General features: G+C 64.7%; 50 protein-coding genes and 1 tRNA gene. 27 read left to right on the top strand and 24 right to left on the bottom strand.

Going from position 1 to position 56,437, the window contains the following annotated elements; genetic code table 11:
* The first annotated feature begins 156 nt into the window (after nucleotides 1-156).
* Nucleotides 157-927 carry an XRE family transcriptional regulator gene (locus tag FAS41_RS22400; protein WP_138525611.1) on the top strand — a complete coding sequence of 257 codons (771 nt, stop codon included), beginning with the start codon at nucleotides 157-159 and terminating at the stop codon, nucleotides 925-927.
* Between the two features lie 119 nt (nucleotides 928-1,046).
* Nucleotides 1,047-1,373 carry a pyocin activator PrtN family protein gene (locus tag FAS41_RS22395; RefSeq protein WP_138525610.1) on the top strand — a complete coding sequence of 109 codons (327 nt, stop codon included), beginning with the start codon at nucleotides 1,047-1,049 and terminating at the stop codon, nucleotides 1,371-1,373.
* Nucleotides 1,374-1,670: 297 nt separating this feature from the next.
* Here FAS41_RS22395 and trpE read toward each other — a convergent pair whose 3' ends face one another.
* The 10 genes from trpE to FAS41_RS22345 all read right to left on the bottom strand — a co-directional run bounded on the left by trpE (nucleotide 1,671) and on the right by FAS41_RS22345 (nucleotide 13,862).
* Nucleotides 1,671-3,164, bottom strand: coding sequence for an anthranilate synthase component I (gene trpE, locus FAS41_RS22390; RefSeq protein WP_138525609.1), 1,494 nt, complete (start codon nucleotides 3,162-3,164; stop codon nucleotides 1,671-1,673).
* A gap of 72 nt (nucleotides 3,165-3,236) precedes the next feature.
* The gene (locus FAS41_RS22385) at nucleotides 3,237-4,055 is read right to left on the bottom strand and encodes a phosphoglycolate phosphatase (protein ID WP_138525608.1); all 819 of its coding nucleotides are present in this window, start codon (nucleotides 4,053-4,055) and stop codon (nucleotides 3,237-3,239) included.
* The gene (gene rpe, locus FAS41_RS22380; RefSeq protein ID WP_088420343.1) at nucleotides 4,055-4,729 is read right to left on the bottom strand and encodes a ribulose-phosphate 3-epimerase; all 675 of its coding nucleotides are present in this window, start codon (nucleotides 4,727-4,729) and stop codon (nucleotides 4,055-4,057) included. The genes FAS41_RS22385 and rpe overlap by 1 nt, the downstream gene beginning before the upstream one ends.
* Before the next feature lie 208 nt (nucleotides 4,730-4,937).
* Nucleotides 4,938-5,765: an ABC transporter permease gene (locus FAS41_RS22375; protein WP_054908041.1), complete on the bottom strand. Its 828-nt coding sequence runs from the start codon at nucleotides 5,763-5,765 to the stop codon at nucleotides 4,938-4,940.
* Between the two features lie 16 nt (nucleotides 5,766-5,781).
* Nucleotides 5,782-7,029 (bottom strand): ABC transporter permease, encoded by a 1,248-nt coding sequence (locus FAS41_RS22370; RefSeq protein ID WP_138525607.1) that lies wholly within the window; start codon nucleotides 7,027-7,029, stop codon nucleotides 5,782-5,784.
* Between the two features lie 130 nt (nucleotides 7,030-7,159).
* Nucleotides 7,160-8,209 carry an ABC transporter substrate-binding protein gene (locus tag FAS41_RS22365; RefSeq protein ID WP_138525606.1) on the bottom strand — a complete coding sequence of 350 codons (1,050 nt, stop codon included), beginning with the start codon at nucleotides 8,207-8,209 and terminating at the stop codon, nucleotides 7,160-7,162.
* A 68-nt stretch (nucleotides 8,210-8,277) separates the two neighbouring features.
* Nucleotides 8,278-9,387, bottom strand: coding sequence for an ABC transporter ATP-binding protein (locus tag FAS41_RS22360; protein WP_138525605.1), 1,110 nt, complete (start codon nucleotides 9,385-9,387; stop codon nucleotides 8,278-8,280).
* A 180-nt stretch (nucleotides 9,388-9,567) separates the two neighbouring features.
* Entirely contained in the window at nucleotides 9,568-10,605 is a 1,038-nt protein-coding gene (locus FAS41_RS22355) for an ABC transporter substrate-binding protein (RefSeq protein ID WP_138525604.1), read from the bottom strand.
* A gap of 164 nt (nucleotides 10,606-10,769) precedes the next feature.
* On the bottom strand, nucleotides 10,770-11,399 hold the full coding sequence (locus FAS41_RS22350) for a response regulator (protein WP_138212997.1): 630 nt from the start codon (nucleotides 11,397-11,399) through the stop codon (nucleotides 10,770-10,772).
* A 51-nt stretch (nucleotides 11,400-11,450) separates the two neighbouring features.
* The gene (locus tag FAS41_RS22345) at nucleotides 11,451-13,862 is read right to left on the bottom strand and encodes a PAS domain-containing sensor histidine kinase (RefSeq protein WP_138525603.1); all 2,412 of its coding nucleotides are present in this window, start codon (nucleotides 13,860-13,862) and stop codon (nucleotides 11,451-11,453) included.
* Nucleotides 13,863-14,028: 166 nt separating this feature from the next.
* On the opposite strand from FAS41_RS22345, the gene FAS41_RS22340 reads away from it, so the two are divergent.
* Nucleotides 14,029-15,078 (top strand): alpha/beta hydrolase family protein, encoded by a 1,050-nt coding sequence (locus tag FAS41_RS22340; protein ID WP_138525602.1) that lies wholly within the window; start codon nucleotides 14,029-14,031, stop codon nucleotides 15,076-15,078.
* A 12-nt stretch (nucleotides 15,079-15,090) separates the two neighbouring features.
* Here the strand turns inward: FAS41_RS22340 and FAS41_RS22335 are convergent, their stop codons facing one another.
* Genes FAS41_RS22335 through FAS41_RS22325 form a run of 3 tightly spaced genes read right to left on the bottom strand, consistent with a single transcriptional unit; the run spans nucleotide 15,091 to nucleotide 17,550 of the window.
* Nucleotides 15,091-15,855 (bottom strand): DnaJ domain-containing protein, encoded by a 765-nt coding sequence (locus tag FAS41_RS22335; protein ID WP_138525601.1) that lies wholly within the window; start codon nucleotides 15,853-15,855, stop codon nucleotides 15,091-15,093.
* A gap of 1 nt (nucleotide 15,856) precedes the next feature.
* Nucleotides 15,857-16,531: an N-acetylmuramate alpha-1-phosphate uridylyltransferase MurU gene (gene murU / locus FAS41_RS22330; protein ID WP_138525600.1), complete on the bottom strand. Its 675-nt coding sequence runs from the start codon at nucleotides 16,529-16,531 to the stop codon at nucleotides 15,857-15,859.
* On the bottom strand, nucleotides 16,528-17,550 hold the full coding sequence (locus FAS41_RS22325; protein ID WP_138525599.1) for an aminoglycoside phosphotransferase family protein: 1,023 nt from the start codon (nucleotides 17,548-17,550) through the stop codon (nucleotides 16,528-16,530). Before FAS41_RS22325 ends, murU begins: the two co-directional genes overlap by 4 nt.
* Before the next feature lie 129 nt (nucleotides 17,551-17,679).
* On the opposite strand from FAS41_RS22325, the gene FAS41_RS22320 reads away from it, so the two are divergent.
* From FAS41_RS22320 to FAS41_RS22265, 12 genes are all read left to right on the top strand, one after another.
* Complete coding sequence (locus FAS41_RS22320) at nucleotides 17,680-20,496, top strand: LPS-assembly protein LptD (protein ID WP_138525598.1); 2,817 nt, start codon at nucleotides 17,680-17,682, stop codon at nucleotides 20,494-20,496.
* Complete coding sequence (locus FAS41_RS22315) at nucleotides 20,477-21,769, top strand: peptidylprolyl isomerase (protein ID WP_138525597.1); 1,293 nt, start codon at nucleotides 20,477-20,479, stop codon at nucleotides 21,767-21,769. Before FAS41_RS22320 ends, FAS41_RS22315 begins: the two co-directional genes overlap by 20 nt.
* A 132-nt stretch (nucleotides 21,770-21,901) precedes the next feature.
* A complete protein-coding gene (gene pdxA, locus FAS41_RS22310; RefSeq protein WP_138525596.1) occupies nucleotides 21,902-22,903 on the top strand; it encodes a 4-hydroxythreonine-4-phosphate dehydrogenase PdxA in 1,002 nt (333 codons plus the stop codon).
* A 116-nt stretch (nucleotides 22,904-23,019) separates the two neighbouring features.
* Complete coding sequence (gene rsmA, locus FAS41_RS22305; protein WP_138525595.1) at nucleotides 23,020-23,847, top strand: 16S rRNA (adenine(1518)-N(6)/adenine(1519)-N(6))-dimethyltransferase RsmA; 828 nt, start codon at nucleotides 23,020-23,022, stop codon at nucleotides 23,845-23,847.
* Nucleotides 23,844-24,224, top strand: a complete 381-nt coding sequence (gene apaG, locus FAS41_RS22300) for a Co2+/Mg2+ efflux protein ApaG (protein ID WP_138525594.1) — start codon at nucleotides 23,844-23,846, stop codon at nucleotides 24,222-24,224. The genes rsmA and apaG overlap by 4 nt, the downstream gene beginning before the upstream one ends.
* Nucleotides 24,224-25,048, top strand: a complete 825-nt coding sequence (locus FAS41_RS22295; RefSeq protein WP_138525593.1) for a symmetrical bis(5'-nucleosyl)-tetraphosphatase — start codon at nucleotides 24,224-24,226, stop codon at nucleotides 25,046-25,048. The genes apaG and FAS41_RS22295 overlap by 1 nt, the downstream gene beginning before the upstream one ends.
* 43 nt (nucleotides 25,049-25,091) lie before the next feature.
* Nucleotides 25,092-25,421: a thiosulfate sulfurtransferase GlpE gene (glpE, locus tag FAS41_RS22290; protein WP_138525592.1), complete on the top strand. Its 330-nt coding sequence runs from the start codon at nucleotides 25,092-25,094 to the stop codon at nucleotides 25,419-25,421.
* 288 nt (nucleotides 25,422-25,709) lie between these two features.
* On the top strand, nucleotides 25,710-27,632 hold the full coding sequence (locus FAS41_RS22285; RefSeq protein WP_045212719.1) for a PrkA family serine protein kinase: 1,923 nt from the start codon (nucleotides 25,710-25,712) through the stop codon (nucleotides 27,630-27,632).
* 104 nt (nucleotides 27,633-27,736) lie between these two features.
* Entirely contained in the window at nucleotides 27,737-29,008 is a 1,272-nt protein-coding gene (locus FAS41_RS22280) for a YeaH/YhbH family protein (RefSeq protein ID WP_045212721.1), read from the top strand.
* A complete protein-coding gene (locus FAS41_RS22275; RefSeq protein ID WP_138525591.1) occupies nucleotides 29,005-30,558 on the top strand; it encodes a SpoVR family protein in 1,554 nt (517 codons plus the stop codon). The genes FAS41_RS22280 and FAS41_RS22275 overlap by 4 nt, the downstream gene beginning before the upstream one ends.
* Nucleotides 30,559-30,616: 58 nt before the next feature.
* Nucleotides 30,617-31,126, top strand: coding sequence for a DUF4136 domain-containing protein (locus FAS41_RS22270; RefSeq protein WP_138525642.1), 510 nt, complete (start codon nucleotides 30,617-30,619; stop codon nucleotides 31,124-31,126).
* Between the two features lie 151 nt (nucleotides 31,127-31,277).
* Entirely contained in the window at nucleotides 31,278-32,507 is a 1,230-nt protein-coding gene (locus FAS41_RS22265) for a multifunctional CCA addition/repair protein (protein ID WP_138525590.1), read from the top strand.
* 51 nt (nucleotides 32,508-32,558) lie between these two features.
* On the opposite strand, the gene folK is transcribed toward FAS41_RS22265, so the two are convergent.
* Both folK and folB read right to left on the bottom strand, forming a co-directional pair.
* Nucleotides 32,559-33,095, bottom strand: coding sequence for a 2-amino-4-hydroxy-6-hydroxymethyldihydropteridine diphosphokinase (folK, locus tag FAS41_RS22260; protein WP_138525589.1), 537 nt, complete (start codon nucleotides 33,093-33,095; stop codon nucleotides 32,559-32,561).
* On the bottom strand, nucleotides 33,086-33,439 hold the full coding sequence (gene folB / locus FAS41_RS22255) for a dihydroneopterin aldolase (RefSeq protein ID WP_138525588.1): 354 nt from the start codon (nucleotides 33,437-33,439) through the stop codon (nucleotides 33,086-33,088). The genes folK and folB overlap by 10 nt, the downstream gene beginning before the upstream one ends.
* An 80-nt stretch (nucleotides 33,440-33,519) precedes the next feature.
* On the opposite strand from folB, the gene plsY reads away from it, so the two are divergent.
* The gene (plsY, locus tag FAS41_RS22250; protein WP_138525587.1) at nucleotides 33,520-34,089 is read left to right on the top strand and encodes a glycerol-3-phosphate 1-O-acyltransferase PlsY; all 570 of its coding nucleotides are present in this window, start codon (nucleotides 33,520-33,522) and stop codon (nucleotides 34,087-34,089) included.
* 94 nt (nucleotides 34,090-34,183) lie between these two features.
* Here plsY and tsaD read toward each other — a convergent pair whose 3' ends face one another.
* Entirely contained in the window at nucleotides 34,184-35,209 is a 1,026-nt protein-coding gene (gene tsaD / locus FAS41_RS22245) for a tRNA (adenosine(37)-N6)-threonylcarbamoyltransferase complex transferase subunit TsaD (RefSeq protein ID WP_138525586.1), read from the bottom strand.
* 200 nt (nucleotides 35,210-35,409) lie between these two features.
* Between tsaD and rpsU the strand changes: the two genes are divergently transcribed.
* The 5 genes from rpsU (at nucleotide 35,410) to FAS41_RS22220 (ending at nucleotide 43,724) form a co-directional block, all read left to right on the top strand.
* A complete protein-coding gene (gene rpsU, locus FAS41_RS22240; RefSeq protein ID WP_003085057.1) occupies nucleotides 35,410-35,625 on the top strand; it encodes a 30S ribosomal protein S21 in 216 nt (71 codons plus the stop codon).
* A 200-nt stretch (nucleotides 35,626-35,825) separates the two neighbouring features.
* Nucleotides 35,826-37,859, top strand: coding sequence for a DNA primase (gene dnaG, locus FAS41_RS22235; protein ID WP_138525585.1), 2,034 nt, complete (start codon nucleotides 35,826-35,828; stop codon nucleotides 37,857-37,859).
* Nucleotides 37,860-37,937: 78 nt separating this feature from the next.
* A complete protein-coding gene (rpoD, locus tag FAS41_RS22230; RefSeq protein ID WP_138525584.1) occupies nucleotides 37,938-39,791 on the top strand; it encodes an RNA polymerase sigma factor RpoD in 1,854 nt (617 codons plus the stop codon).
* 105 nt (nucleotides 39,792-39,896) lie between these two features.
* Nucleotides 39,897-43,631, top strand: a complete 3,735-nt coding sequence (locus tag FAS41_RS22225) for a bifunctional diguanylate cyclase/phosphodiesterase (protein ID WP_138525583.1) — start codon at nucleotides 39,897-39,899, stop codon at nucleotides 43,629-43,631.
* A 16-nt stretch (nucleotides 43,632-43,647) separates the two neighbouring features.
* Nucleotides 43,648-43,724: transfer RNA gene (locus FAS41_RS22220), tRNA-Ile, on the top strand.
* 56 nt (nucleotides 43,725-43,780) lie between these two features.
* On the opposite strand, the gene FAS41_RS22215 is transcribed toward FAS41_RS22220, so the two are convergent.
* Both FAS41_RS22215 and FAS41_RS22210 read right to left on the bottom strand, forming a co-directional pair.
* Nucleotides 43,781-44,185 (bottom strand): type II toxin-antitoxin system HicB family antitoxin, encoded by a 405-nt coding sequence (locus tag FAS41_RS22215; protein ID WP_138525582.1) that lies wholly within the window; start codon nucleotides 44,183-44,185, stop codon nucleotides 43,781-43,783.
* Nucleotides 44,186-44,214: 29 nt separating this feature from the next.
* Nucleotides 44,215-44,421: a type II toxin-antitoxin system HicA family toxin gene (locus tag FAS41_RS22210; protein WP_138525581.1), complete on the bottom strand. Its 207-nt coding sequence runs from the start codon at nucleotides 44,419-44,421 to the stop codon at nucleotides 44,215-44,217.
* Nucleotides 44,422-44,854: 433 nt separating this feature from the next.
* Here FAS41_RS22210 and FAS41_RS22205 point away from each other — a divergent pair, with 433 nt between their 5' ends.
* The 5 genes from FAS41_RS22205 to FAS41_RS22185 all read left to right on the top strand — a co-directional run bounded on the left by FAS41_RS22205 (nucleotide 44,855) and on the right by FAS41_RS22185 (nucleotide 50,537).
* A complete protein-coding gene (locus tag FAS41_RS22205; protein WP_171049535.1) occupies nucleotides 44,855-45,340 on the top strand; it encodes a BRO-N domain-containing protein in 486 nt (161 codons plus the stop codon).
* A 368-nt stretch (nucleotides 45,341-45,708) separates the two neighbouring features.
* Nucleotides 45,709-46,032, top strand: coding sequence for a hypothetical protein (locus FAS41_RS22200; RefSeq protein ID WP_138525580.1), 324 nt, complete (start codon nucleotides 45,709-45,711; stop codon nucleotides 46,030-46,032).
* A gap of 165 nt (nucleotides 46,033-46,197) precedes the next feature.
* A complete protein-coding gene (locus FAS41_RS22195; RefSeq protein WP_138525579.1) occupies nucleotides 46,198-48,378 on the top strand; it encodes a putative bifunctional diguanylate cyclase/phosphodiesterase in 2,181 nt (726 codons plus the stop codon).
* Nucleotides 48,375-49,943, top strand: a complete 1,569-nt coding sequence (locus FAS41_RS22190) for a methyl-accepting chemotaxis protein (protein WP_138525578.1) — start codon at nucleotides 48,375-48,377, stop codon at nucleotides 49,941-49,943. The genes FAS41_RS22195 and FAS41_RS22190 overlap by 4 nt, the downstream gene beginning before the upstream one ends.
* A gap of 123 nt (nucleotides 49,944-50,066) precedes the next feature.
* Nucleotides 50,067-50,537 (top strand): hypothetical protein, encoded by a 471-nt coding sequence (locus FAS41_RS22185; protein WP_138525577.1) that lies wholly within the window; start codon nucleotides 50,067-50,069, stop codon nucleotides 50,535-50,537.
* 9 nt (nucleotides 50,538-50,546) lie between these two features.
* Here the strand turns inward: FAS41_RS22185 and FAS41_RS22180 are convergent, their stop codons facing one another.
* The 5 genes from FAS41_RS22180 to FAS41_RS22160 all read right to left on the bottom strand — a co-directional run bounded on the left by FAS41_RS22180 (nucleotide 50,547) and on the right by FAS41_RS22160 (nucleotide 55,049).
* A complete protein-coding gene (locus FAS41_RS22180) occupies nucleotides 50,547-50,705 on the bottom strand; it encodes a YqaE/Pmp3 family membrane protein (RefSeq protein ID WP_017516589.1) in 159 nt (52 codons plus the stop codon).
* A gap of 197 nt (nucleotides 50,706-50,902) precedes the next feature.
* Nucleotides 50,903-52,252, bottom strand: a complete 1,350-nt coding sequence (locus FAS41_RS22175) for a glutamine synthetase family protein (protein ID WP_138525576.1) — start codon at nucleotides 52,250-52,252, stop codon at nucleotides 50,903-50,905.
* A gap of 77 nt (nucleotides 52,253-52,329) precedes the next feature.
* Nucleotides 52,330-52,881 (bottom strand): helix-turn-helix domain-containing protein, encoded by a 552-nt coding sequence (locus FAS41_RS22170; protein WP_017516587.1) that lies wholly within the window; start codon nucleotides 52,879-52,881, stop codon nucleotides 52,330-52,332.
* 13 nt (nucleotides 52,882-52,894) lie between these two features.
* The gene (locus FAS41_RS22165; protein WP_138525575.1) at nucleotides 52,895-54,184 is read right to left on the bottom strand and encodes an NAD(P)/FAD-dependent oxidoreductase; all 1,290 of its coding nucleotides are present in this window, start codon (nucleotides 54,182-54,184) and stop codon (nucleotides 52,895-52,897) included.
* Nucleotides 54,185-54,290: 106 nt separating this feature from the next.
* Entirely contained in the window at nucleotides 54,291-55,049 is a 759-nt protein-coding gene (locus FAS41_RS22160; RefSeq protein WP_138525574.1) for a COG4705 family protein, read from the bottom strand.
* Nucleotides 55,050-55,348: 299 nt separating this feature from the next.
* Between FAS41_RS22160 and fnr the strand changes: the two genes are divergently transcribed.
* A complete protein-coding gene (gene fnr, locus FAS41_RS22155) occupies nucleotides 55,349-56,050 on the top strand; it encodes a fumarate/nitrate reduction transcriptional regulator Fnr (RefSeq protein WP_138525573.1) in 702 nt (233 codons plus the stop codon).
* A 162-nt stretch (nucleotides 56,051-56,212) separates the two neighbouring features.
* Here the strand turns inward: fnr and FAS41_RS22150 are convergent.
* Nucleotides 56,213-56,437: alkaline phosphatase PhoX (locus FAS41_RS22150; protein WP_138525572.1), on the bottom strand; the 225-nt coding region annotated here is incomplete at its 5' end.

The raw sequence follows: 56,437 nt of genomic DNA, 5'->3' as shown, positions 1-56,437 counted from the left end.
TCCCTGCCGCAGTGAGGGGGAAGCCGTTCGCTTCCCGTCAGCCGAACCGGTTTTCGTCTCTCCGGTAGCTGCTGGCTTTTATGATTACAACCATAGCTATATTTAGTCAACACCAAAGCTATTTACACGCTACAACCCAGGAGGTAGAGTGCCGCCATGGACAAGACGCCCTCATCGACGCTGGCCGACCGCCTGAAACAGGCGATGGCCTCGCGCAACCTCAAGCAGGAAACCCTGGCCGAAGCCGCCGGGGTTTCGCAGAACACCATTCACAAGCTGACCTCGGGCAAGGCGCAGAGCACGCGCAAGCTGATCGAGATCGCCAGCGCGCTGGGGGTCTCGCCGACCTGGCTGGCCACCGGCGAAGGCACGCCGGCACCGGGCACCAGCGCACCCGCGCCGCGCCCCGCCGACGGCAGCCCGCTGCGACTGGAACCGCTGCACCCATGGGATAGCGACACACCGCTGGACGAGGACGAAGTGGAACTACGCCTGTACAAGGAAGTGGAACTGGCGGCCGGCGCCGGGCGCACTGCAGTGCGCGAGATAGAGGGGCGCAAGCTGCGTTTCTCGTACGCCACGCTGCGCGCGGCGGGGGTCGATCCGGCTACGGCGATCTGCGCCCAGCTCACCGGCAACAGCATGGAGCCGCTGATCATGGATGGCTCCACCATTGGCATCGACACAGCCACCACGCACATCACCGACGGCGAGATCTACGCCCTGGAACACGAGGGCATGCTGCGGGTGAAGTTCGTCTATCGCCTGCCCGGCGGCGGCATCCGTCTGCGCAGCTTCAACCGCGACGAGTACCCCGACGAGGAGTACCCGGCGGAGCAGTTCGACAGCGGGCAGATCCGCATGATCGGCTGGGTATTCTGGTGGTCCACCGTGCGCCACCGCCGCGCACCTACCTTGGTTCGCTGAGCTTCTGCCACAGAAAAAGCCCCGCCTCGGCGGGGCTTTTTCATGGGGGGTGATTGAATAGAAATACAACCTTTGCTATATTTCTATTGTCGCTACAACCGCCGGAACAGGAGAGCCCCATGCAGTCGACCGTAGAAGTCCGCCACGCCCCACGCCCGGAAACCGTGAGCCTGGTCTACCAGATTTTCGGAGATGTCCTGGTGCCGCTGGAGCAAGTGCGCGAGCGCTGGTTCCGCAACCTGAACCGGGAAAACTTCAGCAAGGCGCTGTCCTGCGGGCGCATCGCCCTGCCAGTGACCACGCTGGACGACAGCCACAAGGCAATGCAGTACGTCGCCGTGGATCACCTGGCGGCCTATGTGGAGGAGCGCTCGCAGCAGGCGGACGCCGCCCTCGCCCGGCGCAAGGCGAATCTGCAGGTAGTAGAGGCGCGGCAGGCAGGTTAAGTCCCAGCGTGCAATACATCATGTGCTGTAGGAGCGAGGGGGACGCCATCGTTATTGCTCGCGAACCCTCCCAGCGACGGAGCGGCCGGAAGGCTCTGTTCGCGAGCAAGCTCGCTCCTACGAAGAGCTGCGCCATTGGATAGTCTGTGCGAGAGCTCGCCGCCCCCCACAGCGATTATGCCAGCTGATGCGGTGACTTCACCCGGTACTGCATCGCCGGGCTATGCGGTCAGGCGCGCGGTCCCTATGAAAAGAAAAAGCCCCGTTTGTACGGGGCTTTTTCAGTCAACCGGCAACTCAATCGCGACCATGCACCTTGGCGGTGTGCTCGGCCAGCGCCACGGCGCGGAACATGGCGCGGCGCTTGTTGATGGTCTCTTCCCACTCCGCCGCCGGCACCGAGTCAGCGACGATGCCGCCGCCGGCCTGGACGTGGAGCTCGCCATTCTTGATCACCGCGGTGCGGATGGCGATGGCGGTGTCCATGTTGCCGTTCCACGCGAGGTAACCCACGGCACCGCCGTAGACGCCACGTTTGACCGGCTCCAGCTCGTCGATGATTTCCATCGCGCGAATCTTCGGCGCGCCGGACAAGGTGCCCGCCGGCAGGATCGCGCGCAGGGCGTCCATCGCGCTGAGCTTCTCGTTCAGTTGGCCGTTCACGTTGGAGACGATGTGCATCACGTTGGAGTAGCGCTCGATCACCATCTGCTCGGTGACCTTTACGCTGCCAGTCTGCGACACACGGCCGACGTCGTTTCGGCCCAGATCGATGAGCATCAGGTGCTCGGCGATTTCCTTGGCGTCAGAGAGCAGGTCTTCCTCCAGCGCACGGTCGGCCTCCTCGGTCGCGCCACGCGGGCGGGTGCCGGCGATGGGGCGCACGGTAACTTCGCCGTCCTCGACCCGTACCAGCACTTCCGGCGAGCTGCCGACAACATGGAAGTCGCCGAAGTTGAAGAAGTACATGTAGGGCGTCGGGTTGAAGCAGCGCAGCGCGCGGTACAGGTCGATCGGCGCCGCGGTGAAGTCGATGGACATGCGCTGCGACGGCACGACCTGCATGCAGTCGCCGGCCAGGATGTATTCCTTGATGGTGCCAACGGCGCGCTCGTAGTCCTCGCGGGTGAAGCTGGCGCGGAACTGCGGCTCCGGGGCATTCACGGCGCTGAAGTCCAGACCGCGGCGCGGGGTAATCGGCTGGCGCAGGCGCTCCAGCAGCTCCTCCAGCTGGGCAAGCCCCTGGTCATAGGCGTTGGCCTGCGCCGGGTCGGCGAGGACGATCGCGTGCATCTTGCCGGCGAGGTTGTCGAAGACAACCACCGCGTCGGAGACCATCAGCAGGATGTCAGGATTGTTCAGCGGGTCCGGGTTCGGGCACTGCGCCAGGCGCTGCTCGACGTAGCGCACGCAGTCGTAGCCGAAGTAGCCCACCAGACCACCATTGAAGCGCGGCAGACCGGCAATGGTCGGCACGCGGTAGCGCTCCTTGAACTCCTCGACGAAGGCCAGCGGGTCGGCGCATTCGAAGCTCTCGGTCTCGACGCCGTCGACCTTGATGCTCGCCTGGTGACCGTACACACGCAGCACGGTACGGCTGGGCAGGCCGATGATGGAGTAGCGGCCCCACTTCTCGCCTCCCTGCACGGATTCGAGCAGGTAGGTGTTGGGGCCGTCGGCCAGCTTCAGGTAGATCGACAGCGGGGTGTCGAAGTCGGCAAGGGTTTCGCAGGTCAGCGGAATGCGGTTGTAGCCTTCGGCGGCCAGGCGCTGGAATTCTTCGCGGGTCATGATCAGCCTCGTGGAATGAGGAGGTAACGGACTTGGTTGCACACACGCGCCGGGCGTACCGGCCAAAGGATGTCAGGCGCGCCAGCGCCAGCGGGCCAGGGCCTTGATGACCTTCATCCAAAGTGTGTGGGGAGCCGTTTCCACGGTGCTGTCTCGCTGAGCGGGAGTTGAGGCGGAGTCGGGCAACACTATCGCTTTGCCCGAGTCGAAGCAAGGCAGCAGATGGCGCAGGTCATCGAGCACCAGCGTCGGGGTTTCCTCGGCGATGGGGCGGCCGTGGTTGTAGCCGTAGCTCAGACCCACGCTGCGCACGCCGGCGGCCTTGGCCGCGAGGATGTCATTGCGCGAGTCACCGACGAACAGTGCCTGTTCTGCCGACACACCGGCCATCTTCATCACGAACAGCAGCGCGGCCGGGTCGGGCTTCTGCTGTGGCAGGGTGTCGCCGCCGATGATCCAGCGGAAGAACTTGCCCAGCTTCATCTCGTCGAGCAGCGGGCCGACGAAGCGCTCGGGCTTGTTGGTGATCAGCGCCAGCTCGACGCCGCGCTTCTTCAGCCACTTCAGCGTCTCGATCACGCCGGGATAGACCACGGTCAGCGCGTGGCTGTCGGCGTAGGCATCCATGAACAGCTCGAGGGCGCGCTCGGTGTCTTCCTCGCTGACGCCATCGTGCTCGATGTCATTGGCCAGGGCACGGCGCACCAGCACGCGCGCACCGTTGCCGACCCAGTGACGCACGGCGTCCAGGCCGGCCGGCTGGCGCCCGAGCGCCAGCAGCATCTGGTCCACCGCGGCGGCGAGGTCGGGGACCGAGTCCACCAGGGTGCCGTCCAGGTCGAACATCACCAGACGCGGCAGACCGGCGAACGGCAGTTGTGCAGCGCTCATCACTTGCGCGCCTGCGCCAGCTCAGCGTGCATGGCGCGGATGACCTCGGCGTAGTCCGGTGCATTGAAGATGGCGGAACCGGCGACGAAGGTGTCGGCGCCTGCTTCGGCGATCTCGCGGATATTCTTCACGTTCACGCCGCCGTCGATCTCCAGGCGGATGTCACGGCCGGAGGCATCGATCAGCGCCCGGGCTTCGCGCAGCTTGTCGAGGGTGCCGGGGATGAACTTCTGCCCACCGAAGCCGGGGTTCACGCTCATCAGCAGGACCATGTCGATCTTGTCCATCACATACTTCAGCGCGTCCAGCGAGGTGGCCGGGTTGAACACCAGGCCTGCTTTGCAGCCGCCGTCCTTGATCAGTTGCAGGGAACGGTCGATGTGCTGGGTGGCTTCGGGGTGGAAGGTGATGTAGGTGGCGCCAGCCTCGATGAAGTCACCGATGATGCGGTCCACCGGGGAAACCATCAGGTGCACATCGATGGGCGCGGTGACGCCGTACTTGCGCAGGGCCGTACAGACCATCGGGCCGATGGTCAGGTTCGGCACGTAGTGGTTGTCCATCACGTCGAAGTGAACGATGTCGGCGCCGGCGGCGAGCACCTTGTCGACGTCCTCACCCAGGCGGGCGAAGTCGGCGGACAGGATCGACGGAGCGATGGCGTAGGGTTGCATGGCGCACCTCTATGGGCGAAATCACGGATGGCGCGCATTGTAGCCGCTCACGTAGGCCGAAGGGCATCTCTGCGATGACCGTGCCGATAGTCGAGGCGGAAAGTTCACGAACGAGGCGGGAAATGCGAGAACGCAGGAAAAAGATCGCGGATCGATCCCGCCGCCGTGGGTGAGCACGACGACGGAACCGTCCGCGAAACACTGTGAATCAGGAAGTCGGTGCGGTGCGCAGTTTCTCGCTGCGGCCGCGCAGCCACTCGAGGGTCAGCAGGAGCAGGACGGAGAAGCCGATCAGCAGGGTCGCCGCAGCGGCGATGGTGGGGCTGAGGTTCTCGCGGATGCCGCTGAACATCTGGCGCGGCAGGGTGGCCTGCTCGGGGCCGGCGAGGAACAGGGTCACTACCACTTCGTCGAACGAGGTGGCGAAGGCGAACAGCGCACCGGAAATCACACCGGGAGCGATCAACGGCAGGGTGACCTTGAAGAAGGTCAGCACCGGCGGCGCACCCAGGCTGGCGGCGGCGCGCACCAGGTTGTAGTTGAAGCCCTGCAGGGTTGCCGACACGGTGATGATGACGAACGGCACACCCAGCACCGCGTGGACGATGATCAGCGAGATGTAGCTGTTGCCCAGGCCCAGCGGCGCGAAGAACAGGTAGCTGGCCACGCCGATGATCACCACCGGCACGACCATCGGCGAAATCACCAGGCTCATGATCAGCGCCTTGCCGCGAAAATCGCCGCGGGTCAGGCCGATCGACGCCAGGGTGCCGAAGACCATCGCCAGCACGGTAGCCGCCGGGGCAACGATGATGCTGTTGGTCAGCGCTCGCATCCACTCGGCAGAGTTGAAGAAGTCGGCGTACCAGCGCAGGGAGAAACCCTGCAGCGGGTAGACCAGGAAGGTGCCGGAGTTGAACGACAGCGGCACGATGACCAGTACCGGCAGCACCAGGAACAGCAGGATCAGGCCGCAGAGGATGCGCAGGGTGTAGAACCACACGCGCTCGACCGGGGACATGTAGGGGCTCAGCATCTTCTTGTTCTCCTCATCAGCCCAGGCGCAGGCGGCTCGCGCCCACCAGCCAGCCATAGATCACGTAGAGCACCAGGGTGGCGAACAGCAGCAGGCCGCCCAGGGCCGTGGCCATGCCCCAGTTGATGGTGGTGTTGGTGTAGAAGGCGACGAAGTAGCTGACCATCTGGTCGTTCGGGCTGCCCAGCAGCGCCGGGGTGATGTAGTAGCCGATCGACAGGATGAACACCAGCAGGCAACCGGCGCCGACACCGGCCACGGTCTGCGGGAAGTAGACCTTCCAGAAGCTGGCGAACGGGTGGCAGCCCAGCGAAATCGCGGCGCGCATGTAGCTGGGGGAAATGCCCTTCATCACGCTGTAGATCGGCAGGATCATGAACGGCAGCATGATGTGGACCATGGAGATGTACACGCCGGTGCGGTTGAACACCAACTGCAGCGGCTGGTCGATCAGGCCCATCTTCAGCAGCGCGCCGTTGATCAGGCCGCCCGACTGCAACAGCACGATCCACGCGGCGACACGCACCAGGATCGAGGTCCAGAACGGCAGCAGCACCATGATCATCAGCAGGTTGGACTTGCGGGTCGGCAGGATCGCCAGCAGGTAGGCCAGCGGGTAGGCCAGCGCGAGGCAGATCAGGGTGATCACCGCGCCCATCCAGAAGGTGCGGGCGAAGATGTCCAGGTAGATCGACTGGTCGGGCGTGGCGCGGGCGATCTCGCCCAGGTCATCGATGCGGTGATCCAGCGCCGCCAGCAGGTAATAGGGAGTGACGGAGCTGGCGTTGCGACGGATCGCCTGCCAGTAGGCCGGGTCACCCCAGCGCTCGTCGAGGGCTTCCATGGCGTCCTTGTACGACGCCGGCTGCTCCTTGAACGGCAGCGCGCGGGCGGTCTTGGACAGCAGGCTGCGGTAGCCGGCCAGCTCCATGTTCAGGCGCTTGGACAGGTCACCGATGGTCTGGTTCTTGCGCGCAGCGACCAGGTCTTCGCTCAGCGCCTTGTACACCTCGTCCGAGGGCAGCGACTTGCCGTCCCAGGCGGAAATGGCGTTGACGGTCAACGGCATGGCGCCGACGACTTCGGGGTTGTTCACGCTCTTGTAGAGCAGCGCCGCGATGGGCACCAGGAAGGTCAGCAGCAGGAAGACCAGCAGGGGCAGCACCAGCGCCTGGGACTTCAGACGGTTCATCCGCTCCGCGCGCGCCAGGCGCTGCTTGAGGGTGGGGCCGGCGACCTCGTTCAGAGACACAGCGGTGGCCATAGCGAACTCCGGTAAAACAGGCCGCCTTAGGAGCGGCCAAGGTGTGGTGTCAGGAGGAGCCGCCGCGAGGGGGGAGCGGCGGTTCCGGTCCGCCGCGGCTCGGGTAGCCGCGACGGCAAGGGACGGCTGCTTACTTGGCAGCCCAGGCGTTGAAGCGCTGTTCCAGCTGCTCGCCATAGTCAGCCCAGAAGGTCACGTCCATGCCCACCTGGCCCTGCATGTTTTCCGGGGTGGTCGGCATGTCCTTCAGCAGGTCCTTGCTCAGCAGCGGTACGGCGTTCTTGTTGACCGGGCCGTAGGCGATGTTCTCGGAGTAGGTCTTCTGCTGCTCGGGCTGGACCGAGAAGGCGATGAACTTCAGGCTCTCGTCCTTCTTCTTGGCGCCTTTCGGGATGGCCCAGGCGTCGAAGTCGTAGATACCGCCGTTCCAGACGATCTTCAGGTTGCTCTCTTTCTGCACGGCGGCGATGCGGCCGTTGTAGGCGGAGCTCATGACCACGTCACCGGAGGCGAGGTATTGCGGCGGCTGGGCGCCAGCTTCCCACCACTGGATGTTCGGCTTGATCTGGTCGAGCTTCTTGAAGGCGCGGTCCTGGCCTTCTTTGGTCGCCAGCACCTTGTAGACGTCCTTGGGCGCAACGCCGTCGGCCATCAGGGCGAATTCCAGGGTGTACTTGGCGCCCTTGCGTAGGCCGCGCTTGCCCGGGAATTTCTGGGTGTCCCAGAAATCGGCCCAGCTGGTCGGCGCGGTCTTTAGCTTGTCGGCGTTGTAGGCCAGCACGGTGGACCACACGAAGAAGCCCACGCCGCAGTTGCTCACGGCGCCCGGCACATAGTCTTCGGCCTTGCCAAGGATGGCCGGGTCGATCTCTTCGAACAGGCCTTCGTCACAGCCACGGGCCAGTTCCGGCGATTCGACTTCCACCAGGTCCCAGGAGACGCTGTTGGTGTCGACCATGGCCTTCACCTTGGCCATCTCGCCGTTGTACTCGCCGGCAACGATCTTGTTGCCGGTGCTCTTCTCGTAGGGGCCGTAGAACGCCTTCACCTGGGCGTTCTTGTTGGCGCCGCCGAAGGACACCACGGTCAGGTCGGTGGCGGCCATGGACTGGGCCGCGAAAGCCACGCCCAGAGTCAGCGCTGCGAGTTTGAGCCCCGATGCTTTCAAGGACTTCGACATTATTGTTGTCTCCACAGTGTGCAGGTTTGTTTTTCTTGGATGCGTCCGGGAGTGGCCGGGCCGCGCTGTTACGCCGCGGACAGTGGGTCGAGCGCGCGGACGTGCTCGACTTCCCAGCCCAGCGGAACCACGTCGCCAACACTGAGCGCGGGATCGAGCTCGGCGATCGGCTGTTTGACGAAGAAATCGGTACGGCCGCAGACCTCCAGGCGAATACGCACGTGGTCACCCAGGTAGATGAACTCGGCGACGCGGCCGGAGAAGCGGTTCGCGCAGTTTTCGCTGTGGCCGTTCAGGCGCACGCGCTCGGGGCGGATCGACAGGCTGACGGTGTCACCGACGTTGCCGACGTTGACCGCCAGCGCCTCGACCTTCTCGCCGCGGGCCAGGCCCACGGTGCAGCGGTCGCCATCGCGTGCCTGGAGCTGGCCGGCGATGCGGTTGTTCTCGCCGATGAAGTTGGCGACGAAGGAGTTGCGCGGGTGCTCGTAGAGCTCGGCGGGCGGGGCGATCTGCTGGATCTCGCCCTGGTGGAACACCGCCACGCGGTCGGACATGGTCAGGGCTTCGCCCTGGTCGTGGGTCACGTACACCACGGTCACGCCCAGGCGCTGGTGGATGTGCTTGATCTCCATCTGCATGTGTTCACGCAGCTGTTTATCCAGGGCACCCAGGGGTTCGTCCATCAGCACCAGTTGCGGCTCGAAGACCAGCGCGCGGGCCAGGGCCACACGCTGTTGCTGGCCACCGGAGAGCTGGGCGGGATAGCGACCGGCAAAGCTGTCGAGCTGGACCATGGACAGCGCGCGCTTCACCCGCTCACTGACGTCGGTCTTGCTCATGCCTCGCACGGAGAGCGGGAAGGCCAGGTTCTCGGCCACCGTCATGTGCGGGAACAGGGCATAGTTCTGGAACACCATGCCGATGTCGCGCTTGTGCGGGGGGACGTTGTTGATGGCGCGGCCGGCGAGCTGGATTTCACCGGCGGTAGGAGTTTCGAAACCGGCCAGCATCATCAGGCTGGTGGTCTTGCCGGAACCGGAAGGTCCCAGCAGTGTCAGGAATTCGCCTTTGCGAATGTCCAGATTGAGGTCCTTCACGATGAGGGATTCGCCGTCGTAGCTCTTCTGCACGCCACGGAAACTCACCAGCACATCGTTTGCCTGATTCTCGGCCATCACCGCACCTTTGTTTTTTTGTAAATGCCGTTGATCTCAAGCCTAGAGAAGCTGGAACGGCACGCAAATCGGGCGGTATGAGAGATTGCTATAAGGCTTAGAGAGGATGCTTTGTAGGGATCGCCCTACAAGATCCAGGGAAACCGACTGCCGACCAACCTGTGGCCGGCAGCCCGTCGATCAGCGCTTGGCCCAGGCCTGGAAGCGCTGCTCCAGCGCGTCGCCGTGCTCGGCCCAGAACGCCACGTTCATGCCCACGGCATTGGCGATGTTCTGCGGCGCGGTGGGCAGGTTGGCGGCCACGTCCGGCGCCAGCAGCTCCACAGCCTTGCGGTTGGTCGGGCCGTAGGAAATATTCTCGGCGAAGGCCTTCTGCTGCTGCGGCTGGCCGGCGAAGTTGACGAACTGCTCGGCCAGTTCCTTCTTGAACACGCCCGAGGGCAGCGCCCAGAAGTCGAAGTCGTAGATGCCGCCGGCCCAGACCATGCGGAAGCCCTTCTGCTCGGCCTGCGCAGCGGCGATCCGGCCGTTGTAGGCGGAGCTCATCACCACAGTGCCGTCGGCGAGATCACGCACCGGATCCTGGCCCGACTTCCACCAGTTGATGCTTGGCTTCAGCTCATCGAGCTTGCGGAAGGCGCGGTCGACGCCGTCGTTGGTGGCGAGCACCTTGTAGACGTCCTTGGGCGCGACACCGTCGGCCATCAGGGCAAATTCCAGGCTGTACTTGGCGCCCCAGCGCAAGCCGCGCTTGCCGGGGAATTTCTTCGTGTCCCAGAAATCCGCCCAGCTGCTGGGCGTGCCCTGCAGCTTGCTCTGGTTGTAGGCCAGCAGCGTGGTCCAGACGAAGATGCCGACGCCGCACGGCTGCACCGCGCCGGGAACGAAATCGGCGGTGTTGCCCAGGGTTTTGGGATCGAGCTTCATGAACAGCCCTTCCTCGCAACCGCGCGCGAGCTCGGGGGCCTCGACCTCCACCACGTCCCAGGACACATGGCTGATTTCCACCATGCGCTTGAGCTTGGCCAGGTCGCCGTTGTAGGAGCCGTGTACGACGGCGTTGCCAGTCACTTCCTTGAACGGCTTGTAGAAGGCCGCTTCCTGCGCTGCCTTGTTGGCGCCCCCGAAGGAGATCACCGTGACGTAGTCCGCCAGCGCCGGCATCGCAGCGCTCCCCAGCAGGCCGAACAGCAGCCCTCCCCTTACCGCTCGCAACATCTTCTTCTCCTTGTTATCACGACGTACTGCATGAAGCCGGCAATCATTCCCTGCCTCACGCCCGCTAGATAGACGGTGTGTTACAGAAATCGGACACGTCGCACAGAGTGGAGGGAAAATTCAGATGGCCATCTGCCGCAGATCAAAACGGCAGCGGGGAGCGATCAGACGAGCTTGTGTTCCATGGCGTAACGCACCAGGTCCGCCACGGAGTTGGCATTGAGCTTCTGCATCAGCCGCGCCTTGTGGGTGCTGATGGTCTTGCTGCTCACCGCCAGTTGCTGGGCGATCTCGTTGACGCCCTCGCCCTGCACCAGACGCTCGAACACCGAGAATTCGCGCTCGGACAGCAGCGCGTGGGGCGGGCGCGAATCGGTGAGACCGACTTCGAAGACCATGCGGTCGGCGAGGTCGGGGTCGATGTAGCGGCCGCCACTGGCCACCTTGCGGATCGCCGTGAGCAACAGCGCCGGATCGCTGTCCTTGGTGGCGTAGCCGGCGGCGCCGACCTTCAGCGCACGGGCGACCATCTGCACCTCGTCGTGCATCGACAGCATGAGGATCGCCGGCGGGTTGTTCAGCGCGCGGATCCGCGGGATGGCTTCCAGGCCGTTGACGCCGGGCATGGAGATGTCCAGCAGGACCACTTCGCAGGGCGTCTGGCGCAGGGTTTCGAGCAACTGCTCGCCGTTGGTGGCCTCGCCCACCACCTGCAGGTCCTTGGCCATGCCGATCAGTTGCTTGATACCTTCGCGCACGATCGTATGGTCTTCCGCCACCAGCACTCGAATCACCGCCCTTCCTCCCGATCCACTCTTGTCATTGTCGTTATGGTTGCCGCCCGGTTACGCACTTGCCGAGCGCAGAGGCACCCGTATCCACAGCGTGGTGCCCTCCCCGGGCTGGCTGTCGATCTGCAGGGTGCCGCCGAACATCAGCACCCGCTCGCGCATCCCGACCAGGCCAAAGGAAACACCCTGGCGCGTGGCGTTCGGGTCGAAGCCGACACCGTCATCGGCGATCCGCAGGCACAACTCGCGCCCTTCGACGCTCAGCTGCAATTCCACAGTATGCGCCTGGGCATGGCGCATGACATTGGTCAGCGCCTCCTGGAGGATGCGGAACAGCCCGATAGCCTTGGCATCGGACAGCTCCGGCGGGTTTTCCGGCACCTCCACCAGACAGGGAATCTGCGTACGCGATTCGAAGCGGCGCGCCTGCCATTCCACCGCCGAGCCAATACCGGCATCGAGGATCGGCGGGCGCAGCGCGGTCGCCACGTCGCGGACCAGCTGGAACAGCTGGGCGATCAGCCGCTTCATGTTGTCCAGGCGCTCGCGCAGGCCGCTGTCCAGCTCCGCATAGGCCAGTTCGCACATGGACGTCTCCAGCTTGAGCACGGTGAGCACCTGGCCCAGTTCATCGTGCACCTCGCGGGCGATGCGCGCCTTCTCCTCCTCCCGCACGCTCTCCAGGTGCGCCGACAACTCACGCAACTGCGCGCGGGAATCCTGCAGCTCCAGCTCGATCTGCTTGTGCTCGGTGATGTCCCAGACCACGCCGTCCCAGGCCGGGCGACCGTCGTCCAGGGTGCGCACCGTGGCCTTGATGTCGACCCAGCGCGGCTCATGGCTGCGGGTGAGGATGCGGCCCTGCCACAGCCAGTTGCGATGGCCCTCTACCGCTTCCAGCTGGCTGGCGAGGTAACCCTCGCGTTCCGACGGATGCACCAGTCCCATGATGCCCAGGCCGCTTTCGCGCAGGTAGCCGGGCGAGTAGCCCAGGGAGGTTTCGCTGCCGCCGGTGATGAAGCTGATGTAGGCGAAGTCGGAGTCGTCATCCGGCGCATTGGGCTCCAGGCGGAACACCAGCCCCGGCACGTTGGCGGCGATGCCCTGCAGGCGCGCCTCGCTTTCCTCCAGCGCGGCGCGGGCACGGCGGCGCTCGGTGACGTCATTGAGGAACACCAGCAGGTATTCCGAATCGCCGAAGCGCAGGAAGCTCAGCGAAACGTCCGCCGGCAGCCACTGGCCGTCGGCGCGCAGGCAGCGGGTTTCGAAGCTCAGCGGCGCCTCGTCGGCATTGCGCGCGCGGCGCCAGAGGTTCAGCCAGCGATCCATGTTCAGCGTCGGTTCGAAGTCCGACAGCGGCCGGTCCACTACCGCCCCCGGCAGATAGCCGAGCAACTCTTCGGCGGCACGGTTGGCATACCGCACATGGCTATCCCAGTTGACCCAGAGGATGCCCACGGTGCTGCTGTCGATGGCGAACTGGGTCAGGCGCAAGGCCTGCTCCGCCGACTGGCGCAATTCGATATCGCGGCGCGCCGCGAGCAATCGCGACTCCAGCGCATGATGCTGGCGGCGCAGCCAGAGCAGCGCGGCAACCGCGAACAACAGCAACAGGCCGAGCAGGATGCAGAGGTTCTGCCAGAAACCGGGGGAGGAACCCAGGCGGGGGTAGGTCGGCTGCAGCCAGCGCTCGTGGAGCTGGTCGAGGTCCTTGGCGGGCACCGCGCGCAGGGCCGCGTCGATGATCCCGGCCAGCTCCGGCAGGCCACGCCGGGTCGCCACGCGCAGCAACTGTGGATAGCCGATGTCGGCCACCACCAGCAGGCCGGTGAATTCGGTTTCGCGGGTCAGGCGGGCCAGCTGCGCTTCGTCGATCACCGCATAGTTGGCCTCGCGACCCAGCACCTTGCGCAGTACTTCGCGGTCGCTGTCGACAACCTGCAGGGTCAGCCCCGAGTAGGTGCCGCGCAGGTAATCCACCACCGGGCCGGGGCCGCGTACGGAGACGGACTCACCGTCGCCAAGGGTATCCAGCTCCACCGACGTGCCGCTGCGACGATCGCCCACGACCAGGCGAGGAACGCGCAGGTAAGGGTCGGAGAACAGCCAGTCGCGCAAGGTCGAAGGCGTCTGGCTGACGCCGGGCGCGAGGTCGATTTCTCCAGCGCGCACCGCCTTCTCCAGCGCGGCCTGGTCGGGATAGGTGCGCCACTCCAGGCTGACGTGCAGGGCCTTGGCCAACCACTCCAGCAGCTCGACGTTGGCGCCGGAGAGCTGCTGCAAGCGGCGATCCTGCTGCACATAGGGCGCTTCGAGCACGGCGCCCACACGTAGCTGCGGGTGCTCGGCGAGCCACGCGAGTTGTGCTTCATCGAGCGTCAACGGTGGCGCGGCAGTTTCCGCCACGGCCAGTAAAGGCAGGCAGCACAACCAGGCCAGGCAGACTTTCCAGAACAGACGACTCATGCCGACAGCACCATGGATTTCACTCGGGTCAAAGCAAAGGGCCGGCATACCTTACAGCAACCCCGGTTGAACCCGGCACGCCTGCGCCTGACAAAGCTAATACAAGCCGCTAGGCTGGCCCCTCTCGCGCCCGCCGCTCGCTGCCCGCCAGACAGGGATATCTCCGATGCCTCACTTGCCTCGCCCGACGTTTCTCGCCCTCAGCCTGTGCCTCGGCCTTGCGCCGCTGGGCGCCAGTTGGGCCGAAGACGCCAAGCCCGTCGCCGAAAAACCGGCTGCCGCGCCGGTGGTGCGCCCGGCGGTGAGCGAGCGCAGCCAGGACGAAGCCAACGGCCTTGTGCGCCAGTTGCCCGAAAGCGAGCGCCAGGAGCTCAAGGCAGGCGACGAGACATTCCTCTCCCTCTGGTTGCCGGCCAACACTGCCGACGCATCAGGCGCGGTCATCCTGATCCCCGGCGACGGAGAAAGCGCCGACTGGCCGGTGGCGATAGGCCCGCTGCGGCGCAAGTTACCCGATGCCGGCTGGCAGACCCTGGCCATTACCCTCCCCGACCCGCAGAGCACTGCGCCGACGCCACGCCCGAAGGAATCGCCGGACAAGGCCAGCGCCGACACCGATGCCACGGCCGCCGACAGCGCCAGCAAGCCCGAAGTGAAGGGCAGCGAAGGCAGCGCGACACCCACACCGGAAAGCACTGCCGAGACCGGCAGTGCCGAGCCTGCCCAGGCCAGCGCCGAAGCGCCGCCGCCGCCCAACGACCCGGTAGAACTGCGCAAGGTCCACGCCGAGCGCGTTCTGGCGCGCATCCAGGCGGCCGTCGAACTGGCCCAGCAACACAACCCCAAGACCATCGTCCTGCTTGGCCACGGCACCGGCGCCTATTGGGCGACCCGCTACCTGGGCGAGCGTACGCCAGCCGACATCAAGAACCTGCTGCTGGTAGCACCGGAGATGCCGCGCGACTTCAAGCCATCGCTGGACGAGACCGTGCCGCTGCTGAACCTCGCCACCGGCGACTTCTATTACAAGGACAAGGCACCTGACGTGGCAGCCGCCAAGCTGCGCCTGCAGGCGAGCAAGCGGCAGAAGGCACCGAACTACGTGCAGATCGGCATGAACGCCCTGCCCGCCGACCTGGGCACCGAGCAGGACCAGCTGTACCGGCGCATCCGCGGCTGGCTGTCGATGCACCTGGAGCCGATCGAGCAACCCTGAGGGCCGCCCGGCTCAGCGAAACCCGCGACGCTGGCGCACCAGCAGGTAGGCAGCCTGGATCTCGCGGGTGCGATTGGTCGCCGCGGCGATCCGCTCGGGGCTCGCCCCCATGCCTTCGAGCTTGTCCGGGTGGTTCTGGCTGATCAGCTTGCGGTAGGCGCGCTTGATCTCCTCCGGTTCGCTCTCCGTCGTCACGCCCAGCAGGCGCAGCGCCGAGGTATAGGACTCGCGGGCAGTCACCGGCGCCCTGGGCGGCTCGGCGCCCGACGACAGCGCGAGAACCCTGGAGCGGGAAAGCCCTAGCGAGTCACCCCACTGCAGGAGCAGATTCTTTTGCGCGGCATTCGGCGCACCGCCTGCCCAGGCCATGCGCCAGCAGGCCTGGAGCAGACCTTCGGCAGTGGCTTCCTGGCCTTGGCGCTGGCGCAAGCCAGCATCCAGCAACGCCCCACCCAGTTTGCCGCGACCGAAGGCGTCGATCGCCTGGCGACGGGCCTTGTCGTCCAGCTGCAGGCGCTGCATCTCCGAGCGCGCCTGCTGGATGTGCGCATCGATCACACGCCCGCGACTCTTGGCCAGTCGGCCGAGCAGCAGGAAGAGCAGTTCCTGGTCGCCCACCTGGGGCCCACCGCGCAACTGATCGAGAAGACCCCGCCAGGTACGCTTCTTCAGGCGCCGGTCGAGCACCTGGCCCAGCAACGCGCCGAGCATGGCGCCCGGAATGCTCGCCAATGCCCAGCCGGCGATGACACCCAGCAAAGTCCCCGGCCAGAACACCTCAGCCCTCCGCCAGTTGGCGTTCGACTTCTGCCAGGCGCTCGTGGGTGCCGACGTCAATCCAGCGTCCACGATGATGGACGCCGCCCACCCGACCGGCCTCCATGGCCTGGCGCAACAGTGGCGCCAGCTTGAAGGCACCGGGCTTGCAGCCCGCGAACAGCTCGGGACGGAGGATGGCGATGCCACTGTAGGTCAGACTGGGCTGACCTTCGCGGTAATCGCTGACGCGACCTTCACTCAGGCAGAAATCACCTCGACTGTGGTGGCCGGGGTTATCCACCAGCACCAGGTGCACCAGGTCGTCTTCGGCCAACGCGCCGTGCAGGCCCGCGTAATCGAAGTCGGTCCAGATGTCGCCATTGGCGATGACGAATGCCTCGTCCCCCAGCAGTGGCAGCGCCTTGAAGATACCGCCGCCGGTTTCCAGCGGTTCGCCCTCGGGCGAGTAGCGAATGTCCACGCCAAAAGCCGAACCGTCGCCCAGGTGATCCTCGATCTGCTGGCCGAGCCAGGCGTGATTGATCACCAATTGATCGAATCCGGCCCGGCGCAGCGCCTGCAGCTGGTACTCAATCAGCGGCACACCACCAGCACGCACCAGCGGCTTGGGTGTATGCAGGGTCAGCGGGCGCAGGCGTTCACCCTTGCCCGCGGCGAGGATCATGGCCTTCATGCGGGGTGTGTCTCGTCTTTGGGCAGGCTGGCCAGCAATGCAGCGAGGTCGGCCAGTTCCGGTCGGCGCGCGATGACGCTTTCCAGGTAACGGAAGAAGCGAGGTACGTCGCCCAGGTAGCGTGGCTTGCCATCACGGTGGCAGATGCGCGCAAAGATACCGATCACCTTCAAGTGGCGCTGGGCACCCATCAGGTCGCTGGCGCGGAAGAAGCTCTCGAAGCTGTCCGGCAGCGGGACACCGGCAGCCTGGGCCTTGCGCCAGTAACGCGAGAGGCCGTCGTGCACGCGCGGCTCGGGCCAACTGAGGAAGGCGTCCTTATAAAGGCAGGTCACGTCGTAGGTCACCGGGCCGTAGACCGCATCCTGGAAATCCAGGATGCCGGGGTTCGGCTCGCTGAGCATCAGGTTGCGCGGCATGTAGTCGCGGTGCACGAATACACGCGGCTGCTCCAGGGCGCTCTGCACCAGCAGGTCGCAGGTACGCTCCCAGCGCGCGAGCTGCTCACCTTCGAGGGTCACGCCAAGGTGGCGCTGCAGGTACCAGTCGGGAAACAGCTGCAGCTCGCGGCGCAACAGGGCCTCATCGTAGGCCGGCAGGCGCTCGGCAACGTCGACCTGCTGGAAGGCCACCAGGGCGTCGAGGGCGTCCTCGAACAGCTCCTCGGCGTTCTGCGCGGTGAGTACATCCAGGTAGGTCTGGCGACCCAGATCATCGAGCAGCAGGAAGCCCTGCTCGACGTCCTCGGCCAGAATCTTCGGAACATGCACACCCGCTTCAGCCAGCAGACCGGCGACCTTGATGAAGGGTCTGCAGTCTTCCTGGGGCGGCGGCGCGTCCATCACGATCAGGCTGCGACCCTCGCCCTGCCAGCGGAAATAGCGGCGGAAGCTGGCGTCGCTGCTGGCCGCGGTAAGGCTCGCTTCGGGCACCTGGCCCCAGCCCTGCGCGTTGAACACTGCGGGCAAACTCAAGTCCAACCAGCCGATCATCTGCTGGTAACGGGCATCCTGTGACATCTTTATGGGTTCTCCACGGCCCTAGCCGTTGCGCGGGTCATGCTTTATTATCCAGCATCTTTTTGAGCCCATCGATAGGCGTGCGGCCCGTTTTGGGCTGAAGGCTCGCAGGAAGCCCGGATTAACAAGATGGCAGTGAATTTCCCCGTGTTCCGTAGAAAATTCCCCTTACTGGTGACCGGTGGCCTGCTGGCTATCCAACCGCTCGCCACTGTGACCGCGGCACCCGGCGAGCAGTTCGCCTGCCAGCCCTCCGCGTCTGGCGCCTGGGACTGCTCCTCGCAGAACAGCGCCAGCAGCGTACCGCGTCCACAGCACGGCGCCAGCTCGGTCAGCGCCGGCGGCACCGCTGCCGCCAGCGGCTCGAAGTCCTCGAGCAGCTCGAGCAGCGCTGGCGAAGAGCCCAAACAGCTGGTCACCGAGTCCAGCGGGCGCGGCCTGAAGTCGCGCAGCAGCGACTACAGCCACCTCGACTGGATCCCGCGTGACAAGCTCACCGCTGCCCAGCAGGCGGAAATGGGCCCGTACTGCAGCGGCGCCTACGTCGAGCCGACCCGCCCGGGCATGAACGACAAGACGCCGAACGACGAGGCCCCGACCTACGTTTCGGCCAAGGTCTCCCGCTACGAGCAGGAAAAACAGGTCGCCACCCTCGCGGGTAACGTGGTCCTGCGCCAGGGCAGCATGCAGGTGGAGGCCGACGAGGCCAACCTGCACCAGGCCGAGAACCGCGGCGAGCTGGTCGGCAACGTCAAGCTGCGCGACAACGGCGCGCTGATCGTCGGCGACCACGCCGAACTGCAACTGGACAACGGCGCGGCGAAGATCGACAACGCCGAGTACGTCATGCACCAGGCGCAGATCCGCGGCAGCGCGCTGTACGCCAAGCGCCAGGAAGACGCGATCATCCAGCTCAAGGACGGCACCTACACCCGCTGCGAACCGAGCAGCAACGCCTGGGTCCTCAAGGGCAACAACATCAAGCTGAACCCGGCCACCGGCTTCGGCACCGCGACCAACGCGACCCTGCGGGTGAAGGACATTCCGGTCTTCTACACCCCGTATATCTACTTCCCGATCGACAACCGTCGTCAATCCGGCTTCCTGGCGCCTTCCTTCGCCAGCTCGACCGACACCGGCTTCACGCTGACCACGCCGTACTACTTCAACCTGGCGCCCAACTATGACGCCACGTTGTACCCGCACTACATGGTCAAGCGCGGCCTGCTGATGGAAGGCGAGTTCCGCTACCTGACCCGCAGCAGCGAAGGCCAGGTCAACGCCGCCTACCTGAACGACAAGAACGATGACCGCGAAGACTTCCCGCAGTACACCGACACCCGTTGGCTGTATGGCTGGAAAAACACCAGCGGCCTGGATTCCCGCTGGCTGGCGCAGGTGGACTACACCCGCATCAGCGACCCCTACTACTTCCAGGATCTGGACACCTCGCTGGGTATCGGCACTCCGACCTACGTGAACCAGCAGGGCTCGCTGACCTACCGTGGCGACAGCTACACCGCCCGCCTGAATGCGCAGTCCTACCAGCTGGCGACCGTGACCGACGTCACTCCGTACGATCGCCTGCCGCAGCTCACGCTGGATGGCCGGCTGCCGTTCAATCCGGGCGGTCTGAACTTCACCTACAGCACCGAAGCAGTGCGCTTCGACCGCGACCTGGATGAAGGCTACTACCGCATCGATATCGACAACCCGACGCTCTACCCGCGTCCGGATACCAATATCAGCGGCCTGGCGCGTGCCAACGGCGATCGCTTCCACGCAGAGCCAGGCATCAGTCTGCCGATGAACCGCAGCTGGGGCTTCCTGACTCCGACCGTCAAGGCGCTGTATACCAAGTACGACCTGGACCTGGACAGTACCGGCAAAAACCAGCTGGCAGGCAAGGATGTGCTCCATCCGAACTACGGCGAAGTCAGCTTTGATAGCAGCCCCGACCGTTCGCTGGGCCTCGCCAAGCTGGACAGCGGCCTGTACTTCGACCGCGACACCACCATCGGCGGCACCAAGTTCCGTCAGACCCTGGAACCGCGGGCGATGTACCTGTACGTCCCGTACAAGGACCAGGACGACCTGCCGACCTTCGATACCGGCGAATTCACCTTCAGCTACGACTCGCTGTGGCGTGAAAACCGCTTCACCGGCCGTGACCGCATCGGCGATGCCAACCAGCTCTCCCTGGGCGTCGGCACCCGCTTCATCGAGGACAACGGTTTCGAGCGCGCCTACCTCGCGGCTGGACAGATCTACTACTTCAGCGACCGCCGCGTACAACTGCCAGGCCTGACCGACACCTACATCCGCAACTACAACGCGGTCCACCCGAATTCCACCGTGGACAATGCCGATGCCGATACCTGGCGTTCGCCGTACGCGCTGACCGGCATCTACCGCTTCAACCATGACTGGTTCGCCAGCTCGGACTACAACTGGAACCCGAACACGCACCAGACCGACAACGGCAACCTGATGTTCCACTATCAGCCCGAAGCCGATCCTCGCAAGGTGCTCAACGTCGGCTACCGCTATCGTGCGGACAGCAAGCGTTTCAACCCCAACACCGGGCAGTTCGAATACGGCAGCGACGAGTACAAGATCGAACAGCATGACTTCTCGTTCATCTGGCCGGTCCTGCCGCAGTGGGCCGCCATTGGCCGCTGGCAGTTCGACTACAACCAGAGCCGCACGCTGGAAGCCTTCGGTGGCTTCGAGTACGACAGCTGCTGCTGGAAACTGCGCCTGATCAATCGCTACTGGGTCGACTACGACGACGAGCAGTTCGTGACCTCGACGTCCAAGGCCGACCACGGTGTTTTCCTGCAAATCGTCTTGAAAGGCCTTGGCGGCGTGGTTGGCAACCAGGTGGAAGGCTTCCTCGACCAAGGTATCCAGGGTTATCGTCAACGTGAAGACAATGCTATGTAAGGCCCTGCGCCCGCTGATGCTGGGCGCGCTGTTGGCAAGTTCCGTCGTGCACGCCGAAGTGGTTCCGCTGGACCGTGTAGTCGCCATCGTCGATAACGACGTGGTGATGCAGAGCCAGCTGGACCAGCGCCTGCGCGAAGTCCGTGCAACCATCCAGAAGCGCGGCGCGCCGCTGCCGCCCGAGCATGTGCTGACCCAGCAAGTGCTCGAGCGTCTGATCATCGAGAACATCCAGTTGCAGATCGGTGACCGCTCCGGCGTGCGCATTACCGATGAAGAGCTGAACCAGGCCATGGGCACCATTGCCCAGCGCAACAACATGAGCCTGGATCAGTTCCGCGCCGCCCTCGCCCACGACGGCCTGTCGTATGACGAGGCCCGCGAGCAGGTGCGCCGCGAGATGATCATCAGCCGTGTGCGCCAGCGCCGCGTGGCCGAGCGCATCCAGGTCAGCGAGCAGGAGGTGCAGAACTTCCTGGCTTCGGACCTGGGCAAGATCCAGCTCTCGGAAGAGTATCGCCTGGCCAATATCGTGATCCCGGTGCCGGACAGCGCTTCGCCTGAAACCGTCCAGGCCGCTGCCCGTCAAGCTGCCGAGATGTACCAGCAACTCAAGCAGGGCGCGGACTTCAACCAGATGGCCGTCGCCCGTTCCGCCGGCGACAACGCCCTGGAGGGCGGCGAGATCGGCTGGCGCAAGGCCGCCCAGTTGCCCTCTCCGTTCGACACCATGGTCGGCAGCCTCGCTGTGGGTGACGTTACCGAGCCCCTGCGCGGCCCCGGCGGCTTCATCATCCTCAAGCTGGAAGAGAAGCGTGGCGGCAGCAAGATGCTGCGTGACGAAGTCCACGTCCGCCACATCCTTCTAAAGCCCAGCGAAATCCGCAGCGAGGAAGCGACTCAGCAACTGGCCGAGAAGCTCTACGAGCGCATCCAGGCCGGTGAAAGCTTCGCTGATCTGGCGAAGAAGTTCTCCGAAGACCCGGGCTCCAAGCTCAACGGTGGCGACCTCAACTGGGTCGACCCGGAATCCCTGGTACCGGAATTCCGCGAGGTAATGAACAACGCGCCACAAGGCCAGGTCACCAAGCCGTTCCGCTCGCCGTTCGGCTGGCACGTGCTGGAAGTCCTCGGTCGCCGCGCCACCGACAGCAGCGACAAGTTCCGCGAGCAACAAGCCGCGCAGACCCTTCGCGCACGCAAGTACGACGAGGAACTGCAGGCCTGGCTGCGCCAAATCCGCGACGAAGCCTACGTCGAGATCAAGCAGTAAGCAGCGCGAGTCGCTCAAGAAGAAACCCGGCCAAGGCCGGGTTTCTTTTTGCCCGCCGAAAGCTTCGAAGAACGAGGGCTTCGTCGTAGAGTAGAGCCATCCGCTGCAAATACCGATTCGAGAGCCCCCCTGATGAGCACTCCCCACCTTTTCGCCCTCACCCCCGGCGAGCCCGCCGGCATCGGCCCCGACCTCTGTCTGCTGCTGGCTCGCGAAGCGCAACCGCACCCGCTGGTCGCCGTCGCCAGCCGTGACCTGCTGGCACAGCGCGCCGCCCTGCTGGGGTTGGACATCGACCTGCAAGACGTCGCTCCCGGTCATTGGCCCAGCGCTGCCGCCCCGGCAGGCACCCTGTATGTCTGGGATACCCCGCTGGCCGCCCCCGTCGAACCGGGCAAGCTGAACCAGGCCAACGCCACCTATGTGCTGGAGACCCTGACCCGCGCCGGCCAGGGCTGCCTGGACGGACACTTCGCCGGGATGATCACCGCACCGGTGCACAAGGGTGTGATCAACGAGGCTGGTATCGCCTTCTCTGGCCACACCGAATTCCTCGCCGACCTCACCCACACCGCCCAGGTAGTGATGATGCTCGCCACCCGCGGCCTGCGCGTCGCGCTGGTCACCACCCACCTGCCGCTGCGGCAGATCGCCGATGCCATCACAGCCAATCGCCTGGAGCGCGTTACCCGCATCCTCCATGCGGACCTGCGCGACAAGTTCGGCCTGGCCAATCCGCGCATCCTCGTCTGCGGCCTGAACCCCCATGCCGGCGAAGGCGGCCACCTCGGCCACGAAGAGATCGACGTGATCGAGCCAACCCTGGAACGCCTGCGCACCGAAGGCATGCAACTGATAGGCCCGCTGCCGGCCGATACGCTGTTCACTCCCAAGCACCTGGAACACTGCGACGCCGTGCTGGCCATGTACCACGACCAGGGCCTGCCGGTGCTCAAGTACAAGGGCTTCGGCGCTGCAGTGAACGTGACGCTGGGCCTGCCGATCATCCGCACCTCGGTGGACCACGGCACCGCGCTGGACCTGGCCGGCACCGGGCGAATCGACAGTGGCAGCCTGCAGGTCGCCCTGGAAACCGCCTACCAGATGGCCGAAGCCGGCACCGGCGCGCGCTGATCCCGGGCATTCCGTTCGGCCAGCGTTTCGTGCTGGCCGCGCCGGGCTGGTAAACTGATGGTTTTTCCGCCTCCAGCCGGCCGCCGCAAGCGCCCGGCTGCTCTCCGGAGCCTTCGATGTCCGAACTCTTCCAGCACCGCGCCCGCAAACGCTTTGGGCAGAACTTCCTGCATGACGCCGGGGTGATTCACAAGATCCTGCGCGCCATCGCCGCCAAGGAAGGCCAGCACCTGCTGGAAATCGGCCCGGGCCAGGGCGCCCTGACCGAGGGCCTGGTGGACAGCGGCGCGAAGCTCGACGTGATCGAGCTCGACCTGGACCTGATCCCGCAGCTGAAATGGCGCTTCGGCCTGAAGCCCAACTTCAGCCTGCACCAGGGCGACGCCATGAAGTTCGACTTCTCCAGCCTGGTAGCCACTCCCGAGGACAAGCTGCGCGTAGTCGGCAACCTGCCCTACAACATCTCCACTCCGCTGATCTTCCACCTCCTGGACCACGCCTCGCTCATCCAGGACATGCACTTCATGCTGCAGAAGGAAGTGGTGGAGCGCCTGGCCGCCGAGCCAGGCAATGGCGACTGGGGTCGCCTGTCGATCATGGTGCAGTACTTCTGCCGCGTGGATTACCTGTTCACCGTCGGCCCTGGCGCGTTCAACCCGCCGCCCAAGGTCGAGTCGGCCATCGTCCGCCTGGTGCCCTACGCTGAGCCGCCCCATCCGGCCAAGGATCACCGCGTTCTGGAGCGTATCGTCCGCGAAGCCTTCAACCAGCGCCGCAAGACCCTGCGCAATACCCTGCGCACGCTGATGAGCGTCGAGGACATCGAAGCCGCCGGCGTCGACCCGACGCTGCGCCCCGAGCAACTGAGCGTTGCCGACTTCGTCAGCCTGGCTAACCGCTACAGCGAAACCCACCCGGAAGCCGAGCAAGGACCGAGCGCATGAGCGACCCCCGCTACCAGGTCAGCGTCAGCGTCACCACCCGCCACCTGCCTGAACAGTCCCAGCCGGAACAGCAGCGCTACGTATTCGCCTACACCGTGACCATCCACAACCACGGCGAGCTGGCCGCCAAGCTGCTGACCCGCCACTGGATCATCACCGACGGCGACGGCCACGTGCAGGAAGTGCGCGGCGCCGGTGTGGTCGGCGAGAAGCCGCTGATAGAGCCGGGCGCCAGTCACACCTATACCAGCGGCACCGTGATGGCGACCAAGGTCGGCAGCATGCACGGCAGCTACCAGATGGTCGCCGCGGACGGTCATCACTTCGACGCAGACATCCCGGCGTTCCGCCTCGCCGTACCGGGGGCACTGCACTGATGGCCACCTACGCCGTCGGCGACCTGCAGGGCTGCCTGGAACCGCTCAAGTGCCTGCTGGAGCAGGTGAAGTTCGACCCGGCACACGACAAGCTGTGGCTGGTAGGCGACCTGGTCAACCGTGGCCCGGCGTCGCTGGAGACCCTGCGCTTCCTTTATTCCATTCGCGATTCGCTGGTCTGCGTACTGGGCAACCATGACCTTCACCTGATTGCCGTCGCCTACAACGCCGAGCGCCTGAAGAAGAACGACACCCTGCGCGAGATCGTCGAGGCGCCGGACTGCGCGCAGCTGATCGAATGGCTGCGACAGATGCCGCTGGTCCACCACGACGCCCAGCGTGACATGACCCTGGTGCACGCCGGCATCCCGCCGCAGTGGGATATCGACAAGGCCCTGCAACGCGCCGCCGAGGTCGAAGCCGCCCTGCGCGACGATACCCAGTTGCCGATGTTCCTCGATGGCATGTACGGCAACGAGCCGGCCAAGTGGGACAAGAAGCTGCATGGCATCGCGCGCCTGCGGGTGATCACCAACTACTTCACGCGCATGCGCTTCTGCACACCCGACGGCAAGCTCGACCTGAAATCCAAGGAAGGCCTGGACACCGCGCCGCCCGGCTACGCCCCCTGGTTCAGCTACGCCGAGCGCAAGGCCGCCGGGCGCAAGATCATCTTCGGCCACTGGGCCGCGCTGGAAGGCCAGTGTGATGTCCCCGGCCTGTTCGCCCTCGACACCGGTTGCGTGTGGGGCGGCAGCATGACGCTGATGAACGTCGATACCCTCGAGCGCATCCATTGCAGCTGCGCCGATAAACCAGAATGATTGCAGCGGAGCCAAAGGCTCCGCGCCTTGCGAGGTAAACCCCATGAGCGAATTCAAGCGCATCGCCCCCGACCAGGCCCAGCAACTGCGCGAAAGCGGCGCCCAGGTCGTCGACATCCGCGATCCACAGAGCTACGCGGCAGGCCATATCAGCGGCTCGCGGCACATCGACAACTACTCGGTGGCCGACTTCATCCGCGAGGCCGACATGGATGCACCGCTGGTCGTGGTCTGCTACCACGGCAACTCCAGCCAGAGCGCGGCAGCCTATTTCGTCCAGCAGGGCTTCTCCGAGGTCTACAGCCTCGATGGCGGCTTCGAGCTGTGGCGCGGCGTCTATCCCGCGGATACCAGCGTCGGCGGCTCTGACTGAAAGCCCCTACGAAAGGGGCGGATTAGCCCCTTCAAAAAATCTGTAACTTCTCGCTCTTTCGTCCTTTACACACCGAAGAACGAACTATCCTTTCCCTCAGGCCATCCAAAAAAGGGAGAGCCGGCACACCGGCTTCCGGTTAATCGGCAGTGACCATTGGGGCGGTTCAGGGCAGTGGCCAGGTTCCGTTGGAGTTCTGGGGGATTCTCGCCGGTAAGCACTGGCAGCCCGACCGCACCCGCACAGACCGATCCGGCGCCGGCTCCATGCATCGAGCGAGGAGACGTCATGAGCATTTTCAGTCACTTCCAGGAACGCTTCGAAGCGACCCGTCAAGAAGAGTACTCCCTCCAGGAGTACCTGGATCTCTGCAAGCAGGACAAGATCGCCTACGCCACCGCCGCCGAGCGGATACTGATGGCCATCGGCGAGCCTGAACTACTCGACACATCCGTCGATTCCCGCCTGTCGCGAATATTCTCCAACAAGGTGATACGTCGCTACCCGGCCTTTGCCGACTTCCATGGCATGGAAGAATGCATCGACCAGATCGTCTCCTTCTTCCGCCACGCCGCCCAAGGCCTGGAAGAGAAGAAGCAGATCCTTTACCTCCTGGGCCCGGTCGGCGGCGGTAAATCCTCCCTCGCCGAAAAGCTCAAGCAACTGATGGAGCACGTGCCCTTCTACGCGATCAAGGGCTCGCCAGTGTTCGAGTCGCCCCTGGGGCTGTTCAACCCGGACGAAGACGGCGCCATCCTCGAGGAAGACTACGGCATCCCGCGCCGCTACCTGCGCTCGGTCATGTCGCCCTGGGCCACCAAGCGCCTCAACGAATTCGGTGGCGACATCAGCCAGTTCCGCGTGGTCAAGCTGCACCCCTCGATTCTCAACCAGATCGCCATCGCCAAGACCGAACCTGGCGACGAGAACAACCAGGACATCTCTGCGCTGGTCGGCAAGGTGGATATCCGCAAGCTGGAAGAATTCCCGCAGAACGACGCCGATGCCTACAGCTACTCGGGTGCGCTGTGCCGGGCCAACCAGGGCCTGATGGAATTCGTCGAGATGTTCAAGGCGCCGATCAAGGTCCTGCACCCCTTGCTCACCGCAACCCAGGAAGGCAACTACAACAGCACCGAAGGCCTCGGTTCCCTGCCCTACAGCGGCATCATCCTCGCCCACTCCAACGAATCGGAATGGCACAGCTTCCGCAACAACAAGAACAACGAGGCCTTCATCGACCGGATCTACATCGTCAAGGTGCCGTACTGCCTGCGCGTCTCCGATGAGATCAAGATCTACGACAAGCTGCTGATCAACAGCTCCCTGGCGCACGCCCACTGCGCACCGGACACCCTGAAGATGCTCTCGCAGTTCTCCGTGCTGTCGCGCCTGAAGGAGCCGGAAAACTCCAACATCTACTCGAAGATGCGCGTCTACGACGGTGAAAACCTCAAGGACACCGATCCCAAGGCCAAGTCGATCCAGGAATACCGCGACACCGCAGGGGTCGACGAAGGCATGTCCGGGCTTTCCACCCGCTTCGCCTTCAAGATCCTTTCCAAGGTGTTCAACTTCGATCCGCATGAAGTCGCCGCAAACCCGGTACACCTGCTCTACGTGCTGGAACAACAGATCGAACAGGAGCAGTTCCCGCCGGAGACCCGCGAGCGTTACCTGCGCTTCCTGAAGGAATACCTGGCGCCGCGCTACGTCGAATTCATCGGCAAGGAAATCCAGACTGCGTACCTGGAGTCCTACAGCGAGTACGGCCAGAACATCTTCGACCGCTACGTGCTGTACGCCGACTTCTGGATCCAGGACCAGGAGTACCGCGATCCGGAAACCGGCGAGATCCTCAACCGCGCCGCCCTCAACGAGGAGCTGGAGAAGATCGAGAAACCGGCAGGCATCAGCAACCCGAAGGACTTCCGCAACGAGATCGTCAACTTCGTGCTGCGCGCCCGCGCCGGCAACAACGGCAAGAACCCCAGCTGGCTGTCGTACGAGAAGCTGCGCGTGGTGATCGAGAAGAAAATGTTCTCCAACACCGAGGACCTGCTGCCGGTCATCAGCTTCAACGCCAAGGCAAGCAAGGAGGATCAGCAGAAGCACAACGACTTCGTCAAACGCATGGTCGAGCGCGGCTACACCGAGAAGCAGGTGCGCCTGCTGTCGGAATGGTATCTGCGGGTTCGCAAGTCGCAGTAGTCTGCCATCGGCGCGGCGGTATTCCCGCCGCGCCGGTCGCCGTCGCATTCGGACCTGTCCTTGGCGGCTCCACGCCGCTGCGCAGCAGGCCCTGAGGAGCATTCATGAGCTACGTCATCGACCGGCGTCTGAACGGCAAGAACAAGAGCACGGTGAACCGCCAGCGCTTCCTGCGGCGTTACCGCGAGCACATCAAGAAGGCCGTCGAAGAGGCCGTCAGCCGCCGCTCCATCACCGACATGGAACACGGCGAGCAGATCAGTATTCCTGGCCGCGATATCGACGAGCCGGTCCTGCACCATGGTCGTGGCGGTCGCCAGACGGTGATCCACCCCGGCAACAAGGAATTCACCACCGGCGAACACATCCCGCGCCCCCAGGGCGGCGGTGGAGGTCGGGGCGCCGGCAAGGCGAGCAACCAGGGCGACGGGATGGATGACTTCGTCTTCCAGATCACCCAGGAGGAATTCCTCGACTTCATGTTCGAGGACCTGGAGCTGCCCAACCTGGTCAAGCGCCACCTCACCGGCAGTGACACCTTCAAGACCGTGCGCGCCGGCATCAGCAACGAAGGCAACCCTTCGCGCATCAACATCGTACGCACCCTGCGCTCGGCCCACGCTCGCCGCATCGCGCTGTCCGGCTCCACCCGCGGGAAATTGCGCGCGGCAATAGCGGAGCTGGATCGCCTCAAGCGCGAGGAGCCGGACAACCTCGGCGACATCCAGGAGCTGGAGCAGAAGATCGCCGGCATGCGTGCGCGCATCGACAAGGTGCCGTTCCTTGACACCTTCGACCTCAAGTACAACCTGCTGGTAAAGCAGCCCAACCCGACCTCCAAGGCCGTGATGTTCTGCCTGATGGACGTCTCCGGCTCGATGACCCAGGCCACCAAGGACATCGCCAAGCGCTTCTTCATCCTTCTCTACCTGTTCCTCAAGCGGAACTACGAGAAGATCGAGGTCGTGTTCATCCGCCACCACACCAGTGCCCGCGAGGTGGACGAGGAAGAGTTCTTCTATTCCCGCGAGACCGGCGGGACCATCGTCTCCAGCGCCCTGAAGCTGATGCAGGAGGTGATGGCCGAGCGTTATCCCACCAATGAATGGAACATCTACGCCGCCCAGGCCTCGGACGGCGACAACTGGAACGACGACTCGCCGGTCTGCCGCGACATCCTGATGAAGCAGATCATGCCGTTCGTCCAGTACTACACCTACGTCGAGATCACCCCGCGCGAGCACCAGGCGCTGTGGTTCGAGTACGAGAAGATCCGCGATACCTTCGAAGACAGCTTCGCCCAGCAGCAGATCGTCTCCGCCTCGGACATCTACCCGGTGTTCCGCGAGCTGTTCCAGAGGAGGCTCGTCGCATGAGCAAGCGCCAGCCGATCGCCACCGGCTCGGAGTGGACCTTCGAGCTGATCCAGCAATACGACCGCGAGATAAGCCGTCTCGCCGAGCGCTACGCGCTGGACACCTACCCCAACCAGATCGAGGTGATCACCGCCGAGCAGATGATGGATGCCTATGCCTCCGTCGGCATGCCCATCGGTTACAACCATTGGTCCTACGGAAAGCATTTCCTCAGCACGGAAAAGAACTACAAGCGAGGTCAGATGGGCCTGGCCTACGAGATCGTGATCAACTCCGACCCGTGCATCGCCTACCTGATGGAAGAGAACACCCAGTGCATGCAAGCGCTGGTGATCGCCCACGCCTGCTACGGGCACAACAGCTTCTTCAAGGGCAACTACCTGTTCCGCACCTGGACCGACGCCACTTCGATCATCGACTACCTGGTGTTCGCCAAGTCCTATATCAACAAGTGCGAGGAGCGTTACGGCATCGACGCCGTAGAAGACCTGCTGGACTCCTGCCACGCCCTGATGAACTACGGTGTGGACCGCTACAAGCGGCCCTACCCGATTTCCGCCGAGGAAGAGAAGCAGCGCCAGAAGGAGCGCGAGGAACAGATCCAGCGCCAGGTCAACGACCTTTGGCGGACCATTCCCAAGGCCGGCGGCAAGGACAAGGAGCAGGGCCTGGCCCGCTATCCCAGCGAGCCGCAGGAAAACATCCTCTACTTCATCGAAAAGAACGCCCCGCTGCTGGAACCCTGGCAGCGCGAAATCGTGCGCATCGTGCGCAAGGTGGCGCAGTACTTCTACCCGCAACGCCAGACCCAGGTCATGAACGAAGGCTGGGCAACCTTCTGGCACTACACCCTGATCAACGACCTCTATGACGAGGGCCTGGTCAGTGACGGCTTCATGATGGAGTTCCTCCAGTACCACACCAGCGTGGTCTACCAGCCCGGCTTCGACAGCCCCTACTACAGCGGCATCAACCCCTATGCGCTGGGCTTCGCCATGTACCGCGACATTCGCCGTATCTGCGAGCACCCCACCGAGGAAGACAAACGCTGGTTCCCCGACATCGCCGGGAGCGACTGGCTGGCCACCATGAAATTCGCCATGAAGAGCTTCAAGGACGAAAGCTTCGTCCTGCAGTTCCTCTCACCCAAGGTGATCCGCGAGTTCAAGCTGTTCAGCATCCTCGACGACGACCAGAAGGACGACATGCTGGTCGACGCCATCCACGACGACGACGGCTACCGCAAGATCCGCGAAACCCTCGCTGCGCAGTACAACCTTGGCAACCGCGAGCCGAACATCCAGATCTGGGACGTAGACCGCCGCGGCGACCGCTCGCTGACCCTGCGCCACCAGCAGCACGACCGCAAACCCCTGGGCGAATCCACCGACGACGTACTCAGGCACCTGCACCGCCTGTGGGGCTTCGACATCCACCTGGAGACCCTGCAGGGCGAGAACATCGTCAACACCTTCCACATGCCCCCAAAGGGTGAACGCGACAGCGAGGAAGGCTACCCGCGTCTCGACCTGATCATCCCACCCATTTGATCGGTTGACCGGGGCAGCAGGCGTGACAAGCATGGCGGCAACCCCGCTGGAGACCGCCATGCGCCTGTTCGCCATTCTCCTGCTCTGCCTTGCTGTCGCCACCTGCAGCAACCCAGTCCCGCACGCCCAGGTCGCGCATCCGGCCGATGCGCGCTTGGTCGGGTTGCGCGATTTCCAGCTGATGCCGCCGGAAAACGCCGTCGACGCCCTGCCCTACCGCAGCCGTTATCCGCTGATCAATGCCCAGGTGCGCCAGGGCCTGATCGAGCGCGGCTACCGCGAAAGCGCGGCGCCGCAACTGCGCGTCTACTACTGGCTGGCGCTCCAGGACGCGCCGCTGGAGTTCAAGGTCGACGTGCCGCCGCCCGACCCACTCGGGCCTTACCTCGCCATCCACCGCCTGCGTGATGAAACCGGCACCCTGCGCCTGCGCCTGACCGATGCGCAGGAGCAGACGCTCTGGGAAGGCACCGTCAGCACCGGCCTTAGCCCCGCGCATGCCAGCGCCACCCTGCTGCAGGACGCCATCGGCGCTCTCGTGCAACAGATTCCCGCTGCTAGCCCGTAACTCCGTTCGCGAGCAAGCTCGATCCTACAGCCAGGGCGAGCACCGTCTTTTGTAGGAGCGAGCTTGCTCGCGAACCGCCCAACACCAACACCTCAACTTGAAGCGAACGCCCAGAACCCCGAAGCTATCCCCCAGAACAGGAGACAGCTTCATGCAGATCTACAAGGTGGGCGGCGCCGTGCGCGATCGCCTGCTCGGCATCCCCTTCAGCGATACCGACTGGGTCGTGGTCGGCTCCAGCGCCGACGAGATGCTCGCCCAGGGCTACCGCCCGGTGGGCGCCGACTTCCCGGTATTCCTCCACCCCAAGACCGGCGAGGAATACGCCCTCGCCCGCACCGAGCGCAAAAGCGGACGCGGCTACGGCGGCTTCACCTTCTACGCCAGCCCCGACGTCACCCTGGAAGAAGACCTGATCCGCCGCGACCTGACCATCAACGCCATGGCCGAGGACGACGAAGGGCAGATCGTCGACCCCTACCACGGCCAGAAGGACCTTCAGGCCCGCCTGCTGCGCCACGTCTCCCCGGCCTTCGCCGAAGACCCGCTGCGCGTACTGCGCGTCGCCCGCTTCGCCGCGCGCTACGCCCCAATGGGCTTCTCCGTGGCCCCGGAAACCCTGGCGCTGATGCGCGAGCTGTCGGAATCCGGTGAGCTGGAGGCACTGACCGCCGAACGCAGCTGGAAGGAAATCTCCCGCGCCCTGATGGAATCTCGCCCGGACGTATTCATCCAGTTGCTGCGCGACTGTGGCGCCCTGGCCGTGCTGATGCCGGAAGTCGATGCGCTGTTCGGCGTGCCGCAGCCACCGCAGCACCACCCGGAAGTGGACACTGGTGAGCACGTGCTGGCGGTGCTGCGCGAATGCGCCAAGTACGATCAGCCACTGAGCGTGCGCTGGGCCTGCCTGGTGCATGACGTCGGCAAGGGCGAGACCCGCGAGGAAGAGTGGCCCAAGCACCACGCCCACGAACACCTGGGCCTGCCGCTGATCGACACGATCAACGCACGCTTCAAGGTCCCTCGGGACTGCCAGGAGCTGGCGCGGTTGGTGGGCGAGTACCACACCCACTGCCACCGCGCGTTGGAGCTGCGACCGAACACCCTCCTGGAGCTACTGCAGTCCTTCGACATCTACCGCCGGCCGCAGCGCTTCGAGGAGTTTCTCGCCGCCAGCGAGATGGACGCCCGAGGCCGCCATGGACTGGAAGACCGCGAATACCCGCAGGCCGAGTACCTGCGCGGCGCAGCGCAGGCCGCCCGCGCGGTCGCGGTGCAGCCGCTGGTGGAGAAGGGGTACAAGGGCGCCGAACTGGGCGAAGCGCTCAAGCGTGAGCGGCTGAATGCCCTGAAGGCCTACAAGGAAAACTACGCCAGCTGAATCTGCGGGAACCCTGTAGGAGCGAGCTTGCTCGCTCCTACAGAAAAGCCCTTAGGCCGCCGGATGCGCCTCGATCAGCGCCGCCGGGGTCAGATCCACACCACGCCACTGGAACGCCACCGGCCAGAGTTTCTGGCCGATGTGCGCCTCGACCCACAGGTCGGCAAAGGTGCGTTTCACGCCGGGGTGTTTCACCTCGGGCGCCAGCAACGCCAACGGCCAGAGCACGAAGGCGTTCTTCAGCACCTCGGCGCGCGGCAGCGTCAGTCCATCGAACTCGCCGTGCAGATCACCATACAGCAGCACGTCGATATCCAGCGGCAGGCCCTTGCGCTCCGGCGCATAGCGGCCGTTGTCCGCCTCGATGTGCTTCAGGCGCAGGCTCAGCTCCGACAATGGCAGATCGGTGCGCGCGACGATCACGAAGTTGTAGAACGGGCCACTGCGAATGCCCACCGGCTCGCTCTCGAACACCGGCGAGCAGTGGATGTCCTCAAGGAAGCCGTCCAGCGCCTCCAACCCGGCGAGCAGGTGCCGCTCACGGTCGAAGTTGCTGCCCAGCCCGAGGTAGACCGTCGTCAGCGGCATCCGCGTTCGATCTCCACACCCACGCCAATGGCGGCCGCTACGGCGCCGGGCTTGGTGACTTTCAGGCGCAGCCACTGGATGCCGAACTCCGCCATCAGCAACGCGGCCAGGCGTTCGGCGAAGGTTTCCACCAGTTGAAAGTGCGCGTCACGAGCAAAAGCCATGACTCGCTCGGAGAGCACGGCATAGTCCAGGGCCTTGGCGATGTCGTCGTCGGCCGCCGCCGGGCGGTTGTCCCAGCCCAGCGTCAGGTCCAGGCGCAAGCACTGCCGGATACCCCGTTCCCAGTCATAGACGCCGATCACGGTGTCCACTTCCAGCCCCTCGATGAAAACTCTGTCCACTGACTGCATGCTCCAAGGCGACACGACAAGCGGCCGGCGCCCCGTTAGAATCGGAAACGACCTCGTCTCCGGTGGAAACCATGTTCTGGTTCTTGGCGATCCTCGCCTACCTGCTCGGATCACTGTCCTTCGCGGTACTCCTCAGTCGCCTGTTCGGCACCGCAGACCCGCGCGCCAGTGGCTCGGGCAACCCCGGCGCCACCAACATGCTGCGCCTGGCCGGCAAGAAGATCGCCATCCTCACCCTGCTGGGCGATCTCGCCAAGGGGCTGCTGCCGGTACTCATCGCCCGGATGATCGGCCTGTCCGACGTGGAGCAGGCCTGGGTCGGGCTCGCAGCGGTGATCGGTCACCTCTACCCGCTGTATTTCAACTTCCGTGGCGGCAAGGGCGTCGCCACCGCTGCCGGCATGCTGCTGGCGCTGTACCCGCCGGCGGCCCTGCTCGCAGCCGTGGCCTGGCTGGTGACCTTCAAGCTGTCGCGCACCAGCTCGCTCGCTTCCCTGGTGGCCACGCCACTGACACTGCCGCTGCTGGCCTGGCAGGAACCTTCGGCGCTGCTGCCAATGACCGTGCTTACCGGCCTGATCGTCTGGCGTCACCGCAACAACCTGCGCGACCTGATCGCCGGACGCGAACGTCACTTCTAGAGCCGCGAGCTTCCAGACCCGCGAACCGCGCTGCAAGAGAAAAAGCGGCCCATGCCGCTCAGAGCATGGGCCGCGTCGTTTGCAGCTTCATTATTCAGATCGCCGGCAGCGACTCCATTGGCCAACGCGCCTGGACGCCGATCGACGGGCCGTCCTGCTGCCCGGCCAACAGCCGCTGGCAGCCAGCATAGGCGATCATCGCGCCGTTATCGGTGCAGAAGCGCGGGCGAGCGTAGAACACCTGGCCCTTCATCTCACCGAGCATCTTTTCCAGATGCTGGCGCAGGGCCTGGTTGGCGCTGACGCCACCGGCGATCACCAGACTCTTCAGGTGAGTCTGCTTGAGTGCGCGCTTGCACTTGATGGTCAGGGTCTCAACCACTGCCGTCTGGAATGCCAGGGCGATATCGCAGCGGGTCTGCTCGCTGTCGTCGCCTTCGGCCACGCAGCGTTGCCAGGTATTCAGGGCGAAGGTCTTGAGGCCACTGAAGCTGAAATCCAGGCCCGGACGGTCGGTCATCGGACGCGGGAAGACGAAGCGACCAGCGGTACCGAGCTCGGCCAGGCGTGCGATCTCCGGGCCACCGGGATACGTCAGGCCGAGTAGCTTGGCGGTCTTGTCGAAGGCCTCGCCGGCAGCGTCGTCCACCGACTCGCCGAGCACCTGGTAACGGCCGATGCCATCCACGCGAACCAGCTGGGTGTGGCCGCCGGACACCAACAAGGCGACGAACGGGAACTGCGGCGGCTGCTCTTCGAGCATCGGCGCCAGCAGGTGGCCTTCCATATGGTGCACGCCGACGGCCGGTATACCCCAGGCGAACGCCATGGCCTGCGCGCAGGACGCACCGACCAGCAGCGCCCCCACCAGGCCGGGACCGGCGGTATAGGCGATGGCGTCGATGTCTTCGGCGGTGCGGCCGGAATCGTCCAGCACCTGGCGAATCAGCGGCAGCATGCGTTTGACGTGATCACGGGAGGCCAGCTCGGGAACCACGCCACCGTATACGCGGTGCAGGTCGATCTGGCTGAACAGCGCGTCGGCCAGCAGGCCTTTCTCGCTGTCGTACAGGGCGACGCCGGTCTCGTCGCAGGAGGTTTCCAACCCCAGCACTAGCATGGGTTTGAGCCTTTTCTCTGGGCAAAATTGAAGCCGCGCATCATAATCGGCGGCTGGGCTTCGGACCAGTGCTTTTCGATCGGAGGCTTTGCATTCCTCCGTCCGAACGTTTAATATCCGCAACCCTTGAAAACCGCCGACTCCGAACAACCGTCAGGAGCGCGATAAATCCTCCGGTAATCATTGAAGGTACGACCTGGATGCCCGCCGTCAAAGTTAAAGAGAACGAACCCTTCGACGTAGCTCTGCGTCGTTTCAAGCGCTCCTGCGAAAAAGCAGGCGTACTGGCCGAAGTCCGTAGCCGCGAATTCTACGAAAAGCCGACCGCCGAGCGTAAGCGCAAGGCCGCTGCCGCTGTTAAGCGTCACGCCAAGAAAGTGCAGCGCGAACAGCGCCGCCGCGAGCGCCTGTACTGAGTTACAGCGCTTCGTCGCACGCTTTCCGCATCGCCCGGCCCACTCGCCGGGCGAGTGCCTGAAACCAGGCACCCCACTCCGATTCGCATTCGCGGACTTCGGAGTTTTTGCTTTTCAAGCCCCATGCTTAGCCTCAAGCCTCGCACGCACGCCCAACGCGCCGCGCTATGCTTGGGTCCACCCTGCGTCCCGATGAGTCTATGGCCGGCCTGATTCCACAATCCTTCATCGATGACCTGCTCAACCGCACCGATATTCTCGATGTGGTGAGTTCGCGCATCCAGCTGAAGAAGACCGGCAAGAACTACAGCGCCTGCTGCCCGTTCCACAAGGAGAAGACACCCTCCTTCACCGTCAGCCCCGACAAGCAGTTCTATTACTGCTTCGGCTGCGGCGCCGGCGGCAACGCGCTCGGCTTCATCATGGACCACGACCAGCTGGATTTCGTCCAGGCGGTCGAGGACCTGGCCAAGCGCGCCGGCATGGACGTGCCCCGCGAGGAAGGCCGGCGCGGCAACAAGCCCCGCCAACCGGTCGACTCGCCACTCTACCCGCTGCTGGCCGGTGCTGCCGAGTTCTACCGCCAGGCGCTGAAGGGCCACCCGGCGCGCAAGGCTGCGGTGGAATACCTCAAGGGCCGCGGCCTGACCGGCGAGATCGCCCGCGACTTCGGGCTGGGCTTTGCTCCGCCGGGCTGGGATAACCTGCTGAAGAACCTGGGCGGCGACAACCTGCAGCTCAAGGCCATGCTCGATGCCGGCCTGCTGGTGGAAAACCCCGACAGCGGCAAGCGCTACGACCGCTTCCGCGACCGGGTGATCTTCCCCATCCGCGACAGCCGCGGCCGGGTGATCGCCTTTGGCGGCCGGGTACTGGGCGACGACAAGCCGAAATACCTGAACTCGCCGGAAACCCCGGTTTTCCATAAAGGGCAGGAGCTCTACGGCCTGTACGAAGCCCGAAAGAACAACCGGGATCTCGACGAGATCATGGTGGTCGAAGGCTACATGGACGTCATTGCACTGGCGCAACAGGGTATCCGCAATGCGGTCGCGACCCTGGGTACGGCCACCAGCGAAGAACACATCAAGCGGCTGTTCCGCATCGTGCCGAACATCCTCTTCTGCTTCGACGGCGACCAGGCCGGCCGCAATGCCGCCTGGCGCGCACTGGAGTCGGCGCTGAGCAACCTGCAGGACGGACGCAAGGTGCGCTTCCTGTTCCTGCCCGAGGGCGAAGACCCGGACAGCCTGGTACGCGCCGAAGGCCCGGACGCGTTCCGCGCCCGCCTCGCTCACCAGGCCCAGCCGCTGGCAGACTATTTCTTCCAGCAACTGACCCTGGAAGCCGACCCGAGCACGCTGGAAGGCAAGGCGCACCTGGCGACCCTGGCCGGGCCGTTGCTGGAGAAAATCCCCGGCAACACCCTGCGCCTGCTGATGCGCCAGCGCCTGGGCGAGATTACCGGCCTGTCCGCCGAGGCGCTCAGCCAGATCAGCGCGCCGCGCTCCGGCTTCGCCGGCCAGGGTAAACCGAGCCATAACCCCGCTCCGGCGCAGGCGCTCGGCTCGGACCACGCCCACGAGTACGCCGACTACGACATGGGGCAGTTAGCCGGCCAATTCGCAGAGCATGGCGACAGCCATTACCAGGATGCTTCGAACTACTTCGAGGCGCCGCAGGAATTTTCCGCCGGCAACGGCGGTGCCAAGCAGGGCAAGAAGCCCTGGAAGGGCGATCGCAAATGGGACGGCAAAGGCAAGAAAGGCGACTTCACGCCGCGCCAGCCACGCACCGAGATCAGCGTCGAATCACCGACCCTGACCGCGCTGCGCACCCTGCTGCACCATCCTCAACTGGCGCAGAGCGTCGAGGATGCGAGCCACTTTTCCAACGAGGGACAGACCTATTCGCAACTGCTCGCGGCCCTGGTCGAAGCGTTGCAGAAGAATCCGAAACAGAGCTCGATGCACCTCATCGCGCGCTGGCACGGAACACCCCAAGGGCGCCTGCTGCAGGTGCTGGCGGGGAAAGAATGGCTGATTGATGACGGCAATCTTGAAAAGCAGTTCGTCGACACCATTACTACACTTGCACACAACCAACTGCTCAGCAGCCGCGAAGCCCGCCTGCACAGTGTGCTGCGAAAGAATCCCAGTGAACTGACCGACGAAGAGAAAGCGTTACTGCGGGAGCACTACAGCACCCCCTCTTCAACAGGCAGCCAGAGCTGAACTGGCGCCTGAAGCCTCGAATCTGGTATAATCCTCGGCTTATTTCAGCCCGCCAAGACCTTCAGTGGATAGGGTGTTATGTCCGGAAAAGCGCAACAGCAATCTCGTCTCAAAGAGTTGATCACCCGTGGTCGTGAGCAGGGTTACCTGACTTACGCGGAGGTCAACGACCACCTGCCGGAGGATATCTCTGATCCGGAACAGGTAGAAGACATCATCCGCATGATCAACGACATGGGGATCAACGTATTCGAGACAGCCCCGGATGCGGATGCCCTGTTGCTGGCGGAAACCGATACCGATGAAGCTGCCGCCGAAGAAGCTGCTGCCGCCCTTGCTGCGGTAGAGAGCGACGTTGGCCGCACGACCGACCCGGTGCGCATGTACATGCGCGAAATGGGTACCGTGGAACTGCTGACCCGCGAAGGCGAGATCGAAATCGCCAAACGCATCGAGGAAGGCATCCGCGAGGTCATGAGTGCCATCGCCCAGTTCCCTGGCGCGGTGGACGGCATTCTCGAAGAGTACAACCGCATCGTCGCCGAAGGCGGCCGCCTGTCGGACGTCCTCAGTGGCTATATCGACCCGGATGACGGCACCCTGCCGGCCGAGGAAGTCGAGCCGGTTGGTCTGAAAGATGACGCCGAAGCCAAGGACAAGGACAAGGACGAAGAGGACGAAGAGTCCGACGGCGATAGCGAAGAAGAAGAAGGCGATGGCGGTCCGGATCCGGAAGAAGCCGCTCGTCGATTCGGCGCCGTTTCCGAGCAGCTGGAAAAAGCCAAGAAGGCTCTGAAGAAGCATGGCCGTGGCAGCAAGCAGGCCACCGAAGAGCTGGTTGCTCTGGCCGAGCTGTTCATGCCGATCAAGCTCGTGCCCAAGCAGTTCGACGTGCTGGTCGCCAAGGTCCGCGATGCGCTGGACAGCGTGCGTCGCCAGGAACGCGCCATCATGCAGCTGTGCGTGCGTGATGCCCGCATGCCGCGTGCCGACTTCCTGCGCCAGTTCCCCGGCCACGAAACCGACACCGCCTGGGTCGATGCCATCCTCAAGGGCAAGCCCAAGTACGCCGAGGCCATCGAGCGCCTGCGTGACGACATCCTGCGCAACCAGCAGAAGCTGGTCGACCTGGAAGCCAGCTCGCAGCTGACCGTTGCCGAGATCAAGGACGTCAACCGCTCCATGTCCATCGGCGAGGCGAAAGCCCGTCGTGCGAAGAAGGAGATGGTCGAGGCGAACCTGCGTCTGGTGATCTCCATCGCCAAGAAGTACACCAACCGCGGCCTGCAGTTCCTCGACCTGATCCAGGAAGGCAACATCGGCCTGATGAAGGCGGTGGACAAGTTCGAATACCGTCGCGGCTACAAGTTCTCGACCTACGCCACCTGGTGGATTCGCCAGGCGATCACCCGCTCGATCGCCGACCAGGCCCGCACCATCCGTATTCCGGTGCACATGATCGAGACGATCAACAAGCTCAACCGTATCTCCCGCCAGATGTTGCAGGAGATGGGCCGTGAACCGACCCCGGAAGAGCTGGGCGAACGCATGGACATGCCGGAAGACAAGATCCGCAAGGTCCTGAAGATCGCCAAGGAACCGATCTCCATGGAAACGCCGATCGGTGACGACGAAGACTCGCACCTGGGCGACTTCATCGAGGACTCCACCATGCAGTCGCCGATCGAAGTGGCGACCAGCGAGAGCCTCAAGGAAGCCACCCGCGAAGTCCTCGCCGGCCTCACCGCTCGCGAAGCCAAGGTCCTGCGCATGCGCTTCGGCATCGACATGAATACCGACCACACCCTCGAGGAAGTGGGTAAGCAGTTCGATGTAACCCGCGAACGTATCCGTCAGATCGAAGCCAAGGCGCTGCGCAAGCTGCGCCACCCGTCGCGAAGCGAGCACCTGCGCTCCTTCCTCGACGAGTGACGAAGAACCCCCGGCCAAAACCGGGGGTTTTTCTTTGGGCCTTCCATCGGGCAAAGTGCCACGTCTACACTTCGGCATAGTCCCCTCCCTGGAATGAGGCCCTTCATGCCGCGTCTGCAGGCAGTTCTACTGTGGTGCCTCGCATTCTGGGCGGGACAGGCATTCGCCCTGAGCCTCTCGCCCGAGGAGCAGCAGTGGCTGCAGGCGCACCCCACGCTGCGCCTGGGCGTGGACGCCTCCTGGCCCCCCTTCGAGTTTCGCGACAACGACGGCCAGTACCAGGGGCTGGCCGCCAGCTACGTCAAGGTCATCAGTGACCAGCTCAAGATCAAGCTGCAACCGGTGGAGCCAGCAAGCTGGAGCGAAGTCCTGCGACAGGCCCGCGATAACCGCATCGACCTGCTCCCCGGCATCATGGCCACCCCGGAGCGGCTCGATTACCTGACCTTCTCCCGTCCCTACCTCGACTTCCCGATCATCATCCTGGCGCGCAAGAGCGGTCCCGCCCCCTCCAGTGTGAAGGAGCTCTACGGCCTGAAGGTCGGTGTGGTCGCCCACTACGCCCCGCATGAACTGCTGGTCGCCAAGCATCCCGACCTCAACCTGCAGCCGCTGCCCAGCGTCGCCGCCGGCTTGCAGGCACTGGCCGTCGGCCAGGTAGACGCCTTCGTCGGCGACCTCGCTTCCAGCGTCTGGAACCTGCGTCAACTGAAGCTGGAGGGCCTGCAGATCAGCGGCGAGACGCCCTACCGATATCAACTGGCGATGGGCGTGCCGAAAAGTCAGGCGATCTTCGTCGGCATCCTGGACAAGGTGCTGGCGGACCTGACCGTCGAACAGATCGACGGTTTGCAGGCACCCTGGGTTGGCGGTCTGGTAGACCGCCGCAGCGTCTGGCCCGAGGTGTTCCGCGTCGTCGTACCGATCGCTCTCCTCAGCGCCCTTACCCTGCTGGTGCTGTTCACCATGAACCGCCGCCTGCGGGGCGAAATGCAGCGCCGCGAAAAACTCGAACAGGCCCTGCGCGACAGCGAGCAGCATTATCGCGGCCTGGTGGAAAGCCTCACCGCCATCGCCTGGGAAATGCGCCTGGCGGAAAACCGCTTCACCTACGTATCTCCCCACGCCCAGCGACTACTCGGCTATCCGCTCAGCGACTGGCTGGAGCCCGGCTTCTGGCAACGCACGCTGTACCCGGACGACGCCGAGCACGCCATCCACTTCTGCAAGACGGAGAGCCTGGCCGGACGAAACCACAGCTTCGACTACCGCATGCTGGCCGCCGACGGGCGAATCGTCTGGATCCGCGATATCGTCACGCTGATCCACCACGGCGATGACCTGATCCTGCGCGGCCTGATGATCGACATCACCGAAGCCAAGCACACCGAGCAGGCGCTGCGCCTGTCCGAACAGAAATTCGCCTCGGTGTTCCATCATTGCCCGGACATCATCGTCCTGGCACGACGCATCGACGGCAAACTGCTGGCGGTGAACAGCACCTTCGAGCGGCAGATCGGCATACCCGCCAGCGAAGCCCTGGGCAAGACCTCCACCGAGCTGGGCATCTGGGGTGCCCCCGGCATGGGGCCGATGATGCTGCAGCGCCTGCAGGGCGAACCGCTGAACAACGTCGAGATCCCGCTCAACCGCCGCGACGGCGGCCGCTTCACCGGATTGCTCTCGGCCCAGCACGTCGTCCTCGACGACACCCTCGCGCTGGTGGTGGTGGTGCGCAACATCACCCAGGTCAAAGAGACCCAGGAGCAACTGCGCGTCTCCGAAGAGAAGTTCGCCAAGGCCTTCCACGCCTCCCCCGACGGTATGCTCATCTCCCGCATCAGCGATGGCCGGCTGGTGGAAGTGAACCAGGGCTTCACCCGCATCACCGGCTTCAGCCGCGAGGAAGCTGCCGAGCGCTCCACCCTCGACCTGCGCCTGTGGGCCAACCCGGCCGACCGCAGCAAGCTGCTGGGCATCCTCGACAACAGCGCCAGCGCACCGGACTTCACTGCTCAAATACGCACCCGCGATGGCAGCCTTCGCCTGTGCGAGCTGTCCGCCCACCGTATCACCATCGGTAACGACGACTGCATGCTGACCATCGCCCGGGACATCACCGAGCAACAGCAGATGCAGGAAAAACTCCGCCTCGCCGCCACCGTGTTCGAAAGCACCGCCGAAGGCGTGATGATCACCGATGCCCGTCAACGAATAGTCGCGGTCAACCGCGCCTTCAGCGAGATCACCGGCTACAGCGAACAGGAAGCCCTCGGCAGCTCGCCGCGCCTGCTCGCCTCCGGCCAGCACGACAGCAGCTTCTACGTCGCCCTCTGGCACCAGCTCAATGCCGAGGGCCACTGGCAAGGCGAGATCTGGAACCGCCGCAAGAACCAGGAGCTCTACCCGGAGTGGCTGACCGTCAGCGCCGTGCGCAACGCCGACGGCGAGCTCTCGCACTATGTGGGCGTGTTCGCCGATATCTCCACCCTCAAGTACGCCCAGGCGCGGCTCGACTACCAGGCCCACCACGACCCGCTCACCGGCCTGCCCAACCGCCTGCTGTTCGAAAGCCGCCTGAACGCCTCGCTCAAGGAAGCCCAGGAAGAGAACCACCAGGGTGCCGTGCTGTTCCTCGACCTCGACCGCTTCAAGCATATCAACGACAGCCTCGGCCACCCGGTCGGCGACCTGCTGCTGAAATCCATCGCCACCCGCCTGCGCGAGCAATTGCGCGACGTCGATACCGTGGCCCGCCAGGGCGGCGACGAATTCATCATCCTGTTGCCCGGCCTGCACCACGCGCTGGACGCCGAACACGTGGCGAACAAGCTCCTGCTCTGCTTCGACAAACCGTTCATCGCCGGCGAACAGGAGTTCTTCGTCAGCGCCAGCATCGGCATCTGCCTCTATCCCAGCGATGGCGGCGACGTCGCCACCCTGGTGAAGAACGCTGACGCCGCCATGTACCGGGCCAAGGCCCAGGGCCGCAACCGCGTCGAGTTCTACACCCGCGAGCTGACCTTCCAGGCCACCGAGCGCATGGCCCTGGAGCACGAACTGCGCCGTGCCCTGGAGAGCGACCAACTGCAGCTCTACTACCAGCCCAAGCTGTCCCTCGCCAGCGGCCAGCTTGTAGGAGCAGAGGCGCTGATCCGCTGGAAGCATCCGCAATTCGGCGCGATCTCTCCGGATCGCTTCATCCCCCTGGCCGAGGAAAACGGCCTGATCCTGCCGTTGGGCGATTGGGTACTGCGCGAAGCCTGCCGGCAGATGAGTCGCTGGCAAGACAGCCACGCCGCCTTCGGTCCGCTGTCGGTCAACCTCGCCGGTGCGCAGTTGCGCCAGACCAGCCTGGTCGAGCGCATCCGCGAACTGCTCGCCCACTACAACCTCCAGCCCTCGCGCCTGCAGCTGGAGATCACCGAAAGCTTCCTCATGCACCAGACCGAGGAAGCCCTGTCGATCCTGCACAGCCTCAAGCACCTCGGCGTGCAACTGGCCATCGACGACTTCGGCACCGGCTACTCCTCGCTCAGTTACCTCAAGCAGCTACCACTGGACACGCTGAAGATCGACCAGTCCTTCGTCCACGGCCTGCCGGACGACCCTCACGACGCCGCCATCGCCCGCGCCATCATCGCCCTGGGCCGCAGCATGAACCTCACGGTGATTGCCGAAGGCGTGGAACACGAAGCCCAGGAACGCTTCCTCGAAGCCGAAGGCTGCGACCAGATCCAGGGCTACGCCCTGAGCGCCCCGCTACCGGCCGACGCCTTTGCCAACCGCTTCCTGGTCCCGCTGCATCCGGTTGGCGCAAGCCAGAACGCCCCGGTATAATCCGCCCGCCTTCTGGGGGCCTATAGCTCAGTTGGTTAGAGCAGAGGACTCATAATCCTTTGGTCCACGGTTCAAGTCCGTGTGGGCCCACCACCCTTTCAGCAAAAGCCGCGCGGATGCGCGGCTTTTTCGTTTCTGCCATGAGGCGATTAGGACTGCGCCAGTTCCCGCAGCGCCGCCGTGGCGAGGAAGCCGGAGCGGGAGCTGTAGCGTTGGTCCTTGCTGACTCGGTCGTCGATGCGTTGCAGCAGGTGTTCGGGCAGCGTGGCGTTGAAGCGCACGGCCTTGCCCAGATACGGCGTGACGTCGAACTCGATCACCGCCCAGACTCCGCCGGCGTAGTCCGGGTTGTTCAGGTGCTGGTCAATGGCTTGCGGTTGTGGCAACCCTTCGCCGTCCGCGACCAGCCCCTCGAAATGCAAGGCAAGGGCTTCTTTCGCGTTATCCAGGGCTTCATCGACGGTACAGCCGGCAGAAAAACAGCCGGGCACATCCGGCAGGGTGACGCCGTAGTCGCTGTCGGGGTCCTTGTGGAGCACGACGGGAAATTTCATGGGTGGGCACCTGCTGTCACGTATTGGGTTCAGTGGCTCGCACTGGATTGCCCAGGCTTGAGGCCGGCCTGCTTGAGGATGTTGCTCACAGTTCCCTTTGGCAGGCTGGCTTTCGGATGTGGGACCGTCACCTTGCCGGACTTGGCCGGGTGTTTGAACTGGTGATGGCTGCCGTTACAGCCGATCTCGAACCAGCCATCCTCGGTCAACAGATCAATGATTTCTTTGCTGCGCATCGACGCTCTCCCGACGGTGCAGCAGTGTGTACCGTACACACCACCATCGAAGTCCGTCAATGTGACGAGGAGGTAAGCCGACAGGCGCTGCATTTGCCCTTGCTGGAGGCAGGTTCGCCGCAGACCAGCGGTAATTCCCGAATCGCCCTACGCCGCAATGGCGTTGCTGTCCTACAAGGGCTCTGCGTAGCGTTCCGTCTGCCACGGTTCGCCGTGGCCGGGAGTGGAATCCTGAAAACGAGTACGACACGTAAGCCATCTGCAGAGAGCGATTGCCGACTAGCATTCACTGTCTCTCGGTCTATGGCGGACCGTGTGAGGTGGGCTATTGCCCTACCGGTTCGTACTCGTTTCCGGCATTCCACCCTTGCACGGTCCGCCTCCCTCTTCGGTTGTTCGGGCGGCGGCTTCTGGATGTACATGGAGAGACAGCATGAAGTTTTCCGATTCGATGTCGGCCGACGAAGGCCTGATTCCCACTGTGTTCCAACGCTACAACCGTCGTCTGCGCGGGCTGCTGATCGAGCGGCAGGCGTGGTTCGTCCTGCGCGACCTGGCCAAGCTGACCAACAGCCACCTGGGTGAGCGGGTCACCAGCAAGCTCGACCCGGACCAGCTTCGCCATGAGCAGTTGGCAGGCTGTGACGAAAAGCTCTACCTGGTCAGCGAAAGCGGCCTGTACGCGCTGCTGATGGTGCATTTCTACCACCCGGAAAACCGCAGCCTGCGCCAGTGGCTGAGCAACGAGGTGCTGCCGACGCTGCGGGATGCGCAGCAGCACAATCCGCACCTGCCGCAACGGCGGATGGAGCAGGTGGAAGGCCACCTGATGAGCGTGATGGACTGGCAGGGCAAGCTCTGGGTGCGCTGGAGCGATGCGGTGCGGATCATGGAAGATCAGGTGCGTTCGCTGCACTGATGCCCCCCCAGGCGCTTCCGTAGGATGGCGTGGAGCGAAGCGATACCCATCGAAGTGATCGCTTCGCTCCAGCGCCTTTACCTGCATCGGAAGGACTTCGCGGACATGGTCCGCTCCTACGCGATCAAAAGCCCCTCTCCCTAACCTTGGCTGCGCGCCCCGCTCCTTAAGCGGGAAAAGAGACTGATCGGTGCCGGATGGGGGCATGACGTCACGTCGGCAAAGACAATTTCCCGGCGCCGCAATGCGAGCCACGTCACACTCGCCGTCGACCATCTGACGCAAGCGCTCCGCCGACATGACAGGCGTCAATATCAGATTGCCACTAGCCACTAAATTGGCAGCTCCCTGACAAGAGCAAATCCCCCATGACTCTCCACCGGTACCCGGTCCAGTTGCTGGTCACTTCCCAGGACCCGGCGCTGGCGCGCCAGGTTCGTGCGTTGCTGGCGGCCTACGAGCTGCCCTGCGCGGTGATGGAAGGACCGCGCAACTGCGAGCAGGCGCCGCTGTGCCGATGGTTCAAGGACGCGCCTTTGAGCGATTCGGCGCGCTTGCAGGCGCTGCTGGCCGATGCCATCGGAGTACTGGAGAGAACCCGCCATGCCTTCCGCTCCCGCGAGCTGGGCGAGTTGCGCCAGCGCCTGAGCGGCGCGCTGCAGGAGTTGTCGGGGCCGCGCTCGCTGGTGTAAAAGACTCCCACCCGCGTTCCGCCGTTGCGGAAGCTGGCTTTGCCGGGCAGGACTTGTGGGCCTGCAAGACAAAGCGCCGAGTTGGTCGCCGTCGATTTCGACTGGACGACGAGCCGGCGCTTTTTTCATGCCCGACAAAAACAGCAGACCCGCAAGGAGCCGAACATGGGCCTGGGACCGAAGCTCGAGAGCGTGCTCGAGCGCATCGGCCTGTCGACGACGGAAGTCGAACAGCGCCTGAGTTACCTGGAGTGGCGCAAGGAGGATGGCTGCCACCTCCACGGCCGTGCCGCCGAACTGGAGGGCTGCCACCAGCGCTTCATCGAGCAGCTCTACGACCACCTGCGTCACTACCCTCCATTGGGGGCGATCCTCGCCGAGCCGGCGACGCTGGCGCGGCTGAAATGCAGCCAGTTCGAGTACTACCGCCAACTCTGGGACGCCCCGCAGGACGCCGACTACGTGCGCGATCGCCTGCGCATCGGGCTGGTGCACCAGCAGGTGGGCGTCGAGCTGAAGTGGTACCTGGGCGCCTATCGCCTGTACCTGGACCAGATGCTCGCCGACCTGATGGGCGACGCTCCGGAAGCCAAGACCTACGCCAGCCTGCTCAAACGCGTGTTCTTCGATATGTCGCTGGCCATCGACACTTACGGCGCCGCCCAGCGCCAGGCGCTGGAGGACAGCGAGGCGCGCTACGCCCGCGCACTGCGCGGCGCCAACGACGGTATCTGGGACTGGGACCTGGGCAACGACCGCCTCTACGTCTCCGAGCGTTGGGCGCGCATGCTCGGCCTGACCCGCGACAACCTCGGCGAAGGCAGCACCAGCTGGTTCGCCCGCGTGCACCCGGACGACCTGCCCGGCCTGCGCAAGGCCATCGACGCGCACCTGCGCGGCAGCAGCGCGCTGCTCAGCCACGAGTACCGCATCCGCCAGCGCGATGGTAACTACCTCTGGGTGCTGGCCCGTGGTGTGGTCACCGACGGGCGCATGGCCGGCTCGCAGACCGACATCAGCCAGCACAAGGCCAGCGAACACCAGCTCAGCCACGCGGCGCGGCACGACCCGCTCACCGGCCTGGGCAATCGCCTGCGCCTGGACGAACTGCTGCAGCAGGCGCTGATGCGCCAGCGCCGCCCCGGCGCGCGCGAATCCGGTCTGCTGTTCATCGACCTGGACCGCTTCAAGCTGATCAACGACAGCCTCGGCCATGCCGTGGGCGACCGCGTGCTGGTGGAGGTCTCCCAGCGCCTGCTGCGCTGCCTGCGGCCGGGCGATCACCTGGCGCGCTTCGGTGGCGACGAGTTCGTCGTGCTGCTGGATGACCTGGCCAGCCTGGCCGACGCCGAGCAGGTCGCGCAGCGCATGCTCGACTGCCTGCGCCAGCCGCTGCACGTGGATGGCCGCACGCTGGTGGTCAGCGCCAGCATCGGCATCACCGGGCTGATGACCGACGGCCAGGCCATCGACACCCTGCAGGCCGCCGACCTCGCGCTGTACCGCGCCAAGGAGGCCGGCAAGGCACAATACGCGCGCTTCAGCCTGGAGCTGCAGGCCGAGGCGCAACGCCGGCTGGAGCTGGAAAGCGCGCTGGCCCAGGCGCTGCGCCGCGAGGAGTTCAGCCTGCACTACCAGCCCATCGTTCGCCTGGACCGCGACTCACCGCACTGGGAGGCGGTGGAGGTGCTGCTGCGCTGGAAGCACAACGGCGAATCGGTTTCGCCGCTGGACTTCATCCCCGCGCTGGAAGAGTCCGGCGAGATCGTCCACGTCGGCGACTGGGTGCTGCGCCAGGCCTGCCGGCAAACGGCGCAGTGGCAGCGTCAGGGCCATCGCAACCTGTACTGCTCGGTCAACCTGTCGAGCCGGCAGCTGCAACAACCGGGCTTCGCCGCGCGGGTGCAGCGCATCCTCGCCGAGAGCGGCCTGTCACCGCGCAGCCTGGTGCTGGAGATCACCGAGAGCCTGCTGATGCAGGACGGTGCGGAAACCCTCGCCTGCCTGCGCGAGCTCGCCGCCGAGGGCGTGCGCCTGGCCCTGGATGACTTCGGCACCGGCTACTCCTCGTTGGGCTACCTCAAGCGCTACCCGCTGCACATCCTCAAGGTCGACCGCAGCTTCATTACCCGCGTGCCGGACGACCCGGAGCTCAGCGCCATCTGCCGCGCGATCATTGGCCTGGGCCACAGCCTGGGCCTGGAAGTGGTGGCCGAGGGCGTGGAACGTCAGGAGCACCTCGACTTCCTGCGTCAGGAAGGTTGCCGACATGCGCAGGGCTTCCTGTTCAGCAAGCCACTGGCGCCGGAGCAACTGTTCCAGACCCGACTGGAGCACCAGCGATGAAGCTCAACATGCCCGTCACCGGGCGCCAGGTGGACGTCCCGCTCAATGCCAACATTCTATCCACCACCGACCTCAAGGGCGCGGTCACCCATGTGAACCCGGACTTCCTGAAGATCAGCGGCTTCGAGGCCGAAGAGCTGGTGGGTTTCAACCATAACCGCGTGCGCCACCCGGACATGCCGCCCGCCGCCTTTGCCCACCTCTGGCAGACGCTGCAGGCCGGCCGCAGCTGGATGGGCCTGGTGAAGAACCGCTGCAAGAACGGCGACCACTACTGGGTCAGCGCCTTCGTCACGCCAATCCGCCATGGCGGCAAGGTGGTCGAGTACCAGTCGGTACGCACACGTCCTGGCGCCGAGCAGGTCGACGCGGCGGAGCGTCTGTACGCCAGGATGCGCGGGGGAGCGAAGTTGAGCCGCCTTCGTCTTCCGCTGGTGGCGCAGCTGTTGCTCGGCCTGCTGCTGGCGCAGGCCGGAGGCGCCCTGTTGGCGCTGCTGCTACCCAAACTGGCGGCACTGGCATTCCTGCTCGCGCTGGGTGTTTCCGCGACTTGGTTGGTACTACGCCTGCAACCGCTAGGTGCTTTGCTCACAAAGGCGAGGAGGGTCGCCGACAACCCGCTCAGCCAGCAGCTTTACTCGGGCCGCGCTGACGAGTTCGGTGAACTGGATTTTGCCTTCCGCATGCTGGAGGCGGAGACGGCGGCGGTGGTCGGGCGCATGGCGGACGCCTCGCTTCAACTGGCCGAACATTCCGTGGCGCTGGCCGACGCCATGGCCGGCGGCAGCGCCGCTTCGCAGTTGCAGCAGCGCGAGACCGAGCAGGTCGCCAGCGCCATGCAGCAACTGGCGCAGAGCGTCCAGGAGGTCGCCCGCCATGCGCAGCACAGTGCTGTGGCGGCGCAGTGCAGCGAACGCATCACCCAGTCAGGCCATGAAGACGTGCGCGGCACGCGCGGACAACTCGCCGCGCTGGAAGCCGGCGTGCGCGCGGCAAGCACGGCGGTGGAGCAGCAGAAGGAACACAGCGAGGCGATCTCGCGGATGCTCGACGTGATCCGTGATGTGGCCGGGCAGACCAACCTGCTGGCGCTGAACGCCGCCATCGAGGCGGCGCGCGCAGGGGAAAGCGGGCGCGGTTTCGCGGTGGTCGCCGACGAGGTCCGCGCACTGGCCTCGCGCACGGAGCATTCCGCGCGGGACATCCAGTCGCTGGTGGGCAACCTTCAGCAGGGCGCCGAGGATTCGGTACGGGCGCTCTGGCACTGCTGTGACCAGGCGGTGGCCAGCCTGGAGCAGGCCGGCCAGGCGGCGGGCACGCTGGAGAAGATCAGCGAACAGGTCTCGGCGATCCAACGCATGAGTCTGGAGATCGCCGAGGCCATCGAGGAACAGGGCGTCGCCAGCGAAGACGTGCAGCGCAGCCTGCACGCCATTCGCGGCTCGGCCGACAGCAACGCAGCGAAGGTCGACACCTGCCAGCGCAGCGCAGCGCGCATGGCGGAACTGTCAGCGGAGCTACGGATGCTGGCGGAGCATTTCTGGGAGGGCAGCCGGGCCGGTTAGCACTGAAGATGGACCCGCTCAACCGGCCCACTTGGCGCAGTGAAGTGCTTGCGGAAGAATGGCACCCTTCCATCACCCGGCGCCGGCCACTCTGCCGGCACGCCGCCGCAACGAGTTCGCAGCATGATTCCCTACGGCCTGAGCCCCGACCAGTTCCGCACTCGCTACCGGCGTTTCCTGCAACGCGCGGCACCGGCCACCATCGACAAGCTGCGCACACTCCTGCAGCGCAGCTTGCCCGATGAGTCACTGACCGGTGAGGTTCAGCTGTTCCTGGGTGAAGACGGTCTGGATATGCCGGAAGCGTGGCTGTATCTCAGCGGAGAAAACAACAAGGTCGATGCGGCCGACTCCGGTCTGTTCGCCGGCAAGGCACTCGACCTGCAGCTAGCCCTGGAAAACACCCCGGAATTTGATGCCGCGTACTTCGGGGAAGACTTCGATGGCGTTGCCTTGATCGCCAACACGCTCAAGGCGTGGTTCGCCGAATGCTGGTGGAAGGCCGGTGGCTGGAGCTGGCCTGTTGCGCTCACCCTCGCCGTACATGACGAGTTCGGCGACGGCGAACGCATCGCCCTGACCGAGACGGCCTGAGCCGGAGACTCAGCGTTTGGCGATGATGTACACGGCGTGGACGATGCCGGGGATGTAGCCGAGCAGCGTCAGCAGGATGTTGAGCCAGAACGCTCCGCCGAAACCGACCTGGAGGAACACGCCCAGGGGTGGCAGAAGAATGGCGATGAGGATGCGGATGAAGTCCATGCGGTGGCTCCTTGTGAGATTGCCTGGTGCATGGAATGGACCGCGGGCGAGCGGAGCGGGTTCAGAGAATCTGCTATCCCCCTGCGCCGTGCCCTCCGGCCTGAGCGGCCTTTCTGTAGGAGCGAGCTTGCTCGCGAACCAGCCCTGCAGCGAGGGGTGTTCGCGAGCAAGCTCGCTCCTACAGGGAACATCGGGCGTTACAGGAACCAGCGGTACTCCCGCGCGCTGACTTCGTTCATGAAGTCCAGGTGGTCGTGGCGCTTGTTCTCGCAGTAGACGAAGACGAACTCGCTGCCCAGGCCTTCCTTCACTACCGGGTGGTCTTCCATCTCGGCGACGGCGCCCAGCATGTCGCGGGGGAAGTCGATGCCGCTGGAGCGGTCTTCGTTGAGCGGCGGGATCGGTTCCTGGCGAGCTTCCAGGCCGTGTTCCATGCCGGTGAGGATCGCCGCCAGCACCAGGTAGGGGTTGGCGTCCGCGCCGGCCAGGCGGTGTTCGATGCGCAGGTTCCTGCCATCGGACTCGGGGATGCGGATGCACGCATCGCGGTCCTCGAAGCCCCAACTGGCCTTGCTCGCCGCGTTCACACGAGAGCCGTAGCGGCGGTAGGCGTTGTGGTTGGCGGCGAAGATCGGCATGCAGTGCGGCAGCAGTTCCAGACAGCCGGCCACGGCGTGGCGCAGGGCCTGCTGGTTGTCGCGGTCGAGCAGGTTGTTGCCGTCGCGGTCATACAGGCTGACATGCACATGCATGCCGCTGCCCGGTGCGTGCAGGTAAGGCTTGCTCATGAAGCTGGCGCGATGGCCGTGCTTGAGCGCTACGCCACGGGTGGCGCGGGTAAACAGCGCGGCCTGGTCAGCGGCGTGCAGGCCGTCGTCGCAGTGGGCGAAGTTGATCTCGAACTGGCCCGGGCCGATCTCGGCGGTGATGACGTTGGCATCCACGCCCTGCTCGCGGGAGGCTTCGACGATCTCGTGGAGCACGTCGGAGAAGCGCGACAGGCGCTCGATGTGCATGTTCGGCTGGTCGTCCTCGTCGTCGCACAGCGGATCGCGCGGGTACTGCGGCAGGCCACCGTCGAGCTTCTTGTCGAACAGGTAGAACTCCAGTTCGAAGGCCACTACCGGGCGGATGCCCTTGGACTCCAGGCGCTGCATGACGCGGGCGAGCACTTCGCGCGGCTCGAATTCGATGGGCGCCTCGGTACCGTCGGAGCTGATCAGCATCTGCCCCAGCGGCTGGTTTTCCCAGCGCACCGGTTTGAGCGAACCGGGGATCAAGCGGCGCGGCGCGTCCGGGTCACCGTCGTTGAAGCAGTAGTCGCCGATGGGGTGCAGACCACCCTGTACGCCCAGCAGCACACAGTTCTGCGGCAGTTTCAGAGGGCTGCCGGCGGCGACCTTTTCCAGCATGTCCACGGGGTAGCGCTTGCCGTAGAAGTGGCCGGGAATGTCCAGGCAGATCAGGTCGACGTAGCGGATGTCCGGGTATTGCTGGCGGAAGGCGCGGACTTCGCTGAGCAGGTCGGGATGCATCGGGCGGTTCATGATTTCTCTTGGGCCTTTGTGCGGGGTGCGGCCGGATCGCTTTCCCAAACCAACCCTCGCGGGCTGGCTTGGGAAATTCACGTGAAGATCCACAGCACCCGTGTTGGTTTGTCGGTGAGGTTGCCGTAGCGGAACTGGCTGTGCGGCGGCAGCTGGAAACTGTCGTTGGGGTAGAGGGTGACGGTGTCGTCCTCGTACCAGATCGTCAGCTCGCCTTCGAGGACGAAGCCGCCCTGCTCCGAGCTGTCGTCCAGGTGGCCTTCGCCGCTGGTGGCGCCGGGGGCAAGGATGCTGTCGAGCACGGAGAAGCCGCCGGACATGTTCGGCGAGGCGAGGATGTCGGTGACACCACCGGCGTAATACAGGGTGCGACGGTCGTTCGGCCGGGTCACCCAGTCGCGCTCGCGGCGGGTGTCGCCGGCGTAGAAGTAAGTGGTCGGCACGCCCAGGGCTTCGCTGATGGCGGTGAGGTCGGCGACCGTGGGTTGCGACAGGCCGCGCTCGACCTGGGAAAGGAAGCCCACCGAGCGGCCGATCTGCTCGGCCAGCTCGCCCAGGGTGAGGTTCTTGTGCTTGCGCAGGTCGCGGATCAGCGTGGCAAGGTGGTCGTTGGCAACCGTCTGGGTCATGGCAGGTTCCGGATTAGACAAAGTCCCGCAATCGATACCAGGCCTTGCCGACGGCTTCCAGTGGCGCGGCGAAGCGCTGGCCGCCGGGGAACCCGGGATTGCGGATGCGTTGATAGAGGTCAAGCTCGTCGCTACGGCCGAACATGGCTTCGCTCACGGCGTGGGCGGCAGCCAGGCTCGGCAACACGCCGTGGCCGGAATAGCCCTGCAGCCAGTAGAGATCGCCGCGTCGGCCGATGTCCGGGGTGCGCCGCATGCTGCAGTCGATGTGCCCACCCCAGGCGTATTCCAGTTCCACGCCCTTGAGTTGCGGGAATACCCGTTCGACATAGGGCCGCGTGGCGGCGCGTATGTCCGAGGGCATGCCGCCCAGGTAGGTGCAGCCGCCACCGAACAGCAGGCGATGATCGGGGGTCAGGCGGAAGTAGTCGAGGACGAACTGGTTGTCGGTCACGCAGCAGTTCTTCGGCAGCAGCGAGCGGGCCAGTTCCTCGCCCAGCGGCGCGGTGGCGACCTGGTAGGTGCCCACCGGCAGGATGCGTTCGGAGACGTCGCGGTCCAGGCCGTCGATGTAGGCGTTGCAGGCCAGCACCAGGGAGGCGCAGCGCACGCTGCCATGCTCGGTGGTCACTTCATAGCCGTTCCCGCTCTCGCGGAAGCTCAGTGCGCGGGTCTGCTCAAAGATGCGCCCGCCGGCGCGCTCGATGGCATCGGCGAGGCCGTAAGCGAGCTTGAGCGGATTCAGGTGCGCGGAGTTCGGGTCGTACAGGCCAGCCTGGTAGCGGTCGCTGGCGATCCACTGCGGAAGGTCGTCACGGGGGATGAACTGCAGGCCTTCATAGCCCCAGCGGCGATTGGCTTCCGCCTGCCAGTCGTAGAGCGAACCGACCCGGCGTTGCAGCACGGCGGTCCACAGGTGGCCGATGCGGTAATCGCAGTCAAAGCCATGGCGTTGCGGCAGGTCGCGCAGTTCGTGGGCAGCCCAGAGCATGCCCTGCCACAGGCGCAACGCGCCTTCGTGGCCGAGGTCGTCCTCGATCGGGCCCAGGTCGCTGGACCAGCCCGGAAGCGCCTGCCCGCCGTTGCGTCCGGAGGCAGCCCAGGCGATGCGGCTGGCCTCGATCATGCAGACCTGGCGGCCACCTTCGACCAGTTGCAGCGCCGTGTGCAGGCCGCTGAAGCCGGCGCCGATGACCAGGACTTCGCATTCCAGCGGTTCGCGCAGCGCATCGCGCGGCTGGATCAGCTCGGGGTTGGCGCCGGCGTAGTAGGTGCCGACCGGTTCGGGCGAACGCAGGAACATCGCGACCTCGTGAAATTGTTCTGATTATTTTTCATGAAAAATAACAGAACAAATTTCACAAGGCTAGCCCGTCGCGTTTTCACGGGACGGGCTGCATGTCAAACCGTCAGGATGACAGCACCGCGGCGCTGCTCTGCTCCTCGCGCTTCAGCCTTACGCTGACCACCACCACCAGCGCGACCAGGATGCCGGCAAGGATGGCCGAGGAGCCGATGGTGCCGAAGTCCAGCCCGCCCTTCTCGTGGGACTTGGTCAGCACGTCGCCCAGGGTCGCGCCGAACGGACGGGTCAGCACGAAGGCCACCCAGAACAGCAGCACCGAGGACAGCTTGGTGAAATAGTGCAGCGCCACCACCACGGCGATCAGGCTGCCGATCAGCAGCGCGCCGCCGGCGAAGCCCAGGCCGGAGTCGTCGGCGAGGAAGTCGCCCAGCGCGGTGCCCAGGGTGTTGGAGAAGAGGATGGCGATCCAGTAGAACATCTCGCCCTTGAAGCTGCGGATGTTGTCCACCGACAGCGAGGTGCCGCTGAAACGCCACAGCGCGAAGATCGCCACCAGGATACTGATCAGGATCGCCGAGCCGGTGGCGTAGCCGAGCCCCAGGGTACGGTCCATGAAGTCGGACATGGTGGTGCCGGCGGTGCTGGTGGAAAGAATCACCAGCCAGTACAGCCAGGGCACGTAGCGCTTGCTGGCGAGCTGGCCGATGAGGGTGACGACGAACAGGCTGATGAGGATCAGCGAGCTGATGGCATAGCCGACGTTGAGGGTCATCGACAGCAGGTCGCCGGCGGTTTCCCCCAGGGTGGTGGCGCAGATCTTCATCACCCAGAAGGCCAGGGTGATCTGTGGCAGTTTATTCACGACGTATCTCCGGAAAATGAGCGGGATCGACGCGCGTCCTCCCGACCGGTCGCGTCGCAGCACCCCGGAGTTCCTGTGGTCTCCCCCAATAGCCCCAGGTGCATGGGCGTGGAGACTGAGGTCGGCGCGGTGAAGAAAGGGTCAAGCGGGTATGAAAAATCCATTGGCCAGCTTCCCGACTGACGATCCGACGGATGACAGATGGCTGTCAGTTGCTATGGTTCTACGAGGGGGCAATGCGCCCGAGGAACGCTGAATTGCGCGCGATTAGCCGGCGCATGGGGATATGGATGAATCAGATGATCAAACCGCAACCGTACTGCAAGAACTGCCGGCTGGCGCCGCCAACCCTGAGCGACGACAAGGTCCAGGAGCTGGAGGCGATCATCAAGCCGGGGCATCTGCTGCACAAGGGGGACTTCGTGTTCCGCCAGGGCGACCCGTTCCATAGCGTGTTCCTGGTGCGCTCCGGTTCGATCAAGACCTTCACCACCAACGAACAGGGCCTGGAGAAGATCACCGGCTTCTACTTCGCCACCGAGATCTTCGGCTTCTCCGGCATGGGTGAAGGCAGCTACCCGGTATCGGCACAGGCGCTGGAAAGCACCCTGTGCAGCGAGATTCCGTTCAACCAGCTGGAGGAACTGTCGATCCAGATTCCGGGGTTGTCGCACCAGATCATGCTGATGATGAGCCGCAAGATCCGCGAGGATCAGCAGATGAAGCTGCTGCTCTCGCGGCTGAATTCGGACTCGCGCATTGCTGCCTTCCTGCTGAACATTTCCGCGCACTTCCGCGAGCGCGGCTTTTCCGCCACGCGCTTCCGCCTGAGCATGTCGCGCAACGAAATCGGCGATTACCTGGGGCTGGCGGTGGAGACGGTCTCGCGCAGCTTCACTCGCCTGCAGAAGCACGGCCTGATCCGGGTGGATGGTCGGGAAACGGAGATCGTCGATTTCACCGAGCTGTGTGCGCTGGCCGGGGGTGAGGTCGAGCTTTAAGGTTCCAGCGGACCTTGTTCGCGAGCAAGCTCGCTCCTATCAGGGTCCGCATTCCCCCCTGGTGGTTCCGTGCCAGCTCCTGCTCTTGTAGGAGCGAGCTTGCTCGCGAACCGCCCAAGCGGCGAGTTTCTCTAAAGCCCCTCACCCTCGCCACTCGGCCCATCAAGTCCCGATCACGCCCCCATCGTCCTTGGTGATCACCAGCGTCGTCGAACGCGGGATGCTCTTGCCGTCGCTGGCCGGGAAGCTGATGCCCGGGTGCTGGATATTCACCCACAGCGTCTTGCCATCCGGCGTCTGGGTGATGCCGGTCAGCTCGCAGCCGCGCGGGCCGACCAGGAAGCGCCGCACCTCGCGGCTGTGCGGGTCGGCGCAGAGCAGCTGGTT

The organism is Pseudomonas nicosulfuronedens (assembly GCF_005877905.1).
Taxonomy (GTDB): domain Bacteria; phylum Pseudomonadota; class Gammaproteobacteria; order Pseudomonadales; family Pseudomonadaceae; genus Pseudomonas; species Pseudomonas nicosulfuronedens.
Note: the sequence above shows the minus strand (reverse complement) of the source record. Positions and strands in the feature narration are given on the sequence as shown.

Bases quoted from the DNA above. Each gene is read 5' to 3' on its own strand.
- trpE (WP_138525609.1), bottom strand. From the start codon at position 3,164: ATGACCCGCGAAGAATTCCAGCGCCTGGCCGCCGAAGGCTACAACCGC.
- FAS41_RS22195 (WP_138525579.1), top strand. From the start codon at position 46,198: ATGGGCCTGGGACCGAAGCTCGAGAGCGTGCTCGAGCGCATCGGCCTG.
- FAS41_RS22175 (WP_138525576.1), bottom strand. From the start codon at position 52,252: ATGAACCGCCCGATGCATCCCGACCTGCTCAGCGAAGTCCGCGCCTTC.
- FAS41_RS22215 (WP_138525582.1), bottom strand. From the start codon at position 44,185: ATGAAATTTCCCGTCGTGCTCCACAAGGACCCCGACAGCGACTACGGC.
- FAS41_RS22275 (WP_138525591.1), top strand. From the start codon at position 29,005: ATGAGCAAGCGCCAGCCGATCGCCACCGGCTCGGAGTGGACCTTCGAG.
- FAS41_RS22370 (WP_138525607.1), bottom strand. From the start codon at position 7,029: ATGGCCACCGCTGTGTCTCTGAACGAGGTCGCCGGCCCCACCCTCAAG.
- plsY (WP_138525587.1), top strand. From the start codon at position 33,520: ATGTTCTGGTTCTTGGCGATCCTCGCCTACCTGCTCGGATCACTGTCC.
- FAS41_RS22270 (WP_138525642.1), top strand. From the start codon at position 30,617: ATGCGCCTGTTCGCCATTCTCCTGCTCTGCCTTGCTGTCGCCACCTGC.
- FAS41_RS22165 (WP_138525575.1), bottom strand. From the start codon at position 54,184: ATGTTCCTGCGTTCGCCCGAACCGGTCGGCACCTACTACGCCGGCGCC.
- FAS41_RS22365 (WP_138525606.1), bottom strand. From the start codon at position 8,209: ATGTCGAAGTCCTTGAAAGCATCGGGGCTCAAACTCGCAGCGCTGACT.
- murU (WP_138525600.1), bottom strand. From the start codon at position 16,531: ATGAAGGCCATGATCCTCGCCGCGGGCAAGGGTGAACGCCTGCGCCCG.
- FAS41_RS22280 (WP_045212721.1), top strand. From the start codon at position 27,737: ATGAGCTACGTCATCGACCGGCGTCTGAACGGCAAGAACAAGAGCACG.
- rpoD (WP_138525584.1), top strand. From the start codon at position 37,938: ATGTCCGGAAAAGCGCAACAGCAATCTCGTCTCAAAGAGTTGATCACC.
- FAS41_RS22375 (WP_054908041.1), bottom strand. From the start codon at position 5,765: ATGCTGAGCCCCTACATGTCCCCGGTCGAGCGCGTGTGGTTCTACACC.
- FAS41_RS22340 (WP_138525602.1), top strand. From the start codon at position 14,029: ATGCCTCACTTGCCTCGCCCGACGTTTCTCGCCCTCAGCCTGTGCCTC.
- apaG (WP_138525594.1), top strand. From the start codon at position 23,844: ATGAGCGACCCCCGCTACCAGGTCAGCGTCAGCGTCACCACCCGCCAC.
- FAS41_RS22210 (WP_138525581.1), bottom strand. From the start codon at position 44,421: ATGCGCAGCAAAGAAATCATTGATCTGTTGACCGAGGATGGCTGGTTC.
- FAS41_RS22355 (WP_138525604.1), bottom strand. From the start codon at position 10,605: ATGTTGCGAGCGGTAAGGGGAGGGCTGCTGTTCGGCCTGCTGGGGAGC.
- FAS41_RS22170 (WP_017516587.1), bottom strand. From the start codon at position 52,881: ATGACCCAGACGGTTGCCAACGACCACCTTGCCACGCTGATCCGCGAC.
- dnaG (WP_138525585.1), top strand. From the start codon at position 35,826: ATGGCCGGCCTGATTCCACAATCCTTCATCGATGACCTGCTCAACCGC.
- FAS41_RS22190 (WP_138525578.1), top strand. From the start codon at position 48,375: ATGAAGCTCAACATGCCCGTCACCGGGCGCCAGGTGGACGTCCCGCTC.
- pdxA (WP_138525596.1), top strand. From the start codon at position 21,902: ATGAGCACTCCCCACCTTTTCGCCCTCACCCCCGGCGAGCCCGCCGGC.
- folK (WP_138525589.1), bottom strand. From the start codon at position 33,095: ATGCCGCTGACGACGGTCTACCTCGGGCTGGGCAGCAACTTCGACCGT.
- FAS41_RS22180 (WP_017516589.1), bottom strand. From the start codon at position 50,705: ATGGACTTCATCCGCATCCTCATCGCCATTCTTCTGCCACCCCTGGGC.
- FAS41_RS22345 (WP_138525603.1), bottom strand. From the start codon at position 13,862: ATGAGTCGTCTGTTCTGGAAAGTCTGCCTGGCCTGGTTGTGCTGCCTG.
- FAS41_RS22225 (WP_138525583.1), top strand. From the start codon at position 39,897: ATGCCGCGTCTGCAGGCAGTTCTACTGTGGTGCCTCGCATTCTGGGCG.
- FAS41_RS22395 (WP_138525610.1), top strand. From the start codon at position 1,047: ATGCAGTCGACCGTAGAAGTCCGCCACGCCCCACGCCCGGAAACCGTG.
- FAS41_RS22360 (WP_138525605.1), bottom strand. From the start codon at position 9,387: ATGGCCGAGAATCAGGCAAACGATGTGCTGGTGAGTTTCCGTGGCGTG.
- FAS41_RS22385 (WP_138525608.1), bottom strand. From the start codon at position 4,055: ATGAGCGCTGCACAACTGCCGTTCGCCGGTCTGCCGCGTCTGGTGATG.
- FAS41_RS22325 (WP_138525599.1), bottom strand. From the start codon at position 17,550: ATGTCACAGGATGCCCGTTACCAGCAGATGATCGGCTGGTTGGACTTG.
- FAS41_RS22320 (WP_138525598.1), top strand. From the start codon at position 17,680: ATGGCAGTGAATTTCCCCGTGTTCCGTAGAAAATTCCCCTTACTGGTG.
- FAS41_RS22185 (WP_138525577.1), top strand. From the start codon at position 50,067: ATGATTCCCTACGGCCTGAGCCCCGACCAGTTCCGCACTCGCTACCGG.
- rpe (WP_088420343.1), bottom strand. From the start codon at position 4,729: ATGCAACCCTACGCCATCGCTCCGTCGATCCTGTCCGCCGACTTCGCC.
- FAS41_RS22265 (WP_138525590.1), top strand. From the start codon at position 31,278: ATGCAGATCTACAAGGTGGGCGGCGCCGTGCGCGATCGCCTGCTCGGC.
- glpE (WP_138525592.1), top strand. From the start codon at position 25,092: ATGAGCGAATTCAAGCGCATCGCCCCCGACCAGGCCCAGCAACTGCGC.
- rsmA (WP_138525595.1), top strand. From the start codon at position 23,020: ATGTCCGAACTCTTCCAGCACCGCGCCCGCAAACGCTTTGGGCAGAAC.
- FAS41_RS22200 (WP_138525580.1), top strand. From the start codon at position 45,709: ATGACTCTCCACCGGTACCCGGTCCAGTTGCTGGTCACTTCCCAGGAC.
- FAS41_RS22400 (WP_138525611.1), top strand. From the start codon at position 157: ATGGACAAGACGCCCTCATCGACGCTGGCCGACCGCCTGAAACAGGCG.
- FAS41_RS22295 (WP_138525593.1), top strand. From the start codon at position 24,224: ATGGCCACCTACGCCGTCGGCGACCTGCAGGGCTGCCTGGAACCGCTC.
- fnr (WP_138525573.1), top strand. From the start codon at position 55,349: ATGATCAAACCGCAACCGTACTGCAAGAACTGCCGGCTGGCGCCGCCA.
- FAS41_RS22205 (WP_171049535.1), top strand. From the start codon at position 44,855: ATGAAGTTTTCCGATTCGATGTCGGCCGACGAAGGCCTGATTCCCACT.
- FAS41_RS22285 (WP_045212719.1), top strand. From the start codon at position 25,710: ATGAGCATTTTCAGTCACTTCCAGGAACGCTTCGAAGCGACCCGTCAA.
- rpsU (WP_003085057.1), top strand. From the start codon at position 35,410: ATGCCCGCCGTCAAAGTTAAAGAGAACGAACCCTTCGACGTAGCTCTG.
- tsaD (WP_138525586.1), bottom strand. From the start codon at position 35,209: ATGCTAGTGCTGGGGTTGGAAACCTCCTGCGACGAGACCGGCGTCGCC.